47 protein-coding genes (2 of these 47 cut by a window edge) are annotated in these 57,671 nt (G+C 71.0%); 18 read left to right on the forward strand and 29 right to left on the reverse strand.

The window, feature by feature from the left end; genetic code table 11:
• Positions 1-397 carry the 3' portion of a sensor histidine kinase gene (locus ACLJOK_RS26280; RefSeq protein ID WP_410821246.1) on the forward strand. Its footprint begins 1,034 nt before the window's first position, so 397 of the gene's 1,431 nt are visible here — the last part of the coding sequence; its start codon lies off the left edge, out of view; it ends in the stop codon at positions 395-397.
• Positions 398-407: 10 nt separating this feature from the next.
• Here the strand turns inward: ACLJOK_RS26280 and ACLJOK_RS26285 are convergent, their stop codons facing one another.
• The 4 genes from ACLJOK_RS26285 to ACLJOK_RS26300 all read right to left on the reverse strand — a co-directional run bounded on the left by ACLJOK_RS26285 (position 408) and on the right by ACLJOK_RS26300 (position 4,794).
• Positions 408-1,364, reverse strand: coding sequence for a TAXI family TRAP transporter solute-binding subunit (locus ACLJOK_RS26285; protein ID WP_410821247.1), 957 nt, complete (start codon positions 1,362-1,364; stop codon positions 408-410).
• Positions 1,365-1,428: 64 nt separating this feature from the next.
• Positions 1,429-2,181 (reverse strand): hypothetical protein, encoded by a 753-nt coding sequence (locus ACLJOK_RS26290; RefSeq protein ID WP_410821248.1) that lies wholly within the window; start codon positions 2,179-2,181, stop codon positions 1,429-1,431.
• A 106-nt stretch (positions 2,182-2,287) separates the two neighbouring features.
• Positions 2,288-3,085: a peroxide stress protein YaaA gene (gene yaaA, locus ACLJOK_RS26295; protein ID WP_410821249.1), complete on the reverse strand. Its 798-nt coding sequence runs from the start codon at positions 3,083-3,085 to the stop codon at positions 2,288-2,290.
• 65 nt (positions 3,086-3,150) lie between these two features.
• Positions 3,151-4,794, reverse strand: a complete 1,644-nt coding sequence (locus tag ACLJOK_RS26300; RefSeq protein WP_410821250.1) for an ArnT family glycosyltransferase — start codon at positions 4,792-4,794, stop codon at positions 3,151-3,153.
• Positions 4,795-4,967: 173 nt separating this feature from the next.
• Here ACLJOK_RS26300 and ACLJOK_RS26305 point away from each other — a divergent pair, with 173 nt between their 5' ends.
• A complete protein-coding gene (locus tag ACLJOK_RS26305; protein WP_410821251.1) occupies positions 4,968-6,008 on the forward strand; it encodes an App1 family protein in 1,041 nt (346 codons plus the stop codon).
• A gap of 7 nt (positions 6,009-6,015) precedes the next feature.
• On the opposite strand, the gene ACLJOK_RS26310 is transcribed toward ACLJOK_RS26305, so the two are convergent.
• Positions 6,016-6,663 carry a TetR/AcrR family transcriptional regulator gene (locus ACLJOK_RS26310; RefSeq protein ID WP_410821252.1) on the reverse strand — a complete coding sequence of 216 codons (648 nt, stop codon included), beginning with the start codon at positions 6,661-6,663 and terminating at the stop codon, positions 6,016-6,018.
• Between the two features lie 83 nt (positions 6,664-6,746).
• Here ACLJOK_RS26310 and ACLJOK_RS26315 point away from each other — a divergent pair, with 83 nt between their 5' ends.
• On the forward strand, positions 6,747-7,742 hold the full coding sequence (locus ACLJOK_RS26315; RefSeq protein ID WP_410821253.1) for an alpha/beta fold hydrolase: 996 nt from the start codon (positions 6,747-6,749) through the stop codon (positions 7,740-7,742).
• Positions 7,743-7,785: 43 nt separating this feature from the next.
• Here the strand turns inward: ACLJOK_RS26315 and glgB are convergent, their stop codons facing one another.
• Positions 7,786-9,888: a 1,4-alpha-glucan branching protein GlgB gene (gene glgB, locus ACLJOK_RS26320; RefSeq protein WP_410821254.1), complete on the reverse strand. Its 2,103-nt coding sequence runs from the start codon at positions 9,886-9,888 to the stop codon at positions 7,786-7,788.
• On the reverse strand, positions 9,876-12,086 hold the full coding sequence (locus ACLJOK_RS26325) for a maltotransferase domain-containing protein (protein ID WP_410821255.1): 2,211 nt from the start codon (positions 12,084-12,086) through the stop codon (positions 9,876-9,878). The genes glgB and ACLJOK_RS26325 overlap by 13 nt, the downstream gene beginning before the upstream one ends.
• Positions 12,087-12,293: 207 nt before the next feature.
• Between ACLJOK_RS26325 and ACLJOK_RS26330 the strand changes: the two genes are divergently transcribed.
• Positions 12,294-13,238, forward strand: a complete 945-nt coding sequence (locus ACLJOK_RS26330; protein ID WP_410821256.1) for an inositol-3-phosphate synthase — start codon at positions 12,294-12,296, stop codon at positions 13,236-13,238.
• Positions 13,239-13,250: 12 nt separating this feature from the next.
• Here ACLJOK_RS26330 and glgA read toward each other — a convergent pair whose 3' ends face one another.
• Positions 13,251-14,468 (reverse strand): glycogen synthase, encoded by a 1,218-nt coding sequence (gene glgA / locus ACLJOK_RS26335; RefSeq protein ID WP_410821257.1) that lies wholly within the window; start codon positions 14,466-14,468, stop codon positions 13,251-13,253.
• A gap of 70 nt (positions 14,469-14,538) precedes the next feature.
• On the opposite strand from glgA, the gene glgC reads away from it, so the two are divergent.
• Together glgC and pgm are read left to right on the forward strand one after the other, a co-directional pair.
• Positions 14,539-15,771 carry a glucose-1-phosphate adenylyltransferase gene (gene glgC / locus ACLJOK_RS26340; protein WP_091401467.1) on the forward strand — a complete coding sequence of 411 codons (1,233 nt, stop codon included), beginning with the start codon at positions 14,539-14,541 and terminating at the stop codon, positions 15,769-15,771.
• Positions 15,772-15,802: 31 nt separating this feature from the next.
• Positions 15,803-17,446, forward strand: a complete 1,644-nt coding sequence (gene pgm, locus ACLJOK_RS26345; protein ID WP_410821258.1) for a phosphoglucomutase (alpha-D-glucose-1,6-bisphosphate-dependent) — start codon at positions 15,803-15,805, stop codon at positions 17,444-17,446.
• A gap of 58 nt (positions 17,447-17,504) precedes the next feature.
• On the opposite strand, the gene ACLJOK_RS26350 is transcribed toward pgm, so the two are convergent.
• A complete protein-coding gene (locus tag ACLJOK_RS26350; protein ID WP_410821594.1) occupies positions 17,505-18,413 on the reverse strand; it encodes an NAD(+)/NADH kinase in 909 nt (302 codons plus the stop codon).
• A 257-nt stretch (positions 18,414-18,670) separates the two neighbouring features.
• Between ACLJOK_RS26350 and ACLJOK_RS26355 the strand changes: the two genes are divergently transcribed.
• The 6 genes from ACLJOK_RS26355 to ACLJOK_RS26380 all read left to right on the forward strand — a co-directional run bounded on the left by ACLJOK_RS26355 (position 18,671) and on the right by ACLJOK_RS26380 (position 25,398).
• A complete protein-coding gene (locus tag ACLJOK_RS26355) occupies positions 18,671-19,189 on the forward strand; it encodes a DapH/DapD/GlmU-related protein (RefSeq protein ID WP_410821259.1) in 519 nt (172 codons plus the stop codon).
• A 169-nt stretch (positions 19,190-19,358) separates the two neighbouring features.
• The gene (locus ACLJOK_RS26360) at positions 19,359-20,315 is read left to right on the forward strand and encodes an NAD-dependent epimerase/dehydratase family protein (RefSeq protein ID WP_410821260.1); all 957 of its coding nucleotides are present in this window, start codon (positions 19,359-19,361) and stop codon (positions 20,313-20,315) included.
• 128 nt (positions 20,316-20,443) lie between these two features.
• Entirely contained in the window at positions 20,444-21,781 is a 1,338-nt protein-coding gene (locus ACLJOK_RS26365; RefSeq protein ID WP_410821261.1) for an oligosaccharide flippase family protein, read from the forward strand.
• A 55-nt stretch (positions 21,782-21,836) separates the two neighbouring features.
• Positions 21,837-22,856 (forward strand): glycosyltransferase, encoded by a 1,020-nt coding sequence (locus tag ACLJOK_RS26370; protein ID WP_410821262.1) that lies wholly within the window; start codon positions 21,837-21,839, stop codon positions 22,854-22,856.
• Positions 22,857-22,888: 32 nt separating this feature from the next.
• A complete protein-coding gene (locus ACLJOK_RS26375; RefSeq protein ID WP_410821263.1) occupies positions 22,889-24,136 on the forward strand; it encodes a glycosyltransferase family 4 protein in 1,248 nt (415 codons plus the stop codon).
• Between the two features lie 5 nt (positions 24,137-24,141).
• A complete protein-coding gene (locus ACLJOK_RS26380) occupies positions 24,142-25,398 on the forward strand; it encodes a glycosyltransferase (RefSeq protein WP_410821264.1) in 1,257 nt (418 codons plus the stop codon).
• Positions 25,399-25,468: 70 nt separating this feature from the next.
• Here ACLJOK_RS26380 and ACLJOK_RS26385 read toward each other — a convergent pair whose 3' ends face one another.
• The 4 genes from ACLJOK_RS26385 to ACLJOK_RS26400 all read right to left on the reverse strand — a co-directional run bounded on the left by ACLJOK_RS26385 (position 25,469) and on the right by ACLJOK_RS26400 (position 30,327).
• Entirely contained in the window at positions 25,469-26,941 is a 1,473-nt protein-coding gene (locus ACLJOK_RS26385; RefSeq protein WP_410821265.1) for an O-antigen ligase family protein, read from the reverse strand.
• 157 nt (positions 26,942-27,098) lie between these two features.
• Positions 27,099-28,013 (reverse strand): dTDP-4-dehydrorhamnose reductase family protein, encoded by a 915-nt coding sequence (locus ACLJOK_RS26390; protein ID WP_410821266.1) that lies wholly within the window; start codon positions 28,011-28,013, stop codon positions 27,099-27,101.
• A complete protein-coding gene (locus tag ACLJOK_RS26395; protein WP_410821267.1) occupies positions 28,010-29,308 on the reverse strand; it encodes a glycosyltransferase family 4 protein in 1,299 nt (432 codons plus the stop codon). Before ACLJOK_RS26395 ends, ACLJOK_RS26390 begins: the two co-directional genes overlap by 4 nt.
• A complete protein-coding gene (locus tag ACLJOK_RS26400; protein ID WP_410821268.1) occupies positions 29,305-30,327 on the reverse strand; it encodes a polysaccharide biosynthesis protein in 1,023 nt (340 codons plus the stop codon). The genes ACLJOK_RS26395 and ACLJOK_RS26400 overlap by 4 nt, the downstream gene beginning before the upstream one ends.
• Positions 30,328-30,564: 237 nt before the next feature.
• Here ACLJOK_RS26400 and wecB point away from each other — a divergent pair, with 237 nt between their 5' ends.
• Positions 30,565-31,689 carry a non-hydrolyzing UDP-N-acetylglucosamine 2-epimerase gene (gene wecB / locus ACLJOK_RS26405; RefSeq protein ID WP_410821269.1) on the forward strand — a complete coding sequence of 375 codons (1,125 nt, stop codon included), beginning with the start codon at positions 30,565-30,567 and terminating at the stop codon, positions 31,687-31,689.
• Between the two features lie 88 nt (positions 31,690-31,777).
• On the opposite strand, the gene ACLJOK_RS26410 is transcribed toward wecB, so the two are convergent.
• From ACLJOK_RS26410 to ACLJOK_RS26425, 4 genes are all read right to left on the reverse strand, one after another.
• A complete protein-coding gene (locus ACLJOK_RS26410) occupies positions 31,778-33,652 on the reverse strand; it encodes a polysaccharide biosynthesis protein (RefSeq protein ID WP_410821270.1) in 1,875 nt (624 codons plus the stop codon).
• A 146-nt stretch (positions 33,653-33,798) separates the two neighbouring features.
• Positions 33,799-34,443: an acetyltransferase gene (locus tag ACLJOK_RS26415; RefSeq protein WP_410821271.1), complete on the reverse strand. Its 645-nt coding sequence runs from the start codon at positions 34,441-34,443 to the stop codon at positions 33,799-33,801.
• Positions 34,440-35,588 carry a DegT/DnrJ/EryC1/StrS family aminotransferase gene (locus tag ACLJOK_RS26420; RefSeq protein ID WP_410821272.1) on the reverse strand — a complete coding sequence of 383 codons (1,149 nt, stop codon included), beginning with the start codon at positions 35,586-35,588 and terminating at the stop codon, positions 34,440-34,442. Before ACLJOK_RS26420 ends, ACLJOK_RS26415 begins: the two co-directional genes overlap by 4 nt.
• Positions 35,589-35,610: 22 nt before the next feature.
• Complete coding sequence (locus ACLJOK_RS26425) at positions 35,611-36,297, reverse strand: sugar transferase (protein ID WP_410821273.1); 687 nt, start codon at positions 36,295-36,297, stop codon at positions 35,611-35,613.
• Positions 36,298-36,545: 248 nt separating this feature from the next.
• On the opposite strand from ACLJOK_RS26425, the gene ACLJOK_RS26430 reads away from it, so the two are divergent.
• A complete protein-coding gene (locus ACLJOK_RS26430; protein WP_410821274.1) occupies positions 36,546-37,493 on the forward strand; it encodes a DUF389 domain-containing protein in 948 nt (315 codons plus the stop codon).
• Here the strand turns inward: ACLJOK_RS26430 and ACLJOK_RS26435 are convergent.
• From ACLJOK_RS26435 to ACLJOK_RS26445, 3 genes are all read right to left on the reverse strand, one after another.
• On the reverse strand, positions 37,423-37,890 hold the full coding sequence (locus tag ACLJOK_RS26435) for a hypothetical protein (RefSeq protein ID WP_410821275.1): 468 nt from the start codon (positions 37,888-37,890) through the stop codon (positions 37,423-37,425). The genes ACLJOK_RS26430 and ACLJOK_RS26435 overlap by 71 nt on opposite strands.
• Before the next feature lie 24 nt (positions 37,891-37,914).
• Positions 37,915-38,799 carry an aminoglycoside phosphotransferase family protein gene (locus ACLJOK_RS26440; protein WP_410821595.1) on the reverse strand — a complete coding sequence of 295 codons (885 nt, stop codon included), beginning with the start codon at positions 38,797-38,799 and terminating at the stop codon, positions 37,915-37,917.
• A 310-nt stretch (positions 38,800-39,109) separates the two neighbouring features.
• Positions 39,110-41,572 (reverse strand): Tex family protein, encoded by a 2,463-nt coding sequence (locus tag ACLJOK_RS26445; protein WP_410821276.1) that lies wholly within the window; start codon positions 41,570-41,572, stop codon positions 39,110-39,112.
• Between the two features lie 154 nt (positions 41,573-41,726).
• Here ACLJOK_RS26445 and ACLJOK_RS26450 point away from each other — a divergent pair, with 154 nt between their 5' ends.
• Positions 41,727-43,238: a deoxyguanosinetriphosphate triphosphohydrolase family protein gene (locus tag ACLJOK_RS26450; protein WP_410821277.1), complete on the forward strand. Its 1,512-nt coding sequence runs from the start codon at positions 41,727-41,729 to the stop codon at positions 43,236-43,238.
• A gap of 32 nt (positions 43,239-43,270) precedes the next feature.
• Here ACLJOK_RS26450 and ACLJOK_RS26455 read toward each other — a convergent pair whose 3' ends face one another.
• From ACLJOK_RS26455 to ACLJOK_RS26485, 7 genes are all read right to left on the reverse strand, one after another.
• A complete protein-coding gene (locus tag ACLJOK_RS26455; RefSeq protein WP_410821278.1) occupies positions 43,271-44,419 on the reverse strand; it encodes an MBL fold metallo-hydrolase in 1,149 nt (382 codons plus the stop codon).
• Positions 44,420-44,543: 124 nt separating this feature from the next.
• On the reverse strand, positions 44,544-45,548 hold the full coding sequence (locus ACLJOK_RS26460) for a serine hydrolase (protein ID WP_410821279.1): 1,005 nt from the start codon (positions 45,546-45,548) through the stop codon (positions 44,544-44,546).
• A 112-nt stretch (positions 45,549-45,660) separates the two neighbouring features.
• On the reverse strand, positions 45,661-46,590 hold the full coding sequence (locus ACLJOK_RS26465) for an SDR family NAD(P)-dependent oxidoreductase (protein ID WP_410821280.1): 930 nt from the start codon (positions 46,588-46,590) through the stop codon (positions 45,661-45,663).
• A gap of 13 nt (positions 46,591-46,603) precedes the next feature.
• Positions 46,604-47,788, reverse strand: a complete 1,185-nt coding sequence (locus tag ACLJOK_RS26470) for a zinc-dependent alcohol dehydrogenase (protein WP_410821596.1) — start codon at positions 47,786-47,788, stop codon at positions 46,604-46,606.
• 291 nt (positions 47,789-48,079) lie between these two features.
• On the reverse strand, positions 48,080-48,844 hold the full coding sequence (locus ACLJOK_RS26475) for a succinate dehydrogenase/fumarate reductase iron-sulfur subunit (RefSeq protein WP_091401529.1): 765 nt from the start codon (positions 48,842-48,844) through the stop codon (positions 48,080-48,082).
• Positions 48,841-50,778, reverse strand: a complete 1,938-nt coding sequence (locus tag ACLJOK_RS26480) for a fumarate reductase/succinate dehydrogenase flavoprotein subunit (RefSeq protein WP_410821281.1) — start codon at positions 50,776-50,778, stop codon at positions 48,841-48,843. Before ACLJOK_RS26480 ends, ACLJOK_RS26475 begins: the two co-directional genes overlap by 4 nt.
• Before the next feature lies 1 nt (position 50,779).
• A complete protein-coding gene (locus tag ACLJOK_RS26485; protein WP_410821597.1) occupies positions 50,780-51,463 on the reverse strand; it encodes a succinate dehydrogenase cytochrome b subunit in 684 nt (227 codons plus the stop codon).
• 83 nt (positions 51,464-51,546) lie between these two features.
• Here ACLJOK_RS26485 and ACLJOK_RS26490 point away from each other — a divergent pair, with 83 nt between their 5' ends.
• Positions 51,547-52,479 carry a LysR family transcriptional regulator gene (locus ACLJOK_RS26490; protein WP_410821282.1) on the forward strand — a complete coding sequence of 311 codons (933 nt, stop codon included), beginning with the start codon at positions 51,547-51,549 and terminating at the stop codon, positions 52,477-52,479.
• Positions 52,480-52,558: 79 nt separating this feature from the next.
• On the opposite strand, the gene hrpA is transcribed toward ACLJOK_RS26490, so the two are convergent.
• Positions 52,559-56,617 (reverse strand): ATP-dependent RNA helicase HrpA, encoded by a 4,059-nt coding sequence (hrpA, locus tag ACLJOK_RS26495; RefSeq protein WP_410821283.1) that lies wholly within the window; start codon positions 56,615-56,617, stop codon positions 52,559-52,561.
• 143 nt (positions 56,618-56,760) lie between these two features.
• Here hrpA and ACLJOK_RS26500 point away from each other — a divergent pair, with 143 nt between their 5' ends.
• A complete protein-coding gene (locus tag ACLJOK_RS26500) occupies positions 56,761-57,153 on the forward strand; it encodes a cytidine deaminase (RefSeq protein ID WP_410821284.1) in 393 nt (130 codons plus the stop codon).
• 10 nt (positions 57,154-57,163) lie between these two features.
• On the opposite strand, the gene ACLJOK_RS26505 is transcribed toward ACLJOK_RS26500, so the two are convergent.
• Positions 57,164-57,523 carry a YciI family protein gene (locus tag ACLJOK_RS26505; RefSeq protein WP_410821285.1) on the reverse strand — a complete coding sequence of 120 codons (360 nt, stop codon included), beginning with the start codon at positions 57,521-57,523 and terminating at the stop codon, positions 57,164-57,166.
• A gap of 141 nt (positions 57,524-57,664) precedes the next feature.
• Here ACLJOK_RS26505 and ACLJOK_RS26510 point away from each other — a divergent pair, with 141 nt between their 5' ends.
• Positions 57,665-57,671: the start of a FecCD family ABC transporter permease gene (locus ACLJOK_RS26510; RefSeq protein ID WP_410821286.1), read on the forward strand. It continues 1,040 nt past the right edge of the window; the window shows 7 of its 1,047 coding nt (coding positions 1-7); its start codon is at positions 57,665-57,667; its stop codon lies off the right edge, out of view.

The following is a 57,671-nucleotide window of genomic DNA, read 5'->3' on the forward strand; positions in this document are numbered from 1 at the left end:
GACCGTGCCGACCGCCGTCGACCAGGCGCTGGACGCGCTCATCGACAACGCGGTGAAGTTCAGCGGGACGGGCGGGGCGGTGACGGTGACGGTGGCCCGCCGCGACGGCGGGGTGGCGCTGGAGGTACGCGACTCCGGCCCCGGCATGACCGAGAGTCAGCTCGGCCAGGCGACCGAGCGGTTCTGGCGCGCCCCGGACGCGCAGAACGTGGACGGCGCGGGGCTCGGCCTGACCATCGCCGCCGTGCTGGTGGACGCCTCGGACGGGCGGCTCACCATGCGCCCGGGGGAGTCGCGGGGGCTGGTCGCCGCCTTGTGGTTCCCGACGCCGGCCCCTGCGGTGGAGCCGGCGGAGGAGAAACCGGCCGCCGAGCTGCGACCCTCCCCGGCACGGTAAGGCCCGGCCGTCAGGGTTTGGTGGCGCGGTACCAGGAGGCGGCGCCGGGGTGCAGCGACAGCGGCGCGGTGACGATCGCCGACCGAGGGCTCATCCGCCCCGCCGCCGGATGGGCGGCGGCCAGCTCGGCCCGGCGTTCCATCAGCAGCCGGGTCACCTCACGGACCAACGGCTCCGGCAGGTCGGCCCGAACGATCAGGTAGTTCGGGTCGGCCACGGTGGTCACCGCGTCCACCCCGTACACCGAGCGGGGGATGTCCCGGGAGACGTAGACCTGGCCGTAGCGTGAGCGCAGCGGCTCGGTCCACTCGCTGAGGTCCACGATCCGGATGGCGCTGGCCTCGGCCAACTCCTCGATGCCCCGGACCGGCAACCCACCGGAGAAGAAGAACGCGTCGATCCGCCCGGAGCGCAGCGCCGTCACCGAGTCGTCGAGGCCGAGTCGCTCCCGACGCACCTCGTCACCACCGAGGCGGGCCACCTCCAGCAGCCGGGTCGCGGTGATCTCGGTGCCCGAGCCGGCCGCGCCGACGGAAACTCGCCGGCCGCGCAGGTCGGCGACGGTGCGGACCGGGCCGCCGCTCGTGGTGACCAGGTGCAGTTGGTCGTCGTACACCCGGGCGACGGCGTCGACCGCGGGGCTTCCCGCAGTGCTGGTGGGCAGCACGTCGGCCTGGGTGAAGCCCAGCTCGGCTCCGCCGGAGCCGACGAGCTGGACGTTCTCCGCCGAGGCGGCGGTGATCACCACGCTGGCCCGTACGTCGGGGAGTTCCCGGTTGAGGATGGCCGCCAGGGACTGCCCGAACGCGTAGTAGACAGCGGTGGGGCTACCTGTGGCGATCCGGATCGACGTCGGCTCGGTCGGGGCGTCCCGGCAGCTGGCGACGGCCAGGTTCGCGATCAGCAGCACCGTCGACAGGGCGGCCAGGCCGGCGCGGCTGGACGAGGTACGACTCACGCGGTGCACTGTGCGCCGTCGGGCGGGTGCGCGCAAGCCCGGGCCGGCGACGTGCAGGACGCTCGGAACCCGATCAGCAGGCCGTGCGACCTGCCGGCGCAACGACCGCGCCCCGCGCCGACGCCGGGATCACCCCGCGCGCTGTCGCCGCCCCGGGTGCGGCCAGCGGACCGCGCGCCGGCTCCAACGCCGCGCTGCGCAGGATCCGCTGCCGGTCCGGGCCGTCGGCAACGCTGACCAGGAAGCAACCGGTGCCGGGGCGGAGCCGGGCCGGCACGTCGAGCACGGCCGCTCCCCGGATCAGCACTGCGGCCAGCTCCCGGTCGGTGAGCCGGACACCGAGGATGTGCCGGCGGACGTGCCGTCCGGCGGCCAGCAGCGCCGAGCGCCAGGCCGCCTCCGCCAGTCGGGTCACCAACCGTCGGCGGGCCGGTGAGGCGCCGGGCAGCGGCCCGCCGAGCAGCTCGCGCCGCCCCTGCCACCAGCCCGCGTCCAACATCCGGGTGTACGCGCCCTGGTGCTCCCGGGGCACCCACAGCCGGTGCAGCTCGTAGCGGCGGCGCAGGCCGCCGACGGTCACCTCGTGGCTGACCGGGATGTCCAGCCGGTTGAGCAGTTGCCGCATCCGCTGCGCGGCGTCCTCCCGGTTGAACTCCACCCCGGCGGTGTGCTCGGCCCGGACCGCGCTGGGGCGGGCGGCGGTCGGCGGCGGCGTGCAGCGCAGCAGGCAGGCAGCCTCGAACGCGTCGCCCAGCGTCAGCCAGCCCAGCGGAGATGGGGTGGTCGGGGTGTGGGGCCGGTCGAGCACTGCGGGTTCGTGGGTCAACGAAGGCTCCCTTGTCGGAGTCTGGGTTGCCCTACCGTGGCCCCTGCCACGCCGTTACGGAACTGCTCCGGCCCAGCCTTGAGCAAATCTTGCGACTGCGGTGCCGCTACAGCTCGGTGACCACCAGATCCACCTGTCGCGCCCGGCCGGGGGCGGTGGCCTGCTCCTCGACGGTGTGCTTCAACTCCCGCAGGGTGCCCACCAGCTCCGCAGCGGTGCGCGGCCGGGCGCCGGCGACGAGCAGGTCCCGGACCAGACGCCCCTTGGTCGCCTTGTTGAAGTGGCTGACCACCGAGCGGACCGGCACGCCGTCGACCTCCCGCTCGTGCAGAACCCGCACGGTGACCGTCCGCTCGGCCAGCTCACCGCGCGGCGTCCAGGTGGCGGCGTACGCGCCGGAGCGCAGGTCCAACACCGGGCCGCGCCCGGCGGCGTTGTCCACCGCCGGCGTCAGCTCCCTGCGCCAGTACGTCGACAGCGCCCCGACGTCGGGCAGGCGGGCGCCGATCGGGCAGCGATACGGCGGAATCCGGTCGGCCAACCGGACCGCGCCCCACAGCCCGGAGCTGATCAGGATCGAGCGGCGCGCCGCCCGCTGCGCCGTGGCCGGCAACGAGGCCAGGTCCAACGCCTCGTAGAGCACCCCGGTGTAGAGCCGCTCGGCCGGCGCGGTGGCAGCCTCCCGCAGTCGGGCGTTGCGCCGCAGCTCGCCCCGCTGGCCCTCGCTGAGGCCGAGCGCCGCCCGCGCGGCCTCCTCGTCCGGCCCGGCGCTGAGCGTCACCAGGGCGTTCAGCACCCGCTCGCGGGCCGGGTTCAGCTCGGGCAGCGAGAGCCGGTCCGGGGCCCAGCGGCGTCCGGTGCCGGCGTCGGCCTTTCCCTCCGAGGGCGGCAACAGGATGAGCATGGATCTCCTCGACGGGCGAAACGGCGGCGCCCCACGCGCCGGTCCGGCCAGCGTACGACCAGCCCCTACCGCCAGGGCCGCACCGGGGTGTCAGGGTGGTAGACGCGATAGCCGCCGACCTCGCGCACCGGCGCGGCGTCGGCCCGGTCGGCGAGCAGCCGGCGCAACCGCCGGTCCATCGGCGAGTCGGCCTCCACCACGTAGCCCGGCCGCTCGGCCCGCCCCACCTGCCGCCAGTACGGCCGGTAGCGGTTCTGCCCCGGCGACAGGTTCCCGTCGAGGACCCCGCAGACCACCGACTCATCCGTGTTGAAGATCAGTCGGTTGCAGGTCCAGTAGTCCCCGTACACCTCGTGGGGTCCGTCGGCGCGCAGCGCGGCGGCCAACTCCCGGGCCTGGCGCTCCTCGGTCCGCGACGCCGCGGTGCCGGTGGCCGCGAACAGCACGGTGATCACCAGGGTGGTGACTGTCAGCGCGGCCAGCACGGCGGCGGACAGCGCGCCGGCGAACCGCCCCAGCACGCTGCTGGTGCCCCGCCAGGCGGTCAGCGCCGCCACCCAGAGCGGCCAGAGCACCGCCGGCAGCGACAGTTGCAGCACCGACAGGTAGCGGGCGTTGTCCAGCGGACTGGTCGCGGCGAGCGGACTGCGCACGTACGACAGCAGTGTCAACGCGGCGCCGGCGATCAGCGCGAGCTGCACGACCGGCCCGACCCGCTCCCCGCGCAGCGTCCCGGCCCGCTCCCCGCCCGGCGCCCCGGCGGCGCGGCGGTACGCGAGCACAGCGAGTGCCGCGCCGGCCAGGAGCAGCAGCGGGTACAGCACGCCGAACCACTGCTGCCAGCGTCCGCAGCCGTCCACCGGGCAGAGCCCGTGCGCCAGCGGCACCCCCTCCAGCAGGCCGCCCCGGATCCGTTCGGACCACGGCGGCTGCGGCCCGGCCTTGGTGCTGACCTCCCGGAACACCGACAGCGAATCCTCACCGGGCCCGGCCCGCAGGTTGTCCACGATCATCGGGGCCACGCCGACGACCACCCCCGCCACCAGCAGTAGACCGGACCAGCCGAGCAACTCCCGCCGCACCGCCCAGACCAGAGCCAGCCCGGCCACCGCGAGGTACGGCAGGATCAGCCAGTCCGACCAGACGGCCAGCCCGACGAGAAGCCCGAACAGGCCGACCGCGAGCCGTCGGCGATGGACCGTGCCGGCCGCCAACCCCACGGTGATCAGCAGCATCAGCAGCACCGCCGGCTTCACCTCTGGCCGCCCACCGACGACGGTGAGCTGGTCGCGCACCACCCGCTCCGGCCCGAGCGCGAGCAGACCCACCACGAAGGCGGCGAACCACGGGGTGCCGAGCCGGCGGGTCAAGCGGTGGATCAGGTAGAGGAAGATCGCGTACAGCGCGAGCATCGGCAGGCGCAGCACCGGCCAGCTCGGCCCGGCCACCGCCACCAGGGGAGCGGCCAGGTACGACTCCAACATCCCCATGTAGTGCTGGCCGTAGAGGAAGACCGGGTGTTCCCGGCCCTGCCCGATGTGCAGCGCGGCGAGCCCGAACGTCGCCTCGTCGCTGTTCGACACCGGCACCGTGAACAGCGTCAGGACCAGCCGGTAGACGACACCGACGAGCCCGAACAGCAGCGCGACGAGCGCCGGTCGATCGAGTCGCGGGCGCCATCGCCCACGGTGCTGCTCTGGATGCGACACGACCAACGCCCCCGTCGTCGTCCCGACCGGAGTGTTTCACGTTCGGCCGGGCCGCCGAGGGGGATCGGCGCAGCCGGGGTGGGCTGGATCGGCTCCGCGGTGGCCGGGCCGCGGTGGCGCAGCCGGGGTCGGCTCGCGTGGCCGTGGCTGTCGACGTGTGGCAGGGTTGGCGCGTGCCACCCACTCCCGCCGGCCAACTGGCCGTTCCGAACCTGCACCGGGCTGCGCGGATCGAGGACGCCGTGCACCAGCTCGTCGAGCGCCGGCTGCGGCGCACCGGCTGGCGGGTCAACATCGTCGCGTACACCGGCTATGGCGCGCCGGGCTGGGTGCGGGTGATGTGTCGGGTGCTGCTGGGCCGTCCGGACACCCGCCAGCGAGGTCGGCTGGACAAGGTCCGCGGCTGGCGCAGCTTCACGACGCTGCCGAACAAGCACGTCACGGTGACCATCGAGGCCGGCGGGGTGCGGCACGAGACGCGGGCCGACCGCAGCGGCTTCGTCGACACCCTGGTCGAGGCGGACCTGCCGCCCGGTTGGGGTACGGTCCGGCTCAGTGTCCCGGACGCCGAGCCGGTCGACGCCCCGGTGCGCATCCTCGACCCGGAGGTCAAGTTCGGCATCATCTCCGACATCGACGACACGGTGATGGTGACCGCGCTGCCCCGGCCGCTGCTCGCCGCGTGGAACACGTTCGTGCTCGACGAGCACGCCCGCAACGCGGTGCCCGGCATGGCGGTGCTCTACGAGCGGCTGGTCACCGCGCACCCCGGCGCGCCGGTCTTCTACCTCTCCACCGGCGCGTGGAACGTGGCGCCCACGCTGACCCGCTTCCTGTCCCGGCACCTCTACCCGGCCGGGCCGCTGCTGCTCACCGACTGGGGTCCGACCGCCGACCGCTGGTTCCGCAGCGGCATGGAACACAAGCGGGTCACCCTCGCGCGGCTGGCCCAGGAGTTCCCCGACGTGCGCTGGCTGCTGGTCGGCGACGACGGCCAGCACGACCAGGAGATCTACCGGGAGTTCGCCGCCGCCCACCCGGAGAACGTCGCCGGGGTGGCGATCCGGCGGCTCTCCCCGGCGCAGTCGGTGCTGGCCGGCACCCTGCCCGCCCCGGCCGGCCTCCCGTCCTCGGGGCCGGCGGGGCAGAAGTGGCTGTCCGCCCCGGACGGCGCCGGGCTGTGGCAGCTGATGCGCGACGCCGGCCTGGTGTGACGGCCGATCAGGACGACGGGTTCCCGGCGTCCTGCGGTGCGGTGCCGAGGGACCGGCGAAGCATGGTGACCAGTTCCTCGGCTGCGTGGCGGCTGTCGAAGTCGGGGTCGGCCAGGCACTCCGACACGATCGCGTCGATGGCTCCGTTCACGATGACGGCGGTGGCCTGCGGGTCGACGCTGGGCCGGTAGTCGCCGGCCGCCCGCGCCGCGTCGATCAGACCGGCGACCGCCTCGCGCCGACTGCGCGCGTTCGGCGTGTCACCGATGCCGGTCTCCTCGCTCAACGCCTCGACGATCATCCGGGTGTGGTCCGGGTGGTCCCGCAGGTACGCCACCAGGGACCGGACGTAGGCCTCCACCGCGGACGCACCGGATCGCGACGCGACTTCGGCGCCGACGTACCCGGTGAGGGATTCCAGGACCGAGGCGTAGGCGGTCCGCACGACCGCGTCCTTGGACGGGAAGTGGTAGAGGACGGCGGCCTTGGAGATGCCGGCCGCCTCCGCGATCCGGGCGAGTGAGGTGCCCGGATAGCCGTGCCGGGCAACCAGATCGATGGTCACGCCGATGAGTTGCGCCCGTCGCGCCTGCTCGGTGATCGTGAGTGGCTTGGCGGCGCGGACCTGCGCTGACGTGGTGTCGTTCGGGTGCACCCGCTCACCGTACCGGCCCCTTCGCCCCCCACTATCTGACCTGACGGTTGTATTTTCTACCACGCGGTTAGTAATCTGACCTCATGGTGATGAGGGTGGTGCGGAGGGTGGGCGGATTCCTGCGAGCGCATCGACGCCTCCTGATCCGGGCCGGCGCTGTGCTCGTGGTGATCACGGTCGGGATTGCGTACGCGCTGCGCGATCCCGCACCCGTCGGCTACTTCACGTCGACGGAGTCCCACGATCGTTTCGTCGGTGTGTACCGGGAGGCGATGGCGCAGTTGCCGGCCCCCGACCGCACGCTCGATGTCCGGACCGGACACGGCGTCGTACGGCTCTACCACTTCAGCGGCGGCGGCGAGCCGGCAGCCGCGCCCCTGCTGCTCCTGCCCGGCCGGGCGTCGGCGTCACCGGTCTGGGCGGACAACCTGCCGTCGCTGCTGCGGTCGCGCGACGTCTACACCGTCGACCTGCTCGGTGAGCCGGGCATGAGCATCCAGCAGCGCCCCATCAAGGACACGACCGCGCATGCGCAGTGGTTGCACGAGGTCCTGCTGGCGCTGCCCGAGCCGACCATCCACCTGGTCGGCGTGTCGTTCGGCGGTTGGACGGCGATGAACCTTGCGGTGCACCGGCCGCAGAAGGTCGGCAGTGTCGTGCTGCTCGATCCGGTCCTGGTCTTCGCTGGTCTGTCAGCGGAGGTGGTGCTGCGGTCCATCCCGGCCAGCGTCCGCTGGGCGCCCCGATCCTGGCGGGACAGCTTCGCCAGTTGGACGGCGAACGGCGCCCCGGTGGAGGACGTACCGGTCGCCCGGATGATCGAGGCCGGCATGCAGGCGTACGTGGTGAAGCTGTCCGCCCCGACCCGGCCGTCCGAGGACCAGCTCGCGGCGGTCGACGTCCCGGTGCTCGTCCTGATGGCGGGGAAGTCCCGGCTGCACGACGCTGGCGAGGCCGCGGAGCTGGCGGAGCGGTCCCTGACCCACGGCACCGTGAAGACCTACCCGGACGCTTCGCACGCCCTCAACGGGGAATACCCGAACGAGATAGCCGCCGACATCTCCGCGTTCCTCGACTGACCGGCGACTCCGCGTGGACTTCGGCCGGCGTGACCGGGCCGCCTCAGCTCTGCCGGAGCCAGACGGCACCCAGCGGCGGGATCTGGAGGGCCGCCGAGGCGACCATCCCGTGCCACGGCACGTCCTCGGCGTGCACCGCACCCATGTTGCCGACCCCGGAACCGCCGTAGTGGTGGGCGTCGGTGTTGAGCACCTCGGTCCAGGTGCCGCCGGCCGGCAGGCCGATCCGGTAGTCGTGCAGCGGATGGGCGGAGAAGTTCGCCACGCAGACAAGCGTCGAGCCGTCCGGGGCGATCCGGACGAACGACACGGTGTTGTTGGCGACGTCGTCACCGGCGATCCAGCGGAAGCCGGCCGGCTCGGTGTCCTGTGCCCAGAGCGCCGGGGTGTCCCGGTAGACCCGGTTGAGGTCGGCGACGAGCCGCTGCACGCCGGCGCGGGCCGGGTCGTGCAGCAGGTACCAGTCGAGACCGCGCTCCTCGCTCCACTCCCGGTCGTCGGCCAGCTCGGAGCCCATGAAGAGCAACTGCTTGCCGGGGTGCGCCCACATGTACGCCAGCAGCGCCCGCACGTTCGCCAGCCGCTGCCAGGTGTCGCCGGGCATCTTGCCGGCCAGTGAGCCCTTGCCGTGCACCACCTCGTCGTGGCTGATCGGCAGCACGTAGTTCTCGCTCCAGGCGTACGCCAGGGAGAAGGTGAGCTGGTGGTGGTGGTGCTGGCGGTAGATCGGGTCCTTCGAGGTGTAGAGCAGGGTGTCGTGCATCCAGCCCATGTTCCACTTGAACCCAAAGCCCAGCCCGCCGTCGGCGGTGGGGCGGGTGACCCCTGGCCAGGCGGTGGACTCCTCGGCGATCATGACGACGCCGGCGTGGTGCTTGTAGACGGTCGCGTTCACCTCCTGCATGAGCGCGATGGCCTCCAGGTTCTCCCGGCCGCCGTACTTGTTGGGGGCCCACTCGCCGTGGTTGCGGGAGTAGTCCAGGTAGAGCATCGAGGCGACGGCGTCGACCCGCAGCCCGTCGACGTGGAACTGGTCGCACCAGTAGAGCGCGTTGGCGACCAGGAAGTTGCGCACCTCGTTGCGGCCGAAGTCGAAGACGTACGTGCCCCAGTCGGGGTGCTCGCCGCGTCGCGGGTCGGGGTGCTCGTAGAGCGGGGTGCCGTCGAACCGCGCGAGGGCCCACTCGTCCTTCGGGAAGTGCGCGGGCACCCAGTCCAGGAGTACGCCGATGCCGGCGGCGTGCAGCTGGTCGACGAGGTGCCGGAACTCGTCCGGGTCGCCGAATCGGGAGGTCGGCGCGTAGTAGCCGGTTACCTGGTAGCCCCAGGAGCCGCCGAACGGGTGCTCCATCACCGGCAGGAACTCCACGTGCGTGAAGCCCAGCTCGGTGACGTACGCGGTGAGTTGTTCGGCCAACTCGCGGTAGCCCAGGCCGGGCCGCCACGAGCCGAGGTGCACCTCGTAGACGCTCATCGGCTCCTGGTGCGGCTGCCGCTCGGCCCGCCGGGCCAGCCAGTCCGCGTCGTTCCACCGGTACGTCGAGTGGTGCACCACCGAGGCGGTGGCCGGCGGCACCTCGGCGTACGCGGCGAGAGGGTCGGCCTTGTCCCGCCACTGCCCGTCGGCGCCCAGCACCCGGTACTTGTAGCGGGCCCCGACCCGGGCGTTGGGGACGAACAGCTCCCACACTCCGCTGGAGCCGAGCGACCGCATCGGCCACCCGTCGTCGGGGCCCCAGCCGGTGAAGTCGCCGATCACCCGCACCCCACGGGCGTTGGGCGCCCAGACGCTGAACGCCACGCCCTCGTCGAAGACCCGGGCGCCGAGCGCCTCCCACAGCCGCTCGTGCCGGCCCTCGCGGATCAGGTGCAGGTCTAGCTCACCGAGGGTCGGCGGATAGCGGTACGGGTCGTCGTGGGCGGTGCCGTCGACCTCCACCCGGTAGTCGAGCACTGTGCCGTCGACCTGCGCCTCGAAGACGCCCATGTCGTGCACCCGCTTCATCGGGTGCCGCTCGTCGCCGACGAGCAGCGCCACGTCGCCGGCGCCCCGGCGCATCGTGCGGATCGTCGTCGAGTCGTCGGCGGGGTGCGCGCCGAGCAGCGCGTGCGGGTCGTGCGTCGCGCCGGAGATCAGCTGGTCCATCGGTCGTCCTTCGGGGCGGGAGCGGTCGGCGCGGAACGGGACGAGCGGGCGGCAGCCGAACGGGTGGCGGACAGCCGGGACGCCACAGTGGCCGGGGTCGTCGTAGCCGGAGTCGTGGTGGCCGGAGTCGTGGTGGCCGGGGCCGTCGTGGCCGGGGTCGTCGGCGCGGTGCCGCCGGACAGGTCGTCCGGCACCTCGGCGACGGTGAGGTCGGCCGGCTCGGCGCCCGCCGGCTGCGGCTCGGTCGGCGGGGTCGGGCGACGCAGTGTCAACACGTGCGCGGGTTGCAGGTACGGGTCGAGCCGCACCGCGTTGCGCTGACCCCAGTCGTAGCTGGTGCCGGTCAGCTCGTCGTGCACCGTGAACCGTTCGTGCCAGTCGAAGCCGAGCGCCGGCATGTCGAGGGTGGTGTTGCCCCACTGCACCTCGCGCGAGTCGAACGAGCAGATCACGATGACAGTGTTGCCGGTCTCCGGGTCGTGCTTCGACCAGCAGAGCAGCGCCGGGTTGTCGATCTCGTGGAAGCGCAGGTTGCGGAGCTGGTGCAGGGCCGGGTTGTCCCGGCGTACCCGGTTGAGGGTGGTCAGGAACGGCGCCAGCGAGCGGCCCTGCGCCTCGGCGCCGGCCCAGTCCCTCGGCCGCAGCTGGTACTTCTCGTTGTCCAGGTACTCCTCCGCGCCCGGCCGGGCGACGTGCTCGAACAGCTCGTAGCCCGCGTACAGACCCCAGGAGGGGGAGAGTAGCGCGGCCAGCACCGCCCGGATCTTGAACATCGGCGGGCCGCCGTGCTGCAACGACTCGTGCAGAATGTCCGGGGTGTTCGGCCAGAAGTTCGGCCGCATGTAGTCGGCCGCCTCGATCAGCTCCTCGCAGTACGCCCGCATCTCGGCCGCCGTCGTGCGCCAGGTGAAATAGGTGTACGACTGCGTGAAGCCGATCTTGCCGAGGCCGTGCATGATGGCCGGCCGGGTGAACGCCTCGGCCAGGAACAGCACGTCCGGGTCGACAGCCTTCACCTCGGCGATCAGCCAGTGCCAGAAGTCGAACGGCTTGGTGTGCGGGTTGTCCACCCGGAAGATCCGGATGCCCTCGCCGACCCAGTGCAGCACCACCCGCAGCACCTCGGCCCGGATGCCCTCCGGGTCGTTGTCGAAGTTGACCGGGTAGATGTCCTGGTACTTCTTCGGCGGGTTCTCCGCGTACGCGATGCTGCCGTCGGCCCGGGTGGTGAACCACTCCGGGTGCTCGGTGACCCAGGGGTGGTCCGGCGCGCACTGCAACGCCAGGTCCATCGCCACTTCCAGGCCCTGTGCCGCCGCCGCCTGGATGAAGGCCCGGAAGTCTGCCGGCGTACCCAGATCGGGATGGATCGTGTCATGCCCGCCCTCGGCGGCGCCGATCGCCCACGGCGAGCCCACGTCGGTCGGCCCGGCGGTGAGCGCGTTGTTCGGGCCCTTGCGGTTGACCCGGCCGATCGGGTGGATCGGCGGCAGGTAGAGCACGTCGAAGCCCATGGCGGCCACACCCGGCAGCCGCCCGGTGGCGGTCGCGAAGGTGCCGGACCGGCCGCCCACCGCCCCTTCGGAGCGGGGGAAGAACTCGTACCAGGCCGAGTAGAGCGCCCGCTTGCGGTCAACCCAGATCGAGTACGTGTCACCGGCGGTGACCAACTCCCGCACCGGGTGCTCCCACAGCAGGTCGGCCAGGGCCAGCGCCGGGTCGACCCGCCGCGCCAGCGGCAGGTCGGTGTCGACAAGCGCGGTGAGCGCGTCGGCGACCCGGGGCCGGTCGGCGGTCGGCACGAGATCCTGGGCGGCGGCGAGCACCCGCGCGCCCTCGGCCAGGTCGTTGGCCAGGTCCTCCGGCCCCTGCCCGGCGGCGATCTTCTTGGTCACCGCGTTCTGCCAGGTCAGGTACGGGTCCTGGAACGCCTCCACGGAGAAGGTCCACGAGCCGACAGCGTCCGGTGCGATGGTGGCGTGCCAGCGGTCCTGGCCGGGCTCGCCGGGGCGCATCCGGGTGAACGGCCGGCTCGCGCCGGCCGGACCGGCCCACACCACGTTGCAGCCCAGCGCGTCGTGCCCCTCCCGGTAGGCGCGGGCCGACACCGGAATGGGCTCGTCGACCACCGCCTTGGCCGGGTATCGCCCGCACGAGACGACGGGGGAGACGTCTTCGATCGGGAACCGTCCAGTCACCCCGCCAACCTACTGCGCGAGATCCGTTCGCGCGCGGCCAAGCCGTCAAGATCCACACCGGTTCAAGGAAAGCGCGGTGTCGGCGCGCTCAGGATGCGGCGGTTTCCTGGAAACCGAGTGGATCTAGGTAGGGCGAGAGGTCTTCCGGTCCTGATGGCGGTCCCGTCGGGGCGGACCACCGCACCGGAGGTGACGTAGCCTCCGGCCATGATCGAACGGGTGAAAGTCGCAGTTGTCGGTGTCGGTAACAACACCTCGGCGCTGGTGCAGGGGCTCGCTCTCCACCGCCAGAGCGGCAGCCTGGTCGGAATCCGCAGGCCGATGATCGACGGGCTCGGGGTGGGGGACGTCGACGTCGTGGCGGCCTTCGCCACCTCCGAGGAGAAGATCGGTCGGGACCTGACCGAGGCGATCTTCCTGGCGCCCAACAACTTCCCTCGGCTGAGCTGCGACCTGCCCAGAGCGGGTGTGCCGGTCACGAAGGGCCTGGTCGACGCGAGCGAGGTGCAGCGGGTGGCAGCGGCGCTGGCAGGGGCGGAGGTGCTGCTCTACTCGGCGCCGAGTGGCCGGCCGGAGACCGCCCAGGCGTACGCCGAGGCAGCCCACACGGCGGGCGTCGCCTTCATCAACACCACCTCCGACCCGGTGGCCCGCGATCCACGCTGGATCGAGAGGTTCGAGGCAGCCGGCCTGCCGCTGATCGGCGACGACCTGGCCAGCCAGTTCGGCACCTCGGTGCTGCACAACGCGCTGCTGCGACTCCTCAAGGAGCGGGGCCTGACCCTGGTCAGCTCCTACCAGGTCAACCTGGGCGGCACCGAAGACTTCCGCAACCTGGTCGAGAACCCCAACACCAAGAAGCAGTCCAAGCTCAACGCCCTGTCGGGCGCTGACGGCGTCGAGGTGGCCCCGCTCGGGTACCTGCCGCATCTCGCGTCGCAGAAGGTGGCGCACCTCAACCTTGAGGCGCAGGGTTGGGGTGAGACAGCGGTGAGCCTCGACGTGAAGCTGAAGGTGCATGACCCGAGCGGCGCCGCGGGGGTCAACATCGACCTGATCCGCATCGCCGCCAGCGCGCTACGGAGCGGGCGTGGTGGTCAGTGCGCCGAGGCGATCTCGTTGCTCAAGTCGCCGCCGGGGACGGCGATCTGAAGTCCGTTTCCCTCAGGCCGCGCCGACGGAGCGGTAGACCTCCAGGGTCTGCCGGGCGACGGCGTCCCAGGAGAAGTGCTGCACCGCGCGCCGCCGGCCGGCCTGGCCGAACCGCTCGGTGCGCGCCGGGTCGGCGAGCAGCGTGTTGATCGCCGCCGCCAGGTCGGCGACGAACTTCTCCGGCTCCAGCGGGGTCCCGGACCCGTCGGTCACCTGCTCGATCGGCACCAGCAGGCCCGTCTCGTCGTCGGCCACGACCTCGGGGATGCCGCCGGTCGCTGTCGCCACCACTGCCGTCTCGCAGGCCATCGCCTCCAGGTTGACGATGCCCATCGGCTCATAGATCGACGGGCAGGCGAAGACTGTGGCGTGCGTGAGCACCTGGATCACCTCGGGCTTGGGCAGCATCTCGGCCACCCACACCACGCCGGAGCGGTTGGCGCGCAGCTCGGCGACCAGCCCCTCCACCTCGGCGGCGATCTCGGCGGTGTCCGGAGCGCCGGCGAGCAGGACGAGCTGGGTGTCCGCCGGCAACTCCCGGGCGGCCCGCAGCAGGTACGGCAGCCCCTTCTGCCGGGTGATCCTGCCCACGTAGACCACGCTGGGGCGGGACGGGTCGACGCCGAGCCGGTCGAGCACGTCGGTGCCCTGATCCGGGGCGTACTGAATGGTGTCGATGCCGTTGTAGACCACCCGGACCCGGTCGGGGTCGATCTGCGGGTACGCGGTGAGCACGTCGTTGCGCATCCCGCCGCTGACCGCGATCACCGCGTCGGCGGCCTCCATGGCGGTGCGCTCGATCCAGGAGGAGAGCGCGTAACCGCCGCCGAGCTGCTCGGCCTTCCACGGCCGCAGCGGCTCCAGGCTGTGCGCGGTCACCACGTGCGGCACCCCGTGCAGCAGCTTCGCGGTGTGGCCGGCCAGGTTCGCGTACCAGGTGTGGCTGTGCACCACGTCGGTGCCGGCCGCGCCGGCGGCCATCTCCAGGTCCACGCCCATCGTGCGCAGCGCGGCGTTCGCGCCGGTCAGGCCGGGCGGTTCGGGGTACGCGGTGACGCCCGGCTCGGTGCGCGGCAGGCCGAAGCAGTGCACGCGTACGTCGGTGAGGTGGCGCAACTCCCGAGCCAGGTACTCGACGTGCACGCCCGCGCCGCCGTAGACCTCCGGTGGGTACTCGCGGGTGAGCAGATCGACGCGCAGGGATCCGGTGGCCGGGGAGGAGTCGGTCATGTGCGCACCCTAGTGCAGAAGACTCCCCGTACGAGTGGTGAAGTGGGACGCGGGTGGATAGCGTCGGGGCATGGCTGCCAAGGTGCTCGCGATCGTCCTGGCGGGTGGGGAGGGCAAGCGCCTGATGCCACTCACCACGGATCGGGCCAAGCCGGCCGTCCCGTTCGGCGGGATGTACCGCATGGTCGACTTCGTCCTCTCCAACCTGGCCAACGCCGGCTATCTCAAGATCGTCGTGCTGACCCAGTACAAGTCCCACTCCCTCGACCGACACATCACCAAGACCTGGCGGATGTCCACCCTGCTCGGCAACTACGTCACCCCGGTGCCCGCGCAGCAGCGTCGTGGCCCGTGGTGGTTCGCCGGCTCGGCCGACGCCATCTACCAGAGCTTCAACCTGATCAACGACGAGCAGCCCGACTACGTGATCGTCTTCGGCGCCGACCACATCTACCGGATGGACCCGCGGCAGATGGTGGAGGACCACATCGCCTCCGGCGCGGCGGTGACAGTCGCCGGCATCCGCCAGCCGCTGTCGATGGCCGACCAGTTCGGCGTCATCGAGGTCGGCGAGGACGGCAAGCGGATCCGGGCGTTCCGCGAGAAGCCCACCGACGCGGTCGGCCTGCCCGACGCGCCGGACGAGATCTACGCCTCGATGGGCAACTACGTCTTCACCACCCGGGCGCTCTGCGAGGCGGTCGAGCGCGACGCCGAAGACAAGTCCAGCAAGCACGACATGGGCGGCAGCATCATCCCGATGCTCGTCGAGCGCGGCGAGGCCAACGTCTACGACTTCCGCGACAACGAGGTGCCGGGCAGCACCGACCGTGATCGCGGCTACTGGCGGGACGTGGGAACGCTCGACTCGTTCTACGACGCGCACATGGATCTGATCAACGTGCACCCCGTCTTCAACATGTACAACTTCGACTGGCCGATCTACACCGAGCAGCCACCGTGGCCGCCCGCGAAGTTCGTCCACCAGTGGGGTGAGCGGGTCGGCCGTGCGGTCGGCTCGATGGTCTCCCCGGGTGTGGTGATCTCCGGCTCGCTGGTGGAGAACTCGATCGTCTCGCCGAAGGTGCGGGTGCACTCCTGGGCGCACGTCGAGGGCTCGGTGCTGATGGAGGGTGTGGAGATCGGCCGGCACGCGGTGGTCCGGCGGGCCATCCTGGACAAGAACGTGTTCGTCCCGGAGGGCGTCGAGATCGGCGTCGACCTGGAGAAGGACCGGCAGCGCTACACCGTCTCCGACAACGGCATCGTGGTGATCGGCAAGGGCCAGAAGGTCGTGCCGTGACCGACCCGCACTCCCCGAGGAGGATCCCGCAGTGACCCACCCCCGTGCCGGCCAGCCCGCCGAGCCCGCCGACCTGGTCGACGTGCCGCGCCTGGTGACCGCCTACTACGCCGAGCATCCGGATCCCGCGGACCCGGCCCAGCAGGTCTCCTTCGGCACCTCCGGCCACCGCGGCTCCAGCCTGCGCAACGCGTTCAACTCCGACCACATCCTGGCGGTCACCCAGGCGCTCTGCGACTACCGGCGCGAGCAGGGGCTGGACGGGCCGCTCTTCCTCGCCCGGGACACCCACGCGCTCTCCGCGCCGGCCGCTGTGGACGCCCTGGAGGTGCTCGCCGCCAACGGGGTCACAGTGCTGGTGGACAGCCGTGACGGCTACACCCCGACCCCGGCGCTGTCGCACGCGATCCTCACGCACAACCGTGGGCGGACCAGCGGGCTCGCCGACGGCATCGTCATCACCCCGTCGCACAACCCGCCCGACGACGGCGGTTTCAAGTACAACCCCACAAACGGCGGGCCGGCCGACACCGACGTGACCCGGTGGATCCAGGACCGGGCCAACACCATCCTCGCCGCCGGGCTCAAGGAGGTCCGCCGGATCACCTACGCGCGGGCGCGGGCCGCCGACACCACCGGGGAGTACGACTTCCTCGCCAACTACGTGGACGACCTGCCGGCGGCGATCGACATCGACGCCATCCGCGACGCGGGCATCCGGATCGGCGCGGACCCGCTGGGCGGGGCGAGCGTGGCGTACTGGGGTGAGATCGCCGAGCGGCACCGTCTGGACCTGACAGTTGTCAACCCGACGGTCGACCCGACGTGGCGGTTCATGACCCTGGACGGCGACGGCAAGATCCGGATGGACTGCTCCTCGCCGAACGCGATGGCGTCGCTGATCGCCGCGCGGGCCGACTACCAGATCTCCACGGGCAACGACGCCGACGCCGACCGGCACGGCATCGTCACCCCGGACGCCGGGCTGATGAATCCCAACCACTACCTGGCGGTGGCGATTCGTCACCTGTTCCGCACCCGCACCGAGTGGGGTCCGGCCGCCGCTGTGGGCAAGACCCTGGTCTCCTCGTCGATGATCGACCGGGTCGCCGCCGACCTGGGTCGGCCGCTGTTGGAGGTGCCGGTCGGCTTCAAGTGGTTCGTGCCCGGCCTGCTGGACGGCGCGGTCGGCTTCGGTGGCGAGGAGAGCGCCGGGGCGTCGTTCCTGCGGCGTGACGGCTCGACCTGGACGACGGACAAGGACGGCCTGCTGCTCTGCCTGCTCGCCGCCGAGATCCAGGCCACCACCGGCCGCAGCCCGAGCGAGCACTGGGCTGAGTTGGCCGAGCGGTTCGGCGCGCCCGCGTACGCCCGGATCGACGCCCCGGCCACCCGGGAGCAGAAGGCCGTGCTCGGCAAGCTCTCCCCGGAGCAGGTCACCGCCACCGATCTCGCCGGTGAACCGATCACCGCGGCGCTGACCACCGCCCCCGGTAACGGCGCACCGATCGGCGGCCTCAAGGTCACCACCGAATCCGGCTGGTTCGCCGCCCGCCCGTCCGGCACCGAGGACGTCTACAAGATCTACGCCGAGTCGTTCCAGGGCCCGGAGCACCTCAAGCGCATCCAGGAAGAGGCCAAGAACCTGGTGGACGAGGTCCTGACCCAAGCCTGACCCCACCGCCCCTCCCGCCGCCCCGGTCTTGACCCGGTCGGGGCGCGGGTCGGGTGGGTCAGCAGGGCGGGGGTAGTTCGGGTTTGGTTCGTCGTAGTTCTTCGGGCAGCAGTTCGCGCAGCTGGTCGGGCAGGAACGGCAGGTCGAGCAGCGTCATTTTCAACTGATTGCGCTCCTGGTAGCGCAGCGGGTCGAAGCGGACCACCAGGCCGGCGTTGCGGCGGTAGCTGATGTCCACGCCCCCCTCCGTCGCCGGGTCGCGGAACACCACCCCGTCCATCTCCACCACGACCGGCGACGACTCGGGTTCCAACTCCAGCCGGATCTTCTCGTCCGGCGAGAGCACCACCGACCGGGAGATGCCAGCCATTGGCGCCGACGGAGTGATCACGACCGAGTCCGCCGCCGGGGAGATCAGCGGGCCGCCGGCGGCGTAGCTGTACGCCGTCGAGCCGATCGGCGTGCTGACCACCACGGCGTCGCAGCGGTAGTAGCCGTACTGTTGGCCGTCGATGGCGAGGGTGACGTTGATGAAGCCGGAGCCGGGCTGGCGCACCAGTGCGATGTCGTTGAACGCCACCACGTCGTCGCCACACACGTCGCAGGCGAGACAGGCGTGCGACTCGATGGTGAACTCCTTCGACAGCAACCGGCTCAGGGCCTCGGGCAGCTCTGGCGGCTCGATCTCGACGAGAAAACCCACACGACCCAGGTGTACGCCGAGCACCGGCTTCGGGTCGAGGACGGCGGATCGCAGCGCACCCAGCATGGTGCCGTCGCCGCCGATGCTGATCAAGGCGTCGGCGCGGCTGGCCACCTCGCTTTCCGGCACCGGCACGATGCAGGACGAGACGCGGTGCTGGTCCTCCTCGCGCACCATCAGCGTCTTGTGGTGACGCTTCGCCCACCGTTCGATGATCCCGACCACCTCGGTGACATCCCGGGTGGGGTGCAGCACAAGTCCCAGCCCCGACACCCGTACAGCTCACCACATCGGCGGCGACCGTACCCGGCGTACACCGAAGGTCCGCCGGCCACGTCGACGTCCTGCGTGGGGGCGCGTCGGGGCGACGGTGGCGACTGCCCGCGCCGCAGCACTCCTCGGCAGCTCCGTCACCTCGACTGGGCGGGATCGTTACGGAGGTGTTTGGTCCGGTGACGGTAAGCCATTCCCGCCGATTGCTCCGTAAGTGAGGTCAACAGGTGCCCAGTCGCGTTCGCACCATGATCCGCAGGGTCCAGGACCACCTCGCCGGCTCCCGTGATCCTGAGGCCTTCGCCCGGTCACTCGGGGTGAAGCTGAACGGCCGGGTCAAGTTCTACGCGGTAAACCGGGCGATGTTCGGGTCCGAACCATGGTTGATCACCATGGGCGACAACGTGTTCATCACCGCCGGGGTCCAGTTCGTGACCCACGACGGTGGCACCCTGATCCTCCGCAAGGACCACCCCGAGCTGGATTGGACAGCGCCGATCACGATCGGCAACGACGTCTACATCGGCATGCGGTCGATGATCCTGGCCGGGGTCAACATCGGTAACCGGTGCGTGATCGGGGCCGGTTCGATCGTCACCCGCGACATCCCGGACAACACGGTGGCGGCTGGTGTGCCGGCTCGCCCTCTGCGCACCACCGACGAGTACCTGGAGCAGTTGCAGGCGAAGTCGCTGGGGATTGGCCACCTCGCGGTCCCGGCGAAGCATGAGGCGATCAAGAAGATCTACGGGGTGACAACGGTCTGACGCTGCCGGTGGCGCGCGGCCCGGACGGCACGGGCGCCGTCGCGTACCGGTGCGGGCGGCCGGCGGAAGTAGGCCGAATCTCGCCTTCTTCCCATGACGGATATGCCGTTACTGCACCCTGGCCTCGCTCGATGTACAGGTGGTCGATCCACACACCGAGGGGCTGTCGATGCGCATTCTGATCACTGGTGGGGCCGGTTTCATCGGTTCGAACCTGGCCCATGCCGCGTTGGTCGATCCCGCGGTGAAGGAGGTGACCATCCTCGACGACCTGTCGGTCGGGCTGCGCGGCAACCTCGACGGGCTGGATGTCGACTTCGTCGAGGGGTCGATCCTGGATCCGACTGCTCTGGACGCGGCGATGGCCGGACGGGAGGCCGTCGTCCACCTGGCGGCGCTGCCCAGCGTGCCCCGCTCGCTGAGCGACCCGCTCGCCTCCCACCACGCCAACGCCACGGGCACGCTCATGGTCCTCGAAGCGGCACGACGGCACGATGTCGGCCACGTCCTGGTCGCCTCCTCCTCCTCGGTCTACGGCATGAACCCCGCGCTGCCCAAGGAGGAGCTCACCTGGACCCGGCCGATGAGCCCCTACGCCGCCAGCAAGCTCGCCACCGAGGCGTACGCCCTCGCCCACCAGGCATCGTTCGGCCTGCCGACACTGGCCTTCCGGTTCTTCAACGTCTTCGGTCCGGGCCAGCGGCACGACCACGCCTACGCCGCGGTCATCCCCCGGTTCGTGCACGGGGCGCTGCGGGGGGAGCCCGTCGTGCTACACGGTGACGGCACCCAGTCCCGCGACTTCACCTTCGTCGGCACGGTGTGCGAGGTCATCCTCGACGCGCTCCGCCGTCGAGTGCACCACCCGCACCCGGTCAACCTTGCCTTCGGAGCACGGGCAAGCCTGCTGCAGGTGCTCGACGAACTCACCGACCTGCTGGACCGCCCGATCGCCCGCGAGTACGCGCCGCCCCGCGCCGGCGACGTCCCCCACTCGTCGGCCGACAACACCACGCTGCGGGGGTTGTTTCCGACCATCGTGCCGGTCGCCCGCACCGACGGTCTCCGGGCGACGATCGAGTGGATGGCCGGGCTGTTGCCCGTCGAACACACCACACAGCGGTGACCCAGAAGGCAACGAGCAGGGTAGAGCCGGCACAACTCACCGCCGACGCGCCCGTTTCACCCGCCGTTTCCGGCACATCAGCCGCGCCGGAGGCCGGACCGCGACGCGGCCTGTCGCGGATCATGCCCGTGGGGCGGGACCACCGGCTCGGCGTGGACATCGCCACCTCGCTGGTCGCGAAGGGGGTCGGTCTCGCCGCGCCACTGGTCATCACCCCCGCGTGCTTCCGGTACCTCGGGGAGCAGCGCTACGGCCTGTGGATGGCGATCACCGCGCTTACCGGCATGGCCTGGTTCGCCGACCTGGGGCTCGGCAACGGCCTGCTCACCCGGCTCAGTCTTCTCGCCGACGACCCCCGCCAGCGGGCGCGGGAGATTTCGAGCGCGTACGCCACCCTCGGTGTGGTCGCGCTCGCCCTGCTATCCGGAATCGCTCTGCTCGAGCCCCTGGTGCCCTGGGCTCGGGTGTTCGGTGTCACCGACCCCACCATCGCCGCAGAGGCGTCGACAGTTGCCCTGCTCTGCTTCGGGGCCTTCGCGATCAATGTTCCGCTCTCGCTGATCCAGCGGATCCAGTACGCGCGCGCGCAGGTCACCCAGAGCAATGCCTGGCAGGCGGCGGGTGCGCTCTCCTCGATGGCGGCCGTGCTCGGCGCGATCGCCGCCGGGAGTGGTCCACTGACGGTGATAGCCTGCGCCGTGCTGGCCGTCCCGGTGGCCAATTTGCTGAACACCCTCGTCTACTTCTGGCTCCAGGAGTCCACCGCGCGACCGCGCCCCGGCCTGGTGCACCGGGCCACGGCAGTGGGCCTGCTTCGACTGGGCCTGCAGTTCTTCGCGCTCTCGGCGATGTCGTCGATCGCACTCAACGTGGACAGCCCACTGGTCGCGCACGTCCTCGGGCTCAGCGTCGCCGCGTACTACGCGGTCGTCGGGAAACTCTTCGCCGTCCTCTCGCTCTTCGTCGGGCTCGTCGGGATGACGGTCTGGCCAGCCAACGGGGCCGCCCTCGCCCGAGGCGAGATCGCTTGGGTACGCCGGATCACCCGACGGATGGTGCTGCTCAACGGCGTGATCGTGGGAACGGCCGGCCTCGCGTTGGTCGTCGGCGGTCATCGCCTGCTCGACCTCTGGGTCGGTGGGGTCGACGTGGCGGTGGTACCGGTCGCCGTCCTGGCCGGACTCGCGCTCTGGTCATTACTGGTGGCGACCGCCTCCCCGCTGCTCCTCGTTCAGAACAGCATCGGCCTCCTCCGTCCGCAATTCGTCGGCTGGGCTGCCTTCCTGCTGCTCGCGACCGCGCTGAAACTCGCCGGGCTGCGCGCGTTCGGGCTGGTGGGCCTGCCGGCTGCCGGCTGCCTGGCCTACCTGCTCACCATGTGGCCCGCCGCCATCGTCGGTTACCGGCGGGCGCTGGCCACGTCCGACCGTGCCGCCACTCGCAGCGAATCCGAAGTGGCAGTTTGACCAACCGTCGTCCCGGCCGGCCAGCCGGCCCTTCTCGACACCAAGGAGTCCTTTGATGAACCAGGCGCAGGTCGTCATCGACGCTGCTGGCGGGGCGGGTGGCGGAGCCGGACGTCTCAAGACCGAACTTGACGCCTTCCTCGCCGACGGCACCCCCCCGATCCGGGTCATCGGAGGGGACCGCCAGCTCACGTCGTCGTGGCTGGTGCGGCGCGAGGTCGCCGCCTCCGGCGCCCCCGTCGTCGTCTCGCTGAACAACGTCTCGTTCGCCTGGCGTGGCAACGAGCGGCGGGTCCTGGTGCACAATGCGCTGCACTTCCTGACACCCGCCGAGCGGCACCTGTTGAAGTTGCAGCCCCGGTCGCTGCGGGCGCAGATCCCCGTGGTCCGGGGCATGCTGCACCGAGCCGACGTGATCGCCGTGCCGTGCTCGGCCATGGCGGAGCGGGTCGCCGATCGGGTGCCGGCGGTGCGTGACCGACTGCTGGTACTCGGGAATCCGGTCAGCCCGGTCGGCCCTCGGGTGCCCACGGACGGGGTGTCGTCGATCCTCGTCCCGATCGTGCCGTCGCCGTTCAAGAACGTGGTGGCGGAGCTGCGGGTGCTGCTCGCCGCGCTGGACCGGCGCGAGCAACCGGTCCGGGTGCGGATGACCGCGCACCCGCACGAGCTGCCGGACGACCTGGCCCGACACCCGCGACTGGACCTGTTGGGGCAGTTGCCGCACCACGAGCTGGCCGAGCACTGGCGCCGGACGACCGCCGTCTTCTTCCCGTGCCTGGTGGAGTCCTTCGGCTACCCGCTCGCCGAGGCACGCGTCTACGGCCTGCCGGTGCTGGCACCGGAGAGCGCGCAGGCGCGCGAGGTGGCGGGCAGCGCCCTGACCCCGTACCGCCTGACGGACGTGGACAGCCTCGCGGACGCTCTCGACGGCATCGACCGGACGGTGACCCCGGAACCCGATGCGTTCGAGCGGGGTGCGTACTTCACCCGGCTGCTGGGACTCGACCGGGGCCGCCCGGGACGCCAGGCCGACAGTTCGCCGTTGGCCGGGGCGCGGGTGGTCCGTCCGTGACGAGAGGGCGGAACGGAGCGGAAGGGGGCGGGATGTCCGGGTACGCGGTCGACAGCGTCGGTGCCGGCCATGGGCAGGACAGACCGGGCGACGACGGCCGGTGTCGGGTCCTGCGGGTCGTCGGCGAGCTGAACTTCGGTGGCACGGAGATGCGGACCGCCGAGCTGCTGCCGCGTCTCGCCGCCGCCGGGACGGAGGTCCACTTCGTGACGCTCAGCGACCGGATCGGGCCCGGACCTCTGGCTGGGGCGGCCGTTCGACACGGTGGATCGGTCACCCCGATCCCGCTCGACGTCCGGTTCCCGTTGCGCTTCCTCGGGCTGCTGCGGCGGCTGCGTCCGGACGTGGTCCACGTGGACTGCGGGAACTTCTCCGGGGCGGTCCTCAGCCTCGCTCTGCTTGGCCGCGTACCGACCCGCGTCGCGCACTTCCGCGGCGACGACAACCAGCGCCGGAACCTGCGCCGGCGGGCGCAGCGGTGGCTCTGGAGGCAGCTGTTGCGGGCGTCGGCCACCGACATCCTCGGCGTTTCGCCCAGCGCGCTCACCTGCGGATACCACAGTGCCTGGCGCGACGACCCGCGGTGTCAGGTCGTCCTCAACGGTCTGGACCTCGACCGGCTCCACCGGCCGAGCAGCCAGCATCTCCGGGCCCTGACCGGGGCCGGCCCGGACGACCTGCTCTGCGTCAGCGTGGGGCGGGCCGCACCGGAGAAGCGCCGCTGGCTCCTGCCGCCGATCCTGGCCGGTCTGCGCGACCAGGGCGTCGACGCCCACGTCGTGTTCGTCGGCCCCTCGAACGAGCACGACGAAGCCCGCCTCCGAGCCGCCGCCGTTGTGCACGAAGTCGTCGACCGGGTGCACCTGCTCGGCCCGCGCGACGACGTGGGCGGGCTGCTCCGTCAGGCCGATGTGGTCGTGCACCCGTCCTGTCTGGAAGGGCTGCCGGGCGGTGTGCTGGAACCCGTCGCCCTGGGGATCGGCACGGTGGCCGCCGATCTGCCCGGTGTGCGCTTCATCCACGAGCACCTGCCCGGCGTCACCATCGTTGAGGTCGAGGCGGCACCGGCGGTCTGGGCGACGGCGGTACGGACCGCTGCCGGCTACACCATGGCGACGGATCCCGAGACGGTCAGCGAACGCTTCCAGCTGAGCCCCTTCGCGATCGAGACGGCAGTCGAGACGCACCTGGCGATCTACCGACGGCGGCTGTCTGGCGGCCCGCCGTCCGCACCTGTTGTCAACAACAGAAGTCGGCTGCCGGCCGCTTCGGAACGGTGAGACAGATGAACGATCAGACGACGGTGCTCGGCGCCGATCACGAGAGACACGACGGCCCAGCGCGGGGGGTTGACCGGCCGCGTCCACTCCTGGTCGGTCACTACCGCTTCCCGTACGGGGATGCCACCTCGAACCGTCTGCTGCAGCTGGCCCGTTGCGCGGCGCCTCACGGCACGCAGACCCTGGTGGTCAACGACTGGCCGTGTGACGGATCCGCACCCTCGCAGCGCGACGAGGTGGCGGGCATCGAGCTGATCACGCTGCGAACCAGGGGGGGAAACCCGGTCACCCGGATGGCGGCCCGCCTCGCCCGACCGATACGTGTGCTGCGGGCGATGCGTCGCCGCGGCGTCGTACGCGGTGACGTGTCGGTGGTGCTGCTGCCGATGGCCATGATGACCCTGGGCAACTGGGCGGTGCTACGGCTGGCTCTCCGCTGCCCGGTGGTGGTGGACGCCAGTGAGCGACACGACCGCCACCAGTTTCGGCGCGGCTGGCTGACCCCGTACTTCGTCCGGCACCGCTGGTCCACCTTCCTGGCCACCCGCCTCGTCCACCGGGCCATAGCGGTGTCGACCACCCTCGGCGCTTACCTCGAACGACGGGGAGTCGACGTCCTGGTGGTGCCGCCACAGGTGGACTGCGACGAGTTCGCCGAGCCCCGGTCCTCGTCGCTGACCGGCGGGTTACGGCTCCTGTACGCGGGTACCCCGGGCCGCAAGGACATGCTCGACGTCATTCTTCGGGGGATCAGCCGACTCGGCCCGCAGGATCAGGCGCGGGTACGCCTCACCATCGCCGGGGTGACCCGCGAGGCCGCCGCCGCATCGTCCGACCTGGACATCTCAGTGCTGGAGTCGGTGTCAGCCGAGGTGACATTCCTCGGCCGGGTGCCTCGGGACAGGGTGCTCGCGCTGCTCTCCGAGTCGCATTTCTCGCTGTTGGTGCGCCCCACCGGCGGATACGCCGCCCATGGGTTCCCGTCCAAGGTGCCCGAGAGCCTCTCCGCCGGATGTCCGGTGCTGCTCAACTACACCAGCGATCTCGCCAGCTACGTGCAGGACGGGGTGGAGGGCCTGGTGCTCGACGGCAACGGTCCGGACGACGTTCGGCGCGGCATCGAGCGCGCGTTGCGCCTGCGGGACGAGGACTGGGCGCCGATGAGCCGGGCGGCCCGGGAGCGGGCCCGCGATTCTTTCGACCACCGTGCCTGGCGGGCTCGGGTGACAGCCTTCCTCGATCCCACTCGCGCTGCGAGCTGACTCGCAGGTTCCGAGTTGGCCGACGGCCGCCCCGACGGGGCGGCCGTCGGACGCCCCCCCGGTCAGGCCGTCAGCGCACGGACATCCGCTCCCGCCGGGCCGAACCGTGCGCCGCGGTCGGTTGCCGCTGGCCCGTCGGACTGTGCGGGTACGACCCGCCATCGGCACCTGCCGAGATGTAGACGCTCGCGGGAACCCCGGACACGTGGCGTCCCGAGCGGGGACTTACCAGGACGCCCGCCACGGCGAGCCAGAACACGTACGGGTAGGGCTGGCCCATGCCGAACATCGTCGACTCGGTGACCTGGATCAGCAGGCCGGTGACGATGAGCCAGACCAGACCCGAGTTGAGTGCCCCGACAGGAGCCAGCGCCGCCCTCAGCGCGACGAACAGGAGCAGCAGGAGCGGCGCGACGCCGACGACTCCCATTTCCAGCAGCCACTGCAGATAGCTGTTGTGCACCAGGTTGACGTTGGCGTCGAGGAAGCCGTTCTGACGGGTCTGTTCGAACAGCTGGAAACCCGAGGCGTATCCGAAGCCCAGCGTCGGACGGCTCTGCCACAGCTCGACGGCCGCCTGCCAGGTCTGGGTACGTCCGTTGGAGAAATCGCCATTGTCCGGGTCGGTGAAGCGGGCGGCGATGGCCTGCACCCAGGACGAGCCGACGAGGCTGGGGAGCATGCCGAACAGGTACGCCAGCCCGACACCCCCGACTGTCACCACCAGCAGGCGGGCCAGCGGCCCGACCCCGTGCCGCAGCACCACCCAGAGGCCGCCGACGAGAAGGGCGATCAACGCGGTGCGGGACTCGGTGATGGGGAGGGCGATGGCCGCCGGGACGATGCCGAGCAACTGTGTCCGCTTGCGCGACTGCCGGTAGAGCGCCCAGCCGAGCGGAATCGTCAGGGCGCAGATGATGCTCAGCATGTTGGGGTTGGAGAACAAGCCCTGGAACCGGTCGTTGAAGGAGGTGGCGGACGCGCTGCCGGCGATGCCGAGGCCGAGACTGACCACGAGCGACAAGCTGAGGATCACGTAGACCACGTGCAGGTCGGCGGCCACGGCCACCGCGTCGGCCCAGCGGCGCCAGAGAACCACGTGGGTCAACGCGGCCAGCAGCAGCAACGCGATGGCCTGCTGGAGTGTGTGCAACGGGGTGACCGACCAGAAGCTGCTCAGCGCGGCCAGCGCTGCGGTCGCCCAGAGCGCGGTGACGAACAGACTTGTCCAATGGTCGGTCCGCCGAATTCCGCGGGAGTGCGCCAGCAACGCCCAGACGACCAGGCAGCCGACCGCCACGTATCGCGCGTAGAAGCTGAAGCTGACAAGCGACGGCATGTTCGACGAGGCGAAGATCAGCAGAACCGTCGCCACCGCCAGGATCCGCCCAAAACCGTCGAGCCGCCGCATGAGATAGAGCGCGAGGAACAGGAGCGCCACCCCGCCGGCGATCATCGGTTCGTCCACGGCGAAGGCGGTCGTGACCGCCGTGAGACATGCTGCCCCAACGACGAGGGCGACGAGGCCAAGGCGTCCTACCACGTGATGTCCTTCGGCTCCGGCCGGCCTGGATCGGCATCGGCACGTTGTCCTGGTCGCGACTCTGAGGATCGGCGGGGTGTAAACCCGCCGGTCCGCCGTGGTCGCGAAGATGTGTCGGAAGACAGGTCGGCGTGCGGCCGACCCGGCGTACGTGCGTTCAGACCCGGGCGGTGGGTCGGCCCGCCACGGTCTCGGGCACGTTCCACCTGGCTCGCGCGTCGTGCATCAGCCGGATCATGTCCGGCCAGGACGGCGGGCGGTATCCGGTGACCTGCGCCAACGCCTCGGCGCGCATCGACCGGTCGAGCACGAAGTCGGCGTCCGGCGACAACTCGCCCCGCCAGCCGTACACGTCGGCGACCAGTCGGAGCAGGTCGTACTTCGAGATCGGCTCGGCGGCGAGGTGGTACAGCCCGGTCAGGTCCTCGCGGGGCAGGATGACCTCGCGCAGCAGTCGGGCGAACTCGACAGTCGTCACTCCGCTGTAGATCGCTCTGGTGTACCCGCCCACCCGGCCCGGTTGGGAGAGGAACCAGTCCAGCAGCGACCGGTTGGTGGTCAGTTCGTGCCCGATGATCGATGTCCGCAGGGTGAGGGCGGGAGCCAGCGTGGTCTCGCCCAGCAGCTTGGACTGCCCGTAGAGGTCTGGTGGGTCCGGCAGGTCGCTCTCCCGGTAACCACCGCGACTGCCGGAGAACACGCAGTCGGTGCTGACGTGGACCAGACGGTTGCCGAGCTGGGCGCAGGCGTCGGCCAGCAGGTGGGGGAAGAGCGCATTGAGCATCACCGTCTGGACGGCGTCCTGGACGTCCGGGCGCTGTTTGATCACGCCGACGCAGTTGACGACCACGTCCGGTCGGATGTCGTCGAGGACCTGTCGCACCTGCTCGAACCGGCTGACGTCGAGCGCCGGGGTGATCCGGGCGAGCAGTTCGGGCGGGAAGAGGTGCGCGCGGCCCTCCATGCTCCGCGCGGCGCCGTACACGTCGAGGTTTGGGTCCGCACTCAACTCCCGGACGAGTGCGTGGCCCAGCATCCCGGTCGCGCCGAGGACGAGGACGCGTCGGGTCATCGTGACTCCTTGTCCCGGCGGCCGCTCCTGGCCCGCCGTGCCGCATCGGTGAGCAGGTCGGCGAGGACCTGCACGTTTGTCGCTTGACTCATGTGCGTCAGGTAGTGGTCGCGGCCGGCGTGCCCCATCGCCCGTAGCCGTGAGCGCGGCGTCTGCCGGGCCTGCCGGACGACCTCGGCCAGGTTCTCCGGATCCTCGGGCTGGGCGTCGAAGCCGGCCTCGGCGTCGCGGACGACCCGAGCGGCGTCGCCGGGTGCGCAGGCGAGCACGGGTTGGCCGCAGGCCATGATCGACTGCACCTTGCTGGGCAGGGTGATGCTGAACAGCGGATCGTTCGCCAGGGACACGAGGTGCAGATCGGCGGCCGCCATTCGAGCCGCCAGGCGCTCTGGCGGAACCGGGTCGAGGAAATGGACGTGGCCGGGTCGGCTCTGCGCGGCCTGCGCTATCAGCGAGTCCTTCTCCACCCCGTCGCCGACCAGAACCAGGTGGACGTCCGGCAGGTCGTACAGCCGGGCCATGGCGTCGATCACGGTGTCGAGTCGCTGCGCCGGACCGTGGTTGCCGGCGTACATCAGCACGAAGTCGTCGTCGCGCAGGCCCAGCCGGGCGCGTAGGCCGGGCTCGGGCTCGGTCGGTTGCATGACCTTCTCGTCGGCCCAGTTGTAGACCACCGAGACCTTCTCGGCCGGGACGCCCCGCGCGATGATCGTGTCCCGCAGGCCGGGCGCGGGAACCGTGACGTGATCGGCCCAGCGGTACGTCCGCTCGGTGAACCAGCCGAGGCTCGTCTCCGCGAGCCGGCGGGCCACCCCGTCGGTGAGGAACCCGGTGGCGAAGACGGAGTCCGGCCAGAGATCGAGCACCATGGTCACGTACGGGGTGCCCCAGCGTCGTCGTGCCGCCATGGCCGCGGTGGTGGCGGTGACCGGTGAGGAGTACACCAGGGCGACGTCAGCGGTGCGCAGGACTGACGCGCCGAGCAGCGACGAGGACGCCGCCCAGCTCAGGTAGTTGGCGACCCGGCCGAGCGCGGACCGGTCGTGGCTCGGGTGCAGTGGTGTGCGGACGACCCGGCCCCCGTCGCGCAGTTCCACGGTCCGACGCCGGGCCGAGTACCCGTCGTACACGACGCCCTTGGGGTAGTTCGGTACCCCGGTGAGCACGTCGACGTCGAACCCCTGGCGCCGCAGCGAGTCGGTGATCCCCTCGGCGAAGGGCGCCGGTTCCGGAGGGAACCACTGGCTGACCAGTGCGACCCGGTCGGGTCGTCCGCCGCTGGTCGGCGCGCTCACGCCGCGGCGGCGTCGATGTGCGCCCGCACCTCCGGCAGGCTCATCAGCAGCGACTCGATCTCCGGGACGACGAGACGTCGCGTGTTGTGCGAGTTGAAGTCCTGGGTGCCGCGGTCGACGCTGCCCTCGTCGAAGTAGAGGGCGTAGTTGAGGTCCCGACTGTCTACCGCGACGCGGAGGAAGTCGCCGAAGTCCTCGGCGCGGGACAGGTCCTCGCGGCTGGCGAGGGTCTCGTAGAGCTTCTCGCCGTGCCGGATCCCGAGGACGTTCATCTTGACGGGAACCGAGAACAGGTTGCACAGCGCCGTGGCCAGGTCGCCGATGGTGCAGGCGTCGGCCTTGCGGATGAAGACGTCCCCCGGCTGACCGTTCCGGAAGGCGTGCTCCACCAGGTCCACCGACTGCTCCAGCGACATCAGGAAGCGGGTCATCGTCGGCTCGGTGACCGTCAGCGGTGTTCCCTTGCGGATCTGGTCGATGAAGAGCGGGATCACCGATCCCCGGGAGTACATGACGTTGCCGTAGCGCACACAGCAGACCCGGGTCCGGGCGGCCGGGTTGTTGCGCGCGTGGGCCTGCGCCACCTTCTCCATGAGCGCCTTGGTCATGCCCATCGCGTTGACCGGGTAGACCGCCTTGTCGGTGCTGAGCAGTACCAGCGCTTCGACGCCGTTCCGCTCGCAGGCGTCCACGACGTTGGCGCTGCCCAACACGTTGGTCCGCAGCGCCTCCAGGGGGAAGAACTCACAGGAGGGAACCTGCTTGAGGGCTGCGGCGTGGAAGACGAACTCGATGTCCCGGCTGGCCTTGGCAACCGAGTCGTAGTCGCGCACGTCGCCGACGTAGTAGCGGACCCGGTCGTCGCGGATCCGGTGCCGCATCGCGTCCTGCTTCGACTCGTCGCGGCTGAGGACCCGCACCTCGGAGGCACCGGCGTCGAGCAGGCGACGGACCATGGTCTGCCCGAAGGAGCCGGTCCCGCCGGTGATCAGGAAACGTCGATCCGACAACGAGGACATCACAACTCCTCCAGCCCTTTCCGCCACTACAGGGGGGTTCGCAGTTGTCATAGATTCGGACCATACCGTCCTAAGAAGACCAAGCACCTGGAAATCCGATAACCGCCGACAAATTTGATAGACGACTAATTTTCATTAAAAATGCCGCTACCACCGGCTATTGCTACTCGTTTGTCCAACGATTGAATTGCCGGCTCGAGACGGACTCCGGCGCAGGCGTCGGCGAAGGGTGGAGACATGACACGGGTGATGACGGTGGTAGGGACCCGACCAGAGATCATCCGGCTGTCCCGGATCATGGCCGGGCTCGATGAGACTGTGGAGCACGTGCTGGTCCACACCGGGCAGAACTGGGACGCGGCCCTCTCCGAGGTCTTCTTCAAGGAGTTGGGGCTGCGTGAGCCGGACAGGTTCCTCCGGGTGGACACCTCGTCGCTGGGGCGGGTGCTGGGAGGTGTGTTGATCGGCATGGAGGCGGCAATCGAAGAGCTGAGGCCGGACGCACTCCTGGTCCTCGGCGACACGAACAGCAGCATCGCTGCCCTGATGGCACGGCGGATGCGAGTGCCCGTCTATCACATGGAGGCCGGCAACCGTTGCTTCGACCTCAATGTGCCGGAGGAGACCAACCGGCGTCTGGTCGATCACGTAGCCGACTTCAACCTGGTCTACAGCGAGCACGCCCGCCGAAACCTGCTCGCCGAAGGGCTCCATCCGCGCCGGATCCTGCACACCGGCTCACCCATGCGTGAGGTGTTGAACCACTACGCCGCGGACATAGAGGGTTCTCCGATCCTGCGCCAGCTCGGCCTCGAACCCGGCGGCTACTTCGTGGTCAGCGCACACCGGGAGGAGAACGTCGACCAGCCGGCCCGGCTGCGTCGGCTGCTCGACTGTCTACACGCCGTACGGCAGACCTGGGGGCTGCCGGTGCTCGTCTCCACCCACCCCCGTACCCGAAAGCGGTTGGAAGCCCTGACCGACGCCGATCGCAGCGTCGACGGCATCACCTTCCACGAGCCGTTCGGTCTCTTCGACTACGTAAGCCTGCAGAGCCAGGCCCGGTGCACCCTCTCCGACAGCGGCACCATCAGCGAGGAGGCAGCGATCCTCGGCTTCCCGGCGGTCACCCTGCGCGACTCGATGGAACGCCCCGAGGCGCTGGACGCCGGCGGCATCATCATGACCGGTCTCGACCCGGAGGGCGTCGTCGAGGCGGTCCAGGTCACAGTGGCCCAGGTCGCCGCGCAGGGGGTGCCCTGTCCGGTCGACTACCAGGTGCCGGACACCTCCCGACGGGTGGTCGACTTCATCCTCTCCACCGTTCGCCGGCACCACGACTGGGCGGGCATCCGCCGCTGAGCGAGGCAGCCAACCGGGCCGGCGACCGCGCGTACCTGCGGTCGCCGGCCCGGTTGCGTAAACCCAGACGGTTGCGCGGACAGGCCGATCAGCGCGACTGCAGTGGTACGCCGAGTGGACCGTCCCCCACCTGATGACTCGGCTGGGTGCAGAGCAGCGCGAGGTGTTCGACGACCTTCGCCACATCCTCGTACGGGTCGAGTCCGCTGACCTCCATCGGATCGAGCGCCGGCACGGCCACGTGGGACACCAGGGGATGGAGCGGCCGGGCGTCGATCTCGCCGGTCCCGAGCAGGTCCTCGTGCAGCTTCTCGCCGGGCCGCAGACCGGTGTAGACGATGGGCACCGAGCTGGACGCCTGGTCGGCCATCTGGCGTGCCAGGTCGACGATCCGGACCGGGTCGCCCATGTCGAGCACCAGCGCCTCTCCGTCCCGACCGATTTCGGCGGCCTGGAGCACCAGGTGGACGGCCTCCTGAAGGGTCATCAGGTAGCGACTGACCTCCGGGTGGGTGACGGTCAACGGCACCCCGGTCTCGATCTGCCGTTGGAAGGCCGTCACCACCGAGCCGCGGCTGCTCAACACGTTGCCGAACCGGACGCTGAGGAACGTACCCGGGAACCGGGACGCGGCGTGCGCGGTCAACCGCTCGGTGATCCGCTTCGAGTAGCCGAGGACGCTGATCGGGTCGGCCGCCTTGTCGGTGGAGATGTTGACGAACTTGGCTACGTCCTGGCAGGCGTCGAGCACCGACAGGGTGCCCCAGACGTTGGTCTTGATCGCCTCGCCGGGATGCCGCTGCAGCAGCGTCAGGTGCTTGAGCGCCGCCGCGTGGAAGATGATCTCCGGGCGACGCTGCCGGATGATCTGCCGTATCCCCTCGTCGTCGCGCAGGTCGGCGAGGATCAGCTCGGGCCCGTCCAGCATGGCCCGTCCGCTGAGCGACATCTGCAGGCTGTGCAGGGCCGACTCGTCCCGGTCGAGCATCATCAGCTCGCCGGGGTTGGCCTTCATCACCTGACGGCACAGCTCGGAGCCGATTGACCCGCCGGCGCCGGTGACCAGGATTCGCCGGCCGGTCAGACTGTTGGTACTCAGCGGCAGGTCGCCGACCACCTGCCTGCGGCCCAGCAGGTCGCTGACCTGTACGTCGCGAACGTCGGTGACGGTGATCCGATGGTCGACCAGGTCCCGCACCGGGGGCAGTACCTTGAAGACCGCGCCGGCCTCGAGGGTGGCCTCGCGGATCTGGCGGATCAGCGCGGCGTCGGCGTTGGCCACCGAGAAGATGACGGCGGTGGCGCCGGTACGCCGGACCGACTCGGTCACCTCGTGCCGTCCACCCAGTACGCGTACCCCGCCGATGCGCAGATCGCGCTTGTCCGGGTCGTCGTCGAGCGCGCCGACCGGTAGGTACCGACCGCGGGGGTCGCTGATCATCGCGCGGAGTAGGCCTTGGCCGGCGTCACCCATTCCGAACAGCAGCACCGGCGTCGACGACCGTACGTCCGGCCGCATGGCGAGGTCGCGCCGGTGCCGGTACGCGAACCGCGCACCGAGCATGAACAACAGGGCGAGCGCGCCGCCCACCAGGGGAGTGCTTGCCGGCACCGGCCGCTCGCCGGACGGCAGAAGGGCGAGCAGCGCGATTCCCGCGGTGGTGATAGCGGTGCCGGCAACGCCCTGGACCTCCTGCAGGCTGCCCAGCGGGTGTCGTCCGGAGTAGAGCCGGCGCAACGCGGCCACTGCCACGTGGACGACCGCCGCGACGACGCCGACCGCCGCTGCCCGGCCCAGTTGGCCCGGGGGGAGCTGGAACTCGAACCGGGTCCACGCGGCCGCGACGAATCCACCGACCCAGGCGGTGGTGTCGGTGGCGAGGAACCCGATGGTGCGCTGGCGGGCCCTGGCCCGCCTGGCCTGTCGGTCCGCGCTCTGCGTGTTCCCGGTGTCCTGCGGCATGTGCTGGCTCCCTGTCCTGTCGCACGGCCGCTCCCGCCCGCACGGCAGAAGAGGCCTCTAGGATCTTTGTTCGTGTTACATGCCAAATAAGCGCACTTGGGCGCTTTTAGTTATTACGAGTGAAGATGGTGTCTGGTCCGGTGGCCTCAGCGGGCTGGAACGCCCTTTACCGTCGCCTCATCGGGTACATCCCGGACGACGCAGGCACCTGCCCCGACCGTGCTGTCCCGCCCTATCCGCAGACCCTGCAGCACCGCGGCGGTGGTCCCGATCAGCACACCCTCGGCCAGGTGACAGTCCCCGGAAACCGCGGCGAGCGGGTTGACCGAGACATAGTCCGCGAGGCTGCTGTCATGGCCGACCGTGGCGTTCTGGTTGAGATGGACGTGCCGACCGAGGGTGACGTTCGTGGTGACCCGGGCGCCCGCGAAGGCGACGAGCCCCGGCCCGTACTCGGTGTCCGGCCCGATGGTCGCGTCCGGGTGGACGAGGCTTGCGGCGGTGATGTCGTACGAGTCGATCCGATCGCCGATGGCGCGGCGGACCCGGGGATCGCCGACGCCGATGAGATACCGGGTGGTCCTGGGCGCGTCACGCAACCAGGCCATGTCCCCGAGGTACGGCACGTCGAGTCGCTGCAACCGCTTCAGGTTCTCCTCGGTGGGTCGGTCGTCGACGACGCCCAGCAGCTGCCAGATCGCCCGGCCGGCAGCCTCGTTCACCGCCTGGGCGATGGTGAGCACCTCCCGTCCGTGCCCACCGCAGCCGACCACTACCAGTCCCGTCGTCACGCCGTGGACCCTCCCGTCCGGACGGCCAGGAACTCGTCGATCGCCGCGAACACCCGTGCGATCTGCGGTTCGGTCAGGGCACTCCCGCTGGGCAGCGTGAGCCCGTCGGTGAAGAGCCGCTCTGCCGCGCCGTTGAGCAGGCTCTCGGCGCCGACGTGCATGGGTTGCAGGTGCATCGGCTTCCATACCGGCCGAGTCTCGATGTCCCGCTCGGCCAGGTGGGCCGCCAGGTCGTCGGCCCGCCAACCACACCGCTTCCGATCGACGGTGATGACGGTGAGCCAGCAGTTCGACTCGGTGTCCTCGGCGCCGAGCAGCTCGACGCCCGGCACCGGGGCGAAGAGCTTGGCGTACTGGTCGCGCAGCTGGCGGCGTCGCGCGATCATCCCGTCCAGCCGGAGCAACTGGGCCCGGCCGAGCGCCGCGAGGAGGTTGCTCAGTCGGTAGTTGTAGCCCGTCTCCCGGTGCTCGTAGTGCCGGGTCGGCTCGCGGGCCTGTGTGGAGAGGTGCCGCGCCCGATCGAGGAGCGCGATGTCGTCGGACACCAGCATGCCGCCACCCGAGGTGGTCATGATCTTGTTGCCGTTGAACGAGAGCACACCGGCGTGCCCGAAGGAGCCCGCCGGCTGCCCCTGGTGGCTGGCCCCGAGCGCCTCTGCGGCGTCCTCCACCAGGGGGACCTCGGCCTCGGCGCACACCGGAACCAGCGCGCGGTAGTCGGCGCAGCTGCCGAACATGTCCACCGGGACGAACGCGCCGACCCGCTCGCCGCGGGCTCGCAACCGGCGCAGCAGTTCGGTGGCGAGGCCGACATCGACGTTTCCGTTCCTGGGGTCGCAGTCGACGAAGACCGGACGCGCGCCGATGTACCGAACCGCGTTCGCGGTGGCCACGAAGGTGAGCGTGGGCACGATGACCACGTCGCCCGGCCCCACGCCGACGCCGAGCAGCGCCAGGTGCAGGGCGGCGGTGCCGGAGCTGACCGCGACGGCTCCGCCGGTGCCGACCCGCTCGGCGATGTCGCTCTCGAAGGCCCGCAGGTCCGGGCCGGCGGGTGCCACCCAGCCCGAACGCAGGGCCGCGACCAGGTACGACTCTTCGAGCGGCCCGACGTCGGGCGAGGAGAGGTGGATCGTCTGGCTCATCGGCCGGCTCCCTGGGGAATCGTCATGCCGGTGTCCGATCCCGCTGCGAAGGTGCCGGACGTCGGGCCGCCGTACCGAGGAACTCCGGCGCGGTCGCGGACCCGGCCGCGTTGATCCCCTCTCGGCGCAGCACGGTCCGGACGGTCGCGGCGAGAATCGACAGGTCGACCCGGAGGTTGTGGCTGTCCACGTACCGGACGTCGAAGTCCAGCTTCTCTTCCCAGCTCAGGCTGTTGCGCCCCCGTACCTGGGCCAATCCGGTGACACCGGGCCGGACCTCGTGCCGCCGGGCCTGGCGGGGGGAGTAGCGGCCGAGGTATTCGGGCAGCAGCGGGCGCGGGCCGACCAGGCTCATGTCACCGCGCAGCACGTTCCAGAGCGTGGGCAGCTCGTCCAGGCTGGTGGCGCGCAGCCAACGCCCGAGCGGGGTGAGTCGGTCGCGGTCTCCGAGCAGACCGAGACCCCGGTTGGGTGGGCGCATGGTGCGGAACTTGACCACCTCGAAGGGCTGGCCGTGCAGGCCGGCGCGGCACTGTCGGAACAGCACCGGGCGGCCGAGACCCGCCGCGACCAGGGCCGCCACCACGATCAGCACCGGCGTGACCAGGATGAGGAGGACTGCCGCCACAGTCACGTCGATGATGCGCTTGCCCCGTTTCGGGCTGGTCCGGGGCAGTGACAGATCGGCGTCCACGAGACCATCAGGCACCGGCACGTTGTGACCTCCCACGTGATTTACTCAAAACGTACTCATTTGTCATATCAGGAACAGACGACGCGGCGATGCCGAATAGCGACACTGGGTCCGCATTCCCCCGATCAACCCCGAAACCCCGTAGTCGGACACGGCCAGATCCGCGGCCTTGTGCAGCTCCCGCGGCTGTTGGACCGAGCGGTAGAGTCGCGACGGCCGGTCGGGCGAGGGAAGAACTGGCCGGTTGGGCGAGGGGGGTTGACGTGCTGCACCTGAGGGTGATCGCCCCGGTGGAGCGGTCGACGGAGGTCGTCGACCTGCTCTCCGCAGAGGTGGGGGTGACTCACCTCGCCGTGCTGCCTGGTGCCGCCCGGCAACCGCAGGGCGATCTCATCCTCTGCGACGTGGTGCGGGAGAGCGCCGACCGCGTGCTGCGGGAATTGCGGCGGATCGGCGTGGACACCAGCGGCGGCATCGCCGCCGAGGACGTCGAGCTGACCATCTCCGCGGCGGCCGACCGGGCGGCGGACGGGGCACCGGGCAGTGGCGCGGACGCGGTGGTCTGGGACGAGATCGCCGCGAAGACCGGCGAGCAGACGGAACTGTCCGGCACATACCTCGTGCTGATCGTGGTGGCCACCATGATCGCCGGCATCGGGGTGCTGCTGGACCAGCCGATTCTCATCGTCGGAGCGATGGTGGTTGGTCCGGAGTTCGGCCCCCTCGCCGCGCTGTGCGTGGCGTTGCTGCGCCGCCAGCTCGGGGTGATCACTCGCTCGGTGCAGGCTCTCGTGGTCGGCTTCCTGGCGGCCATGGTGGCGACCGTGCTGAGCACCTGGGCGCTGACCGCAGCCGGCCTGGTCAGTCGGGAGATGCTGCTCGCCGAACGACCGCTCACCGACTTCATCTGGCGGCCGGACGCGCTGTCCTGGGTGGTCGGTCTACTCGCCGGCGTGGCCGGGATGCTCTCGCTGACGTCGAAGAAGTCCGGCAGCCTGGTCGGGGTGCTGATCTCGGTGACAACGGTCCCGGCCGCGGCGAACGTTGCGGTGGCCGCCGCCTACGGAGCGTGGGACGAAGCGGGGGGCTCGGCACTCCAATTGGTGATCAACCTGGGTGCGATCGTCCTGGCCGGACTGCTCACCCTCGTGGTGCAGCAGGTCTGGTGGTGGGGTCTGGCTCGCCGTTCCCGTCGTCCAGCAACCGGGTGAGCAGCGTCCGCAACGGGATCGACTCGCCGTCGCGGCCACCGGCCCCGACCACCAACGGCGCGGGGCTGGGCTCCGGGTCGACGCCGAACAGCCGGGCCCGCAGACCGCCCGGCACGGTCAGCAGGTGGAACCGGCCGGCCTCGTCCACCGCCCGGGTCTCGGCACGGTCGACGTACCAGCCGGTCAGCCTCGTCCGGTAGCGCCCGCGCCCGTCGTAACCCCGGGCGACCAGCCGGGTGGTGCGCAGCCCGCGCCGGGTCGCCTCGGCCACGAACCAGGCCACCAGCCTCGCTGCCTCGGCCTGCTCGGCGGCCCGCCGCCGCGCGTCCGCGTCGGCGTGCGCCCGCACCGCCTGCCGCTGCTGATCCCGCCACGTCCGGCCGTCCGGCTCACTCACGACGCCGACGGTACGCGACGGGGCTCATTCGAGTACGGCCCGCAGGGTGCGCCGGGCGATCGCGGCCATCACCAGGTTGGTCTCGACGTAGTACGGCAGCGCGTTGATCGCCTGCTGTAGCGCCCATCCGCGCCCGCGCTCCCAGGTCGCATCGTCCACGCCGAGCGCCCGCCGGTACGTCTCCCGCGACCCGGCGTCGAACAGGTTCCACGCCGGCATCAGGTCCACCGCCGGGTCGCCCACATCGACCGCGCCCAGATCGATGACCGCGGCCAGCCGGCCGTCGCGCACCAGCAGGTTGCCCGGCATCAGGTCGGCGTGGATCCACACGTCGGCCATTCGATACCGGGGGATGGCCCGGCAGCGGTCCCACACCTCGGCGAGCCGAGCGGTGTCGGTGAGCTGGACGCTGCTGGCCAGGGCCGATCGCACACCGTCGTCCTGGTCAACCAGCGGGCCGCCCCGGCCGGACCCGGACCAGACCCGGCCGCCGGGGTCGATGGCGTGCAGGGCGGTGACGACGCCGGCCAGGTCCCGGGCGAACGCGTTCAGGTCGCCGAAGCGTCCGGGGTGGATCGGCTCCCCGGGAATCCAGCGGTACGCCGTCCAGGGCCCGGGGTACCCTTCGCCCGGCTCGCCGAGGCCGAGCGGTTCGGGCACCGCGATCGGCAGGTTCCGGCCGAGCAGCTGAGCGTGCTCCTGCTCCCGCAGCAGCTCGGCACGCAGCTCGGGGTCGGCCGAGGGGAGCAACGGGAAGCGCAGCACGATGTCCGGGCCGAGCCGGAACAGGGCGTTCACCGTGCCGGTCGAGGGGAGCGGCCGGACCGGCAGGCCCCGCCACCGCGGAAACTGCTCGGCCACCAGCGCGGAAACCACGTCCGCGCTCACGTCCACCTGATCGGCGTGCATCCTCACCGCGAGATCATCACCCCGAACCTCGCGGCCACGCGAGCGGATTACCCGGCCGCCCGCGCCCGGGGGCGCGCAACCGCGCCGATCTTGCACTTTCGGTCGTCGAGATAGGCGGAATGCCGGCTTCTGTCGGGACAGAAAGTGCAAGATCGACGGAGAAGGGCGGCTCGGCTTCGTCGATCATGAAGTTGTGGTGCCTGGCTTGGTGTTGTTCGGGCAATTTGTCGCCCACCACAACTCCATGATCGACGGGACGGGACGGGACGGGACGGGACGGGACGGGACGGGGTTGACGTGCTGAACGGCGTCAGGCCAGTCCGGCGCGGCGCAGGGCCTCCGCCATCGCGTCATTGGCAGGCGCCGGCGCGCCCTGCCTCTGCCCGCCGCGACCGGCCTGGCCTTCGCGACCGCCCTGCCCGCCGCGACCGCCCTGCTGTCCGCCGCCGCGACCGCCCTGTCCGCCGCCGCGACCGCTCTGCGGGCCACCGGAAGCGCCCTGCCCGCCGCGACCACCCTGCGGGGCGCGCTGCGCCGGGCCGCCACGCACCTCCTGGTCGGTCCGGCTACCACCACCACCGGCCGGGGGCTCGTCGTCCAGGCGCAGGGTCAGCGAGATCCGCTTGCGGGGTACGTCCACGTCGAGCACCCGGACCTTGACCACGTCGCCGGACTTCACCACCTCGCGGGGGTCCTTCACGAAGGTCCGGGACATTGCCGAGACGTGCACCAGGCCGTCTTGGTGCACCCCGACGTCGACGAACGCGCCGAACGCGGCCACGTTGGTGACCACGCCCTCCAGCACCATGCCGGGCGTCAGGTCGCTGATCTTCTCCACCCCTTCGACGAAGGTGGCGGTGCGGAACTCCGGGCGGGGATCCCGGCCCGGCTTCTCCAACTCGGCGAGGATGTCGGTGACGGTGGGGAGGCCGAACCGGTCGTCGACGAAGTCGGTGGCCCGCAGCCCGCGCAGGATGCCGCTCTTGCCGATCACCGAGCGGAGGTCCTGGCCGGTGGTGGACAGGATCCGGCGGACCACCGGGTACGCCTCGGGGTGCACGCTGGAGGAGTCCAGCGGGTCGTCGCCGCCCGGGATGCGCAGGAAGCCGGCGCACTGTTCGAACGCCTTCGGGCCGAGCCGGGCCACCTTCTTCAGCTCGGTACGCGAGCGGAACGGCCCGTTGGCGTCCCGGTGCAGCACGATGTTCTCGGCCAGACCGGCGCCGATCCCGGAGACCCGGGTCAGCAGCGGCGCGGAGGCCGTGTTGACGTCCACCCCGACCGCGTTCACGCAGTCCTCCACGACCGCGTCCAGCGACCGGGACAACTTCACCTCGGACAGGTCGTGCTGGTACTGGCCGACGCCGATCGAACGCGGGTCGATCTTGACCAGCTCCGCGAGGGGGTCCTGGAGGCGGCGGGCGATGGAGACCGCGCCGCGCAGCGACACGTCCATCCCGGGCAGCTCCTGCGAGGCGTACGCGGAGGCGGAGTAGACCGACGCGCCGGCCTCGGAGACCATCACCTTGGTCAGGTTGAGCTGCGGGTGCCGGGCGATCAGATCACCGGCGAGCTTGTCGGTCTCGCGGGAGGCGGTGCCGTTGCCGATCGCGATCAGCTCCACCCCGTGCGCCCCGGCCAACCGGGCGAGGGTCTCCACCGACGCGTCCCACTGCCGGCGCGGCTCGTGCGGATAGATCGTGTCGGTGGCGAGCACCTTGCCGGTGGCGTCCACCACGGCCACCTTCACCCCGGTCCGCAGGCCCGGGTCCAGGCCCATCGTGGGTCGGGTGCCGGCCGGCGCGGCGAGCAGCAGGTCCCGCAGGTTGGTGGCGAAGACCCGGACGGCCTCCTCCTCGGCCGCCTGCCACAGCCGCATCCGCAGGTCCGCGCCGAGGTGGATGAGGATCCGGGTACGCCACGCCCAGCGGACCGTGTCGGTCAGCCAACGATCGGCCGGGCGACCCGCGTCGGACACCCCGAACCGGCCGGCGATGGCCGCCTCGTACCGGGTCGGGCCGGTCGGTACGGCGTCCGCCTCGCCCGCCTCCTCCGACTCCATCGTCAGGTCGAGCACGCCCTCCTTCTCGCCCCGGAACATCGCCAGGATCCGGTGCGACGGCAGCTTCGGGTACGGCTCGGAGAAGTCGAAGTAGTCGGCGAACTTGGCGCCGGCCGCCTCCTGACCCTCGCGTACCCGGGAAACCAGCCGGCCCCGCGACCACATCTGCTCGCGCAGCGTGCCGATCAGGTCGGCGTCCTCCGCGAAGGTCTCGATGAGGATCGCTCGGGCGCCCTCCAGCGCGGCGGCGGCGTCGGCGACGCCCTTTTCCTCGTCGACGAACCCGGCGGCGGTGGCCCGCGGGTCCTGACCCGGGTCGGCCAGCAGCGTCTCGGCCAACGGCGCCAGCCCGGCCTCGCGGGCGATCTGCGCCCGGGTCCGCCGCTTGGGCTTGTACGGGAGGTAGATGTCCTCCAGCCGGGACTTCGAGTCGGCGGCCATGATCTGCGCTTCCAGGGCCTCGTCCAACTTGCCCTGGCCGCGGATCGACTCCAGCACCGCGGCCCGCCGCTCGTCCAGCTCGCGCAGGTAGCGCAGCCGCTCCTCCAGGGTGCGCAGCTGGGTGTCGTCGAGCAGGCCGGTGGCCTCCTTGCGGTAGCGGGCGATGAACGGCACTGTGGCGCCGCCGTCGAGCAGCTCCACGGCCGCCCGCACCTGACGCTCGGCCACGCCGAGCTCGTCGGCGATCCGCTGATGAACAGACTGGGTCACGATCTCGATCCGCCTTTGGGAGTGGGTACGCCTGCATTCTGCCGGGCCGGCCGGGGCGCTGTCGCCGCGCCCGGCCGGGGCGGAGGACCGAACCATCGCGACCGGCCGGGGTGACCAGCGGCGGTCCCGTCGGGCCTGCGCTAGCGTGGCGATCATGGAATCTGCTGCGGAGCCGCGCGCCCGGCGGCTCTTCGGCGGCAGCGCCCGGGCCCTCGGCGACCTCACGGCCAACCCGTTCCGCGCCGACCGGGACCGGATCGTCGGCTCGCCGTTCTTCGCCCGCCTCGGCGGCGTCACCCAGGTGATCAGCCCGGTCGGCTCCGGGCTGCTGGTGCACAACCGGCTCACCCACAGCCTCAAGGTCGCCCAGGTGGCCCGGGCGGTCGCCGAGCGGTTGGGCGCCGACGAACGGTGGCGTGACCTGCTGGACAAGCTCGGCGGCTGCGACCCCGACGTGGTGGAGGCGGCAGCACTCGCCCACGACCTCGGCCACCCACCGTTCGGGCACCTGGGGGAGCGGGTGCTGGACCGGCTGGCCCGCCAGCGCCTCGGCCTATCCGACGGTTTCGAGGGCAACGCGCAGTCGTACCGGATCGTCACCAGCACCGAGATCCGCGGCGCTGCCACCACCGGGCTGGACCTGACCGCGGCGGTCCGCGCGGCCATGCTGAAGTACCCGTGGACCCGCCTGGACCACCCCGACCCGCACCCGCGCACCATGGACCCGCCACCGCGCGGCGCCACCCCGCCGCTCGACGACCCGGAGAGCGGCTCGTCGAAGTTCGGCGCGTACCGGACCGAGCTGGACGACCTGAGGCAGGCCCGGGCGCCGTTCGCCGGTCGCATCCCGGACTGGCAGCAGACCGTGGAGGCGTCCGTGATGGACACCGCCGACGACATCGCGTACGCCATCCACGACGTGGAGGACTTCTACCGGGTCGGGGTGCTCCAGCAGGGTTCGGTCTCCGCGGAGTTGATGGCCTGGCAGCGTGAGAGCGGGCAGCTGCGGGCAATCACCGACGCGGCGCTGGCCACGGCGGCCCGTCGACCCGGGGCGGCGATCGAGCGGCTACGCCGGCAACTGCACCGCAAGGACGCCTGGATCGCCGACGACGACGCGTTCGCCGCCGCCGTCGAACACGTCCGGGAAGAGTTGGTGGACGGGCTGCTCGCGATGCCGTTCGACGGCTCGATCGAGGCCGAGCAGTACGTGGCCCGGTTCTCCGCCCGCTGGTCCACCCGCTTCGTCGAGGCGATCACGGTCACCGAGCAGCCGTCGGTGCGCTCCGGGCACGTGCTGCTGGGCTGCGCGCAGTGGCACGAAGTGCAGGTGCTCAAGTTCGTCCACCACCGGTTCGTGCTGGCCCGCCCGGACCTCGCCCTGCACCAGCGTGGCCAGGCCCGGCTGCTGGGCACCCTGGTCGAGGCGCTCTGGGAGTGGCTGCTCGACCCGGAGGAGGAGTCCCGGCTGCCCCGCCGGCTGCACGACCTGGTCGAGCTGGCCGAGGCGGAGCTGCACCCGCGTACCCCGGACCGGATCGGTCGCGCCCGGGGCCGAGCCATCGTGGATTTTGTCGCGCAGCTCACCGACGGTCAGGCGGTGGCCATGCTGGACGCGCTCTCCGGCCGGTCCGGCGCGCTCTGGACCGACGCGTTCGTGCTCTGACCCGCCGTCAGGCGATGCCCGCTTGGCCTGACTCAGGCGACGGCCTGCCACCAGCCGTCGACGGCGGGCGGCTCGTCGACCACGACCCGCTCGCCCGGCCGGGGCACGGCGAGCCGCACGTCGCGGGCCTTCGCCTCGGCCCACAGCCGGTCGACCGGCTCGGACCAGTCGTGCAGGGCCAGGTTGAACGTCGCCCAGTGCACCGGCAGGAACAGCCCGCCGCGCAGGTCGAGGTGGGCGCTGACCGCCTCCTCCGGGAACATGTGGATCGTCGGCCAGGCCCTGTCGTACGCGCCGATCTGCATCAGCGTCACGTCGAACGGCCCGTGCTCGGCGCCGATCTCCGCGTACCCGTCGAAGTAGCCGGAGTCGCCGGTGTAGAAGACCTTGCGGCGCGCCCCGGCCACCACCCACGAGCTCCAGAGCGTGCCGTCGCGGCGCAGCCCGCGTCCGGAGAAGTGCTGGGCGGCGGTGGCGGTGATCTTCAGGCCGGCGACCTGGTGCGACTCGGACCAGTCAAGCTCGATGATCCGTTCGGCGGGTACGCCCCAGCGGTCCAGGTGTGCGCCCACGCCGAGCGGCACCAGGAACGGCGCGGACTGCCCGGCGAGTAGCGCCCGCACTGTGGCCATGTCGAGGTGGTCGTAGTGGTCGTGCGAGATCAGGATGGCGTCCAGCGGGGGCAGCTCGTCGATGCCCACCGGTGGCTCGTGCAGCCGGCGCGGGCCGACCAGACCCGACGGGGAGCACCTGTCGCTCCAGACCGGGTCGAGCAGCACCCGCCGGCCCTCGATCTCGATGAGCGTCGAGGCGTGGCCGTACCAGACGATGTTGAGCTCGCCGGCGGTGTCGGCGGCCTCCGGCGCGTCGGCGCTGGGGCGCAGCAGCGGCACGGCCGCGGTGGGACGCCGCTTCTGCTTGCCGAAGATCAGCTCGCGGACCAGGTTGCGCCCCGGCTCGGCGATCATCGTGCGGGTGCCGGCCCGGTTGTGGAAGGTGCCCTCGCGGAACTGCGGCGAGCGGGCTGCCCGTTCGGCCCGCGCCCCGCTGAGCCGGCCACCCAGCGCCGCCGGCACATCCCGGGCGACCCAGGCCAGGCCGGCAAGCGCGGCCAGGCCAGCGGCGCCCCGCATCCGCCGCCCGAGCGACCGTTCGACGTCCGTGTTCTGCGCTCGTGCCATTGCCGTCCCTCCGACGTGTCCGCCCTACACGGTAGTCACCCGGACCGACCCGTGCTTCGGTGGTCGCCACGCCGGGTCGGTCGTCGGCAGCGGCGACCGACCCGGGAGGGAGTTGCGGAGTGCCCTAGCCGCCGTTGCTGGGGCGTCGGGCGGTGATCCGGAACGTCTTGCCCACGCCCGCGATCCGGTCCACAGCGGCCAGGAACTTCGGGCCCATGGCGGCCCGGGCCTGCACAGCCGGGTGGGTCGCGCCGAAGTCCTCCGGGTTGGCCTGCCCGTCGGCGAAGAGGGCGTAGGTGAGCACCGCCGCGCCCGAGCGATCGAAGATCACACCGGCCTCGTGCCGGGCGTCGCCGAACCAGCCGGCCTTGGTGGCGATCCGGGCCCGCTCGTCGGAGGACATCGTGCGCCGGATGCCGTCGGTGAACGCCACCGGGGAGCGCAGGATGCCCAACAGGTACGTCGTCGAGGCGGGGGAGAGCAGCGTGCCAGCGACCAGGGCGCGCAGCAGGTCGTGCGTCTCGCGGGGGGTGCTGGTGCCGAGGAAGAACCGGTTCGGGTTCGCCACCGGCTGAACCTGGGTGTTCGGGAAGCCCTTGGCGACCAGGATGGAGTTGATCTCGGCCGCCGGGGCGACCAGCCCGCACAGCCGCACCGCCGTGTCGTCCGAGACGGTCAGCAGGTTGGCCAGCACGTGCCCGATGGTCACCAGGCTCGGGTACGCGCCGTCCAGGCTGAAGATGCCGTCACCGCCCGGTACGACGATCGCGGCGCTCACCTCGACCTGCTGGTCCAGGGTGAGCAACCCCCGGTCGACCTTGTCGAGCACCGCCGTGGCAACGGCGATCTTGTTGACGCTGTACGCCTCGATCCGCCGGTCCGCGTCAACCTCTACCGCGACCACCGGCGCGCCGGCCGGGTCGGCGACGCTGACGTACGCCTGCCAGTTGCCGCCAGCCGCGGCGCTGTGCTTGGTGAAGACGGAGGCGACCCGACGGGCGGCCTGAGCGGGGGTGGTCGGCGACGCCTCGGTGGTCTCGGCGGCGCTCGCCGGGGCGGCGGCGCCCAGCACCGTGCCGGCGGTGGCCACAGTGCCCAATCCGAGTGCCGTCCTGCGGTTCAGTCGCATGGTCAATCGTCTCCCCGATCGTGGTGTGCCTGAGCGCTTGCTGGCCCACCACCCTAGGCGAGTTGATCGACGCACGATGCCCCCGAGAATGTCCCGAACAGTTCCGAACAGGTCAGTCGAGCCGTCGGCGCAGTGCGGCGCTCACCGCACCGACGGGTCCGAACAAGAGTTTCCGCAGGTCGGGGAGGTGGCCTCCGCGCATCGCCTCGCCGGCCGGGTTCGCGGCGAAGACCGAGCCGTCGTGCGCGTCGACTGACCGTCCACTCAGTCCCGCCGCCCGCATCAACGGTCCGACGAGGACGTCGTAGACCCCCGGCAGCACTGTGAAGCCGGCCCGCAGCACCACGTTGAGCCGGCCCACCGACACCTCCCGGCGGGGCCGGTCGACACAGTCCACGATGGCCCGGGCCACCCGCTGCGGGCTGGTGACCGGCGGTGGAGGTCGCCCGATCCGGCCCAGATAGTTGGCCGCCTGCTGGTACACCGGAGTGTCCACGCTGCCCGGGTTCACCAGACACAGCCGGATCTCCGGGCTGTCGCGCAACTCCTGCTGCACCGTCCGGGCCAGCCCCTGCAACCCCCACTTGCTCGCCACGTACGCGCTCATGTACGGCGCGGTGACGTGCCCGAGCAGCGAACCGGTGAGGATCACCGTGCCGGCCCCGGTGGCCCGGAAGTGCCGCAGCGCCACCCGCACCGAGCCGGCGGCGCCGAGCAGATCGGTCCGTACCACCTGGTCGAAGACTCGTTCCGGCAGCTCGTCGAAGCGACCGTAGGCCATCACCGCCGCCGTGTGCACCCACACGTCGACGCGGCCGAAGCGGTCGATCGCGGCGCCCGCGAGCGCGTCCAGCGCGCCCGGCTCGGTCACGTCGGTCGGCACGGTCAGCACGTCGACGTCGGGGCACTCCGCGCGTACCTCGGCCAGGGTCGTGGTGGCGCGAGCGGCGAGGACGAGGCGGTCGCCGCGCTCGGCGAACGCCCGGGCCGTCGCCCGGCCGATCCCGCTGCTCGCGCCAACGATCACGACCACCCGGCTCACGGCACTCTCGCACTCATGGTTCGAGTACGACCTTGATGCAACCGTCTTCCTTCTTCTGGAACATCTCGTACGCCTGCGGCGCCCGGGTCAGCGGCAACCGGTGGGTACGCAGGTCCTCCACGCCCAGCGGGTCGTCGTCGCCGGAGAGCAGCGGCAGGATCTCGTCGGTCCACCGGCGCACGTGACACTGCCCCATCCGCAGCTGAATGCCACGGTCGAACATCTCCATCAGCGGCATCGGGTCCGCCTCGCCGCCGTACACCCCGGAGACCGACACGGTGCCCCCGCGACGAACCCCCTTGACCGCGGCGTGCAGGACGGACAGCCGGTCCACGCCGACCCGGTCGGTCATCGTCTGGGCCAACTTGTCCGGCAGCAACCCGACAGCGGCGTGGGCGAACTTGCCCACGGGCGAGCCGTGCGCCTCCATCCCGACCGCGTCGATCACCGCGTCCGGGCCGCGCCCGTCGACCAGATCGATCAGCGCGCCCGGCACGTCGGACAGTTGGCTCACGTCGAGCACCTCGATGCCGTGCCGGCGGGCCAGCTCCAGCCGCTCGGGCACCAGGTCCAGCCCGATCACCCGGCCCGCGCCGAGGTGGCGGCCGATCCGCGCGCAGAACTGCCCGACCGGACCCAGGCCGAAGACGGCCAGGGTGCCGCCCCGTGGGGTGTCCGCGTACTTCACCGCCTGCCAGGCGGTGGGCAGAATGTCGGACAGGTAGAGGTAGCGCTCGTCCGCGCCGGTCTGCGGGATCTTGATCGGCCCGAAGTGGGCCTGCGGGACGCGCAGGTACTCGGCCTGCCCGCCCGGCACGGAACCGTAGAGCGAGGTGTAACCGAACAGCGCCGCGCCCTTGCCCTCGCTGGTGACCTGGGTGGTCTCGCACTGCGCGTAGAGCTGGCGCTGGCACATCCAGCAACTCCCACAGGAGATGTTGAACGGCACCACCACCCGATCGCCCGGCTTGAGCCCGGTCACCTCCGACCCGACCTCCTCGACGATGCCCATCGGCTCGTGGCCCAGGACGTCACCCGGCTTCAGGTACGGCCCGAGCACCTCGTACAGGTGCAGGTCGGAACCGCAGATCGCGGTCGAGGTGATCTTCACGATCGCATCGGTCGGCTCCTCGATCCTAGGGTCCGGGACCTCCTCGACCCGTACGTCTCGCTTGCCCTGCCAGGTGAGCGCCTTCATGTCCCTCATCCCTTCTCACTGCCGTCTTGGAAGACTGCTACCCGGGCTCAGGCACTTGAACCGGCGAGCTGTCCCTGGCGTGGGTGAGGGCTGGGGGTGACCGTCCCCGGCTTCGGGCGGTCAGGCTTGATCCACTCGCGTTCCTTGAAGTGGCGGTATCCGACACCTGGTGACAGGCCGACTTCCTGAAACCCGAGTGGATCAGCCCTCATGGCAACCAAGGGCCACGAGCCAGAAACGCACGACCGCCGTACCCCCGGAAAGCGGGATACGGCGGTCGGTACGGCGACGTCAGGAACCGGGGGTGTTGTTGGCTCCCTTGGCGGTGGCCGCGAGGTAGTCGCGGTTGAGCCGGCCGATGGTGTTCAGCGGGATGCCCTTCGGGCAGGCGGGGGTGCATTCGCCGGCGTTGGTGCAGCCGCCGAAGCCGGCCTCGTCGTGCGCGTCGACCATGCCGATCACCCGGGTGTAGCGCTCGGGCTGGCCCTGCGGCAGCAGCGAGAGCTGGGTGAGCTTGGCGGCGGTGAAGAGCATGCCGGAGCCGTTCGGGCAGGCTGCCACGCAGGCGCCGCAGCCGATGCAGGCCGCGGACTCGAAGGCGGCATCGGCGTTGGCCTTGGCCACCGGGGTGGAGTGGGCCTCGGGCGCGCTTCCGGTCGGCGCGGTGACGTAGCCGCCGGCCGCGATGATCTTGTCGAAGGCGCTCCGGTTGACGACCAGGTCCTTGACGACCGGGAAGGCGCTGGCCCGCCACGGCTCGATGTCGATCGTCTCGCCGTCCTTGAACTGCCGCATGTGCAGTTGGCAGGCGGTGGTGCCGCGCTGCGGACCGTGCGCGTCGCCGTTGATCATCAGGCCGCACATGCCGCAGATGCCCTCGCGGCAGTCGTGGTCGAACGCCACCGGGTCCTCGCCAGCGAGGATCAGCCGCTCGTTGAGCACGTCGAGCATCTCCAGGAACGACATGTCCGGGGACACGTCGTCGACCGGGTAGGTCACCATCCGACCCTTGTCCTCAGGGCCCTTCTGGCGCCAGATGCGCAGGGTCAGGTTCACTTGTAGCTCCGCTGCGTGGGGTGGACGTATTCGAACTTCAGGTCTTCCTTGTGCAGCACCGAGGGCTCGCCGTCGGCGGTGAACTCCCAGGCCGCCACGTACGCGAACCGGTCGTCGTCGCGCTGCGCCTCACCGTCGGAGGTCTGGTGCTCGGCCCGGAAGTGGCCGCCGCAGGACTCCTCGCGGTGCAGGGCGTCGATGCACATCAGCTCGGCCAGCTCGAAGAAGTCGGCCACGCGGCCGGCCTTCTCCAGCGACTGGTTGAGTTCCTCGCCGGTGCCGGACACCTTGACCCGCTGCCAGAACTGCTCGCGCAGGGCACGGATCTCGTCGATCGCCTTGCGCAGCCCGGCCTCGCTGCGCTCCATGCCGCAGTGTTCCCACATGATCTGGCCCAGTTCCCGGTGGAACGAGTCCACGGTCCGGTCGCCGTCGACCGCGAGCAGCCGCTGGACCCGGTCCTCGACGTCGGTGCGCGCCTCGACGGCCGCCGGGTGGCTGGCGTCGACCTTCTCCAGCGGGCCGGAGGCCAGGTAGTTGGCGATGGTCGTGGGCAGCACGAAGTAGCCGTCGGCGAGGCCCTGCATCAGCGCCGAGGCGCCGAGCCGGTTCGCGCCGTGGTCGGAGAAGTTCGCCTCGCCGATCACGAACAGGCCGGGGATGTTCGACTGGAGGTCGTAGTCGACCCACAGGCCGCCCATCGTGTAGTGCACGGCGGGATAGATGCGCATCGGCACCTCGTACGGGTCCTCGCCGGTGATCCGCTCGTACATCTCGAAGAGGTTGCCGTACTTGGCCTCGATGGCCTTGCGGCCCAGCCGGCCGATCGCGTCGGCGAAGTCGAGGTAGACACCGAGCTTCGTGGGCCCGACGCCCCGACCCTCGTCGCACACGTTCTTCGCGGCGCGGGAGGCGATGTCGCGGGGGACCAGGTTGCCGAAGGAGGGGTAAATCCGCTCCAGGTAGTAGTCCCGCTCGTCCTCTCCGATGTCCTTCGGGCTGCGGTCGTCACCCTTGGTCTTCGGCACCCAGACCCGGCCGTCGTTGCGCAGCGACTCGCTCATCAGGGTCAGCTTCGACTGGTGGTCGCCGGAGACCGGGATGCAGGTCGGGTGGATCTGCGTGTAGCACGGGTTGGCGAAGTACGCGCCCTTGCGGTGCGCGCGCCAGGTGGCGGTGACGTTGCAGCCCTTGGCGTTGGTGGAGAGGTAGAAGACGTTGCCGTAGCCGCCGGAGGCGAGCACCACGGCGTCGGCCATCTCGGTGCTGATCTCGCCGGTCACCATGTCCCGGACCACGATGCCGCGGGCCTTGTCGTCCACCAGGACCAGTTCCAGCATCTCGTGCCGGGTGTTCATCTCGACGTTGCCCAGGCCGATCTGCCGCTCCAGGGCCTGGTACGCGCCGAGCAGCAGCTGCTGGCCCGTCTGGCCCCGGGCGTAGAAGGTGCGCTGCACCTGGGCGCCACCGAAGGAGCGGGTGTCCAGCAGGCCGCCGTACTCGCGGGCGAACGGCACCCCCTGGGCGACGCACTGGTCGATGATGTTGACCGACACCTCGGCGAGCCGGTGCACGTTCGACTCCCGGGAGCGGAAGTCGCCGCCCTTGACGGTGTCGTAGAAGAGCCGGTGCACGGAGTCGCCGTCGTTGCGGTAGTTCTTCGCCGCGTTGATGCCGCCCTGTGCCGCGATGGAGTGCGCCCGGCGCGGGCTGTCCTGGTAGCAGTAGGACTTGACGTGGTAGCCCTGCTCGGCCAGTGTCGCGGCGGCGGAGCCGCCGGCCAGGCCGGTGCCGACCACGATCACCGTCATCTTGCGGCGGTTGGCGGGGTTGACAAGCTTGGCCTCGAAGCGCCGGGTCTCCCAACGCTTCTCGACCGGGCCGGCGGGAGCCTTGGTGTCGGCGATCGGGTCGCCCTCGGTGAAGAGTTCCATGTCAGGACACCAATCCGGTGAGTACGGCGAACGGGACCACCAGGTACCCGGCGCAGAGCAGCACGGCGAAGATCAGAGCCGCGGTACGCGCCCTGCGCTCGCCGCGTGGCGTCTGCTGGCCGAGGCTGCGGAACGCGCTGAACGCGCCGTGGCGCAGGTGGAAGCCCACCGCGAGGATGGCGAGCGTGTAGAAGAGCGTGACGTACCAGCGCTCCGGGGCGAAGTCGGCGACGACGTTGCCGTACGGCTTGCTGGCGTCGCCGACCGGGTTCAGCGTGCCGGTGGTCAGGTCCAGCAGGTGGTAGATCACGAAGAGCAGGATGATCACTCCACCCCAGCGCATCGTGCGGGCCGCGTAGCTGCCGTTGACCTTCTTGCGGTGGGCGTACTTGACCGGGCGGGCGGCGCGGGCCCGCCGGGCCAGCACGGTGGCGGCGACGATGTGGGCGACGACCGCCACGACCAGCCCGGTGCGCAGGATCCACAGGAACCAGACGCCGGGCAGCAGTGGCTTGCCGATGTCGCGCAGCCAGTGCGCGTAGTGGTCGAACGAGGTCTCCCCCGTGAACACCTTCAGGTTGCCGAGCATGTGGGCGATGAGGAACAGCGCCAGCATGATGCCCGTCACCGCCATGACGGCCTTGAGGCCGACGTTCGAGCGGATGGGCGACCGAGTCTTCGTGATTACCACAGGACCGACGCTAGGAGCACTTCGTTCAGTCGTCCAATGCATCAAACTCGCAGTGTTGATAGCCGTAGGCTATTTAGATGCAGCTCCATCAGCTCCGGTACTTCGTCGCGGTGGCCGAAGTACGACATTTCACCCAAGCCGCCGACATCGTGGGCATCACTCAGCCCTCTCTCAGTAAGCAAATTCACGCTCTGGAGGCCGACCTCGGAGCTCCGTTGTTCGAGCGGGTAAGGGGCAACATCGCGCTCACCGCGGCGGGTGAGGTGCTGCTGCCGTTGGCCACCCGGATCCTCGCCGACGTGGAGACCGCGACCCGGGAGGTGCAGGAGTTGGTCGGGCTGCGCCGGGGCCGGGTCCGGCTCGGGGCCACCCCCAGCCTGGCCACCTCGCTCGCCCCGCCGGTGCTGCGCCGGTTCCGCGACGCGCATCCCACCATCGACCTGCGCGTCGAGGAGAGCGGCTCCCAGGACCTGGTCCGCGACCTTCTGCGCGGCGACCTCGACCTGGCCCTGATCATCATGCCGGCGCAGGGGGCCGACCCGGGGCTGCGGGTCGACCCGATCCTGCGGGAGAGCCTGGTGGTGGCCTCGGTGGGGGAGGTGGCGACCGCGTCGACGACCGGGGAGCTGCGCATCACCGACCTGCGGGACCAGCCGATGGTGATGTTCCGGGAGGGGTACGACCTACGCGACGCGACCATCCAGGCGTGTCGGGAGGCAGGCTTTGAACCCACCTTCGCTGTGGACGGCGGCGAGATGGACGCGGTGCTCAGCTTCGTCGAGGCGGGGCTCGGCATCGCGCTCGTGCCCGGCATCGTGCTGGCCCGCCGGCCGGGCGTGCGGATCACCCCGCTCGCCCCGCCCGGCGTGCGGCGGACCATCGCGGTGGCCCGTCGGCGCGACGTCGTACCCACCCACGCCGGTCGGGAGCTTCGGCGCATCCTGCTCGACTACATCCAGGCGGCGATCGACCTCGGCGAACTGCCCCCCGGCGTCGAGCCACTGACCTGACCCGCCGGCGCCCGCCGCCGCGAAGAGGCCGGCCGGGGCCGCCGCCGCGACGAGGCCGGCAGCGGCCCGGCCGCCGGGCTCAGCGGCCCTCGGCGTCGTCCATCGCCCGATAGATCCGCTGCTCGGAGACGGGGTACGGGGTGCCCAGCGCCTGGGCGAAGACGTTCACCCGCAACTCCTCGATCATCCAGCGGATCTGCCGGACGGCCGTCTCCTGACGGCGGGCCGGCGGCAGGTTGGCGAGCAGGTCGGCGTACTCCTTCTGCACCACAGCGATCCGGTCCTGCTGCTGGCGGTCCCGCTGCGGATTGCCGCCCAGCCGCTCCAGTCGACGCTCGATGGCGGTGAGGTAGCGCAGCAGGTCGGGCAGGCGCGCGTACCCGGTCTCGGTGATGAAACCGGCGTGCACCAGCCCGGCGAGCTGGCTGCGGATGTCGGCCAGCGCCGCCACCACGGCGAGGTTGCGGGTCGCGCCGAGTCGCTGCTCGACGGCGTACGCGGCGGCGAGGACCTTGCGGACCCGGTCCATCACCTCGACGACGGTGTCGACCAGGTCGGCGCGGACCTTCTCACGCAGGGCCGCGAAGCCGTCGGCGTCCCACGCCGGCCCGCCGGCCACACCGATCAGCCGGTCGATGGCCGCGCCCGCCGCGTCCTCGATCAGCTCCTGTACGCCGCCGTGCGGGTTGCGGCTCAACGCCAGCTTCGCCTCGTTGTCGAGCCGCCCCTGGAGGAACCGCGCCGGGGACGGCACCGTGAGCCGCAGCAGCCGGCGGGTGCCGGCCCAGTGCGCCGCCTCCGCCTCGGCGGGGGAGTCGAACACCTTCACCCCGACTGTGGCGCCCTCGTCGACCAGCGCCGGGTACGCGGTGACCGCGTAACCGGCGCGGACCTGCTCGATGGTGCGAGGAAGATCGTCGATGCTCCACTCATGGAGGCCCGTCCGGCTGACCTCCGGTGCGGCGGCCGCCACCACCTGGCGTACCTCCTGGCGGAGTTGGCGTTGCAGGGCCGGCAGGTCCTTGCCCTCGGCGACCGGCTTCTCGTCGTCGCCGAGGACCCGGAATGTCACCCGCAGGTGCGCCGGGAGCTTGCCCGGCTCCCAGGCGTCACGGGGCACTGTCACACCGGTCATCCGGCGCAGTTGCCGGGTGAGCGCGTCCAGCAGCGACTCCTCGCCGGGAGTGATCGCCGCCAGAGCGGCCCGGGCGTAGTCCGGAACCGGGACGAAGTTGCGGCGGATCGCCTTGGGCAGCGAGCGGATCAGCGCGATCACCGTCTCCTCGCGCAGCCCCGGCACCTGCCAGTCGAAGGTCTCCGCCGGTACCTGGTTGAGCAGCGGCAGCGGGATGTCCACTGTGACGCCGTCGTCCGGCGTGCCCGGCTCGAACCGGTAGGTCAGCGGCAGGCTCACCCCGTCGGCCTGCCACTCGTCCGGGTAGTCGTCCTCGTCCACCCCCGGTCGGCCGTCGTTGATCAGCAGGTCGCGGGTGAAGGTGAGCAGGTCGGGTTGCTCGCGGCGGGTCTTCTTCCACCAGCTGTCGAAGTGCCGGCCGGAGGACACGTCGGCCGGGATCCGCTGGTCGTAGAAGCCGAAGATGGTCTCGTCGTCGACGAGGATGTCCCGGCGGCGGGCCCGGCTCTCCAACTCCTCGATCTCGGCGAGCAGCCGCTTGTTGTCCGCCCAGAACTGGTGGTGGGTCTGCCAGTCGCCCTCGACGAGGGCGTGCCGGATGAACAGCTCCCGGCTCAGCGTCGGGTCGATCCGCCCGAAGTTGACCTTGCGGGAGCTGACCAGCGGGACGCCGTACAGGGTGACCTTCTCGTAGGCCATCACCGCGGCCTGCTTCTTTTCCCAGTGCGGTTCGCTGTAGCTGCGCTTTACCAGGTGCTGCGCGAGCGGTTCGACCCACTCCGGCTCGACCCGGCCGGCGATGCGGCCCCACAGCCGGGAGGTCTCCACCAGCTCGGCGGCCATCACCCAACGCGGCGGCTTCTTGAACAACGCCGACCCGGGGAAGAGCGCGAACTTCGCGCCCCGGGCCCCCAGGTACTCGTGTTTCTGGGCGTCCTTCAGGCCGATGTGCGACAACAGTCCGGGCAGCAGCGACTGGTGCACCTTGGGGGTGTCGATCTCCTCCGGCAGGTCCGTGCCACCCCGGCGGCCCCGGCCGGCGTCCGCGTCGTCCGAGCTGTCGCGCGCCGGCCGCCCACCCCGTCGATCGCCGTCCGACGGGGTACGCAGCACCTGGCGCAACTGGCTGACGATGTCCTGCCACTCGCGGATCCGCAGGTAGTTCAGGTACTCCGCCTTGCACATCCGGCGAAACGCGCTGGAGGAGAGCTCCCGCTGCTGCTCACGCAGGTAGCGCCACAGGTTGAGGTAGGCGACGAAGTCCGACTCCTTGTCGGCGAACCGGGCGTGCGCCTGGTCCGCCTGGGCCTGCTTCTCGGCCGGCCGCTCCCGTGGGTCCTGGATGGAGAGGGCGGCGGCGATCACCAGCACCTCGGTGGCGGCGCCGTTGCGTTCGCCCTCGACCACCATCCGGGCCAGGCGCGGGTCGACCGGCAACTGGGCCAGCCGCCGGCCGAGCGCGGTGAGCCGCTTCGCCGGGTCGGCCTCGGTCGGGTCCAACGCGCCCAGCTCGTGCAGCAGGTTGACGCCGTCGGTGATGTTGCGCTTGTCCGGTGGGTCGATGAACGGGAACGCGGCGAGGTCGCCGAGCCCGATCGCTGTCATCTGGAGGATGACCGACGCCAGGTTGGTGCGCAGGATCTCCGGGTCGGTGAACTCGGGCCGGGAGAGGAAGTCCTGTTCGTCGTAGAGGCGGATGCAGATGCCGTCCGAGGTGCGGCCACACCGGCCCTTGCGCTGGTTGGCCGAGGCCTGGGAGACCGGCTCGATCGGCAGCCGCTGCACCTTGAGCCGGCTGGAGTAGCGGGAGATGCGGGCGGTCCCCGGGTCCACCACGTACTTGATGCCGGGCACTGTCAGCGAGGTCTCCGCGACGTTGGTGGCGAGCACCACCCGGCGCGAGGAGTGCGCGGCGAAGACCCGGTGCTGCTCGGCGGAGGAGAGCCGCGCGTACAGCGGCAGGATCTCGGTGCCGAGCAGCGTTCGCTTCGTCTGCACGAGCTTGCTCAGCGCGTCGGCGGTGTCCCGGATCTCCCGCTCGCCGCTGAGGAAGACCAGGATGTCCCCGGGCCCTTCGGCGGCCAGCTCCTCGACGGCGTCACCGATCGCCTGGATCTGGTCGCGGACGTTCTCCTCGTCGCCGTCCTCCTCGCCCTCGGCGAGCTCGACGAGGGGCCGGTAGCGCACCTCCACCGGGTAGGTACGCCCCGAGACCTCGACCACCGGCGCGGGCACGCCCTCCGGCTCGTCGGCAGTGGGCGGGCCGGCGAAGTGCCGGGCGAACCGGTCGGTCTCGATAGTCGCCGAGGTGATGATCACCTTGAGGTCGGGCCGTCGGGGCAGTAGCTCCCGCAGGTACCCGAGGATGAAGTCGATGTTGAGGCTGCGCTCGTGCGCCTCGTCGATGATCAGCGTGTCGTACTGGCGCAGCATCCGGTCGGTCTGCAACTCGGCCAGCAGGATGCCGTCGGTCATCAGCTTCACCAGGCTGCGCTCGCTGACCTGGTCGGTGAAGCGCACCTTGTAGCCGACCACGTCGCCCAACTCGGTGCCCAGCTCGTCGGCGATCCGGTCGGCCACCGTCCGGGCGGCCAACCGCCGGGGCTGGGTGTGCCCGATCAGGCCGTGCACCCCGCGCCCCAACTCCAGACAGATCTTGGGGATCTGGGTGGTCTTTCCGGAGCCGGTCTCGCCCGCCACGATCACCACCTGGTGATCGCGGATGGCGGCGGCGATGTCGTCCTTGCGCTCACTGACCGGCAGACCCACCGGGTACGTGATCACGGGCACCGCCGCCTGCCGGGCGGCGAGGCGCTGCTCGGCCCGGACCAGGTCGGCGGTTATCTCGGTCAGCGCCGCCTCCCGACGCTGCGGGTCGCGCAGCTTGCGGGCACCGTCCAGTCGCCGCTGGAGCCGGCGCTGGTCGCGGAACATCAGAGGTGTGAGGCGGCGGTGCAGCTCGCGAACGGGGTCGGACGCGACGGAGGCGGTTGGATTCTGCATGTCGTGCCCAAGGATAGGCAGCCCGACGGCGCACCGCCCCTTGGTTACCGGGCGGCCGGCTTTCCGAGGGCCACCTCCGGTCCCTTGACGGCCACCAGCGGGCCCTAGAGTTGGCGGCCGACGTCGAGCGCTGGGGGAGCCGGATGGAGATGCGCGACACCGACCGCGCGTTGGTGCAGGCCGCCACGGCGGTCTCCAAGCTGCGCTGCCGCAGCCAGCACCACACTGTCGCGTCGGCGGCCCGGACCGCGGACGGGCGGGTCTTCACCGGCGTGAACGTCCAGCACGCCATCGGAGGGGCCTGCGCCGAACTTGTCGTGATCGGCACGGCCGCCACGCAGGGCGTCACCGCGCTGGAGACGATCGTCACGGTCGCCGACCGTGGCCGCGAGGTCGTCGCGCCCTGTGACCGGTGCCAGCAGGTGCTGCGGGACTACGTCCCGGAACTGCGGGTGATCGTCGGCCCGATGGACGCCCTGCGGGTGGTCCCGCTCGATGAGTTGCCGGCGGAGACCGGCAGCGGCTCGGCTGGCTGACCGGGCCGGGTCAGTCCCCGGAGGCTGCCTCCAGCATCGACTGCGGCACCGGCACGCTCTCGAACCGCAGGTTGCCCTCCGGAAGCAGCCACGACGTCACCCGCGCGACCAGGCGACCGGCCCGCACGGCGGGGTCGTTGGCGAACAGCGCGCGTGCGTCGTCCGGGGCGATGGACAGCACCACGAAGCCGCGCAGCTGCTCGTCGTCGGGGTGCAGGAACGGCCCGGTCGCGAGCACCAGCCCCTGCTGCACGAGGCCCGCCTGGTGGGCCAGGTGCGCGTCCCGCAACCGGTCGATCGCGTCCTGCGGCAGCTCCGGCGGATCCGACGGCCGGCTCAGCAGGACGACCGTGTGCTGGTCGAATCGCATGAGCCAACCCTAGGCGCGCAGCCCTCTTCGCGCGGGCGTCTGCCCTGCTCAGCCCGTCGCGGATCGACAAGCGCCAGTTAGGTGGCCCTCAACTGAGCGGCTAAGGTTAGGCGAACCTAAGCGTGAACGTGCAGGAGACTCGTGACCA

It is taken from the genome of Micromonospora sp. 050-3, assembly GCF_046549335.1.
Classification (GTDB): domain Bacteria; phylum Actinomycetota; class Actinomycetes; order Mycobacteriales; family Micromonosporaceae; genus Micromonospora; species Micromonospora trifolii.

Bases quoted from the DNA above. Each gene is read 5' to 3' on its own strand.
- ACLJOK_RS26500 (WP_410821284.1), top strand. From the start codon at position 56,761: ATGGAGATGCGCGACACCGACCGCGCGTTGGTGCAGGCCGCCACGGCG.
- ACLJOK_RS26470 (WP_410821596.1), bottom strand. From the start codon at position 47,788: ATGAAGGCGCTCACCTGGCAGGGCAAGCGAGACGTACGGGTCGAGGAG.
- ACLJOK_RS26360 (WP_410821260.1), top strand. From the start codon at position 19,359: ATGCGCATTCTGATCACTGGTGGGGCCGGTTTCATCGGTTCGAACCTG.
- wecB (WP_410821269.1), top strand. From the start codon at position 30,565: ATGACACGGGTGATGACGGTGGTAGGGACCCGACCAGAGATCATCCGG.
- yaaA (WP_410821249.1), bottom strand. From the start codon at position 3,085: ATGCTCATCCTGTTGCCGCCCTCGGAGGGAAAGGCCGACGCCGGCACC.
- ACLJOK_RS26400 (WP_410821268.1), bottom strand. From the start codon at position 30,327: ATGTCCTCGTTGTCGGATCGACGTTTCCTGATCACCGGCGGGACCGGC.
- ACLJOK_RS26315 (WP_410821253.1), top strand. From the start codon at position 6,747: ATGGTGATGAGGGTGGTGCGGAGGGTGGGCGGATTCCTGCGAGCGCAT.
- ACLJOK_RS26450 (WP_410821277.1), top strand. From the start codon at position 41,727: ATGGAATCTGCTGCGGAGCCGCGCGCCCGGCGGCTCTTCGGCGGCAGC.
- glgC (WP_091401467.1), top strand. From the start codon at position 14,539: ATGGCTGCCAAGGTGCTCGCGATCGTCCTGGCGGGTGGGGAGGGCAAG.
- ACLJOK_RS26355 (WP_410821259.1), top strand. From the start codon at position 18,671: ATGATCCGCAGGGTCCAGGACCACCTCGCCGGCTCCCGTGATCCTGAG.
- ACLJOK_RS26330 (WP_410821256.1), top strand. From the start codon at position 12,294: ATGATCGAACGGGTGAAAGTCGCAGTTGTCGGTGTCGGTAACAACACC.
- ACLJOK_RS26505 (WP_410821285.1), bottom strand. From the start codon at position 57,523: ATGCGATTCGACCAGCACACGGTCGTCCTGCTGAGCCGGCCGTCGGAT.
- ACLJOK_RS26490 (WP_410821282.1), top strand. From the start codon at position 51,547: ATGCAGCTCCATCAGCTCCGGTACTTCGTCGCGGTGGCCGAAGTACGA.
- ACLJOK_RS26420 (WP_410821272.1), bottom strand. From the start codon at position 35,588: ATGAGCCAGACGATCCACCTCTCCTCGCCCGACGTCGGGCCGCTCGAA.
- ACLJOK_RS26375 (WP_410821263.1), top strand. From the start codon at position 22,889: ATGTCCGGGTACGCGGTCGACAGCGTCGGTGCCGGCCATGGGCAGGAC.
- ACLJOK_RS26440 (WP_410821595.1), bottom strand. From the start codon at position 38,799: ATGCACGCCGATCAGGTGGACGTGAGCGCGGACGTGGTTTCCGCGCTG.
- ACLJOK_RS26410 (WP_410821270.1), bottom strand. From the start codon at position 33,652: ATGCCGCAGGACACCGGGAACACGCAGAGCGCGGACCGACAGGCCAGG.
- ACLJOK_RS26460 (WP_410821279.1), bottom strand. From the start codon at position 45,548: ATGCGACTGAACCGCAGGACGGCACTCGGATTGGGCACTGTGGCCACC.
- ACLJOK_RS26455 (WP_410821278.1), bottom strand. From the start codon at position 44,419: ATGGCACGAGCGCAGAACACGGACGTCGAACGGTCGCTCGGGCGGCGG.
- glgB (WP_410821254.1), bottom strand. From the start codon at position 9,888: ATGGACCAGCTGATCTCCGGCGCGACGCACGACCCGCACGCGCTGCTC.
- hrpA (WP_410821283.1), bottom strand. From the start codon at position 56,617: ATGCAGAATCCAACCGCCTCCGTCGCGTCCGACCCCGTTCGCGAGCTG.
- ACLJOK_RS26390 (WP_410821266.1), bottom strand. From the start codon at position 28,013: ATGACCCGACGCGTCCTCGTCCTCGGCGCGACCGGGATGCTGGGCCAC.
- ACLJOK_RS26370 (WP_410821262.1), top strand. From the start codon at position 21,837: ATGAACCAGGCGCAGGTCGTCATCGACGCTGCTGGCGGGGCGGGTGGC.
- ACLJOK_RS26480 (WP_410821281.1), bottom strand. From the start codon at position 50,778: ATGGAACTCTTCACCGAGGGCGACCCGATCGCCGACACCAAGGCTCCC.
- glgA (WP_410821257.1), bottom strand. From the start codon at position 14,468: ATGACCGACTCCTCCCCGGCCACCGGATCCCTGCGCGTCGATCTGCTC.
- ACLJOK_RS26380 (WP_410821264.1), top strand. From the start codon at position 24,142: ATGAACGATCAGACGACGGTGCTCGGCGCCGATCACGAGAGACACGAC.